49 protein-coding genes, 1 tRNA gene and 1 pseudogene (1 of these 51 running past the window's edge) are annotated in these 55,090 nt (G+C 63.8%); 30 read left to right on the top strand and 21 right to left on the bottom strand.

The window, feature by feature from the left end:
• The 4 genes from GCN78_RS15820 to GCN78_RS15805 form a co-directional block, all read right to left on the bottom strand.
• Positions 1–1,434 (bottom strand): hypothetical protein (locus tag GCN78_RS15820; RefSeq protein WP_193316751.1); only part of this gene is annotated, 1,434 nt, incomplete at its 3' end.
• A gap of 758 nt (positions 1,435–2,192) precedes the next feature.
• On the bottom strand, positions 2,193–3,194 hold the full coding sequence (locus GCN78_RS15815; RefSeq protein ID WP_152252537.1) for a hypothetical protein: 1,002 nt from the start codon (positions 3,192–3,194) through the stop codon (positions 2,193–2,195).
• Positions 3,191–4,063 (bottom strand): ABC transporter ATP-binding protein, encoded by an 873-nt coding sequence (locus GCN78_RS15810; protein WP_152252536.1) that lies wholly within the window; start codon positions 4,061–4,063, stop codon positions 3,191–3,193. The genes GCN78_RS15815 and GCN78_RS15810 overlap by 4 nt, the downstream gene beginning before the upstream one ends.
• A complete protein-coding gene (locus GCN78_RS15805) occupies positions 4,060–4,440 on the bottom strand; it encodes a GntR family transcriptional regulator (RefSeq protein ID WP_152252535.1) in 381 nt (126 codons plus the stop codon). The genes GCN78_RS15810 and GCN78_RS15805 overlap by 4 nt, the downstream gene beginning before the upstream one ends.
• A 229-nt stretch (positions 4,441–4,669) precedes the next feature.
• On the opposite strand from GCN78_RS15805, the gene GCN78_RS15800 reads away from it, so the two are divergent.
• Positions 4,670–6,922 carry an NHL repeat-containing protein gene (locus tag GCN78_RS15800; RefSeq protein WP_152252534.1) on the top strand — a complete coding sequence of 751 codons (2,253 nt, stop codon included), beginning with the start codon at positions 4,670–4,672 and terminating at the stop codon, positions 6,920–6,922.
• On the opposite strand, the gene GCN78_RS15795 is transcribed toward GCN78_RS15800, so the two are convergent.
• The 4 genes from GCN78_RS15795 to GCN78_RS15780 form a co-directional block, all read right to left on the bottom strand.
• On the bottom strand, positions 6,919–7,665 hold the full coding sequence (locus tag GCN78_RS15795; RefSeq protein WP_152252533.1) for a DUF72 domain-containing protein: 747 nt from the start codon (positions 7,663–7,665) through the stop codon (positions 6,919–6,921). The two genes, GCN78_RS15800 and GCN78_RS15795, sit on opposite strands and share 4 nt — an antisense overlap.
• A gap of 69 nt (positions 7,666–7,734) precedes the next feature.
• Positions 7,735–8,490, bottom strand: coding sequence for a UDP-2,3-diacylglucosamine diphosphatase (locus GCN78_RS15790; protein WP_152252559.1), 756 nt, complete (start codon positions 8,488–8,490; stop codon positions 7,735–7,737).
• An 86-nt stretch (positions 8,491–8,576) separates the two neighbouring features.
• On the bottom strand, positions 8,577–9,068 hold the full coding sequence (locus GCN78_RS15785) for a peptidylprolyl isomerase (RefSeq protein ID WP_034784044.1): 492 nt from the start codon (positions 9,066–9,068) through the stop codon (positions 8,577–8,579).
• 72 nt (positions 9,069–9,140) lie between these two features.
• The gene (locus GCN78_RS15780; RefSeq protein ID WP_152252532.1) at positions 9,141–9,770 is read right to left on the bottom strand and encodes a peptidylprolyl isomerase; all 630 of its coding nucleotides are present in this window, start codon (positions 9,768–9,770) and stop codon (positions 9,141–9,143) included.
• A 279-nt stretch (positions 9,771–10,049) separates the two neighbouring features.
• Here GCN78_RS15780 and cysS point away from each other — a divergent pair, with 279 nt between their 5' ends.
• The 7 genes and pseudogenes from cysS (at position 10,050) to GCN78_RS15745 (ending at position 18,396) form a co-directional block, all read left to right on the top strand.
• Positions 10,050–11,447: a cysteine--tRNA ligase gene (gene cysS, locus GCN78_RS15775; protein ID WP_152252531.1), complete on the top strand. Its 1,398-nt coding sequence runs from the start codon at positions 10,050–10,052 to the stop codon at positions 11,445–11,447.
• Entirely contained in the window at positions 11,444–12,157 is a 714-nt protein-coding gene (locus tag GCN78_RS15770; RefSeq protein WP_369811602.1) for a DNA-3-methyladenine glycosylase family protein, read from the top strand. The genes cysS and GCN78_RS15770 overlap by 4 nt, the downstream gene beginning before the upstream one ends.
• Positions 12,158–12,211: 54 nt before the next feature.
• On the top strand, positions 12,212–13,186 hold the full coding sequence (locus GCN78_RS15765) for an acetyl-CoA carboxylase carboxyltransferase subunit alpha (protein ID WP_034784047.1): 975 nt from the start codon (positions 12,212–12,214) through the stop codon (positions 13,184–13,186).
• Positions 13,187–13,346: 160 nt separating this feature from the next.
• Positions 13,347–14,765: a tRNA lysidine(34) synthetase TilS gene (gene tilS, locus GCN78_RS15760; RefSeq protein WP_152252530.1), complete on the top strand. Its 1,419-nt coding sequence runs from the start codon at positions 13,347–13,349 to the stop codon at positions 14,763–14,765.
• Positions 14,766–14,961: 196 nt separating this feature from the next.
• A complete protein-coding gene (locus tag GCN78_RS15755) occupies positions 14,962–16,209 on the top strand; it encodes an aspartate kinase (protein ID WP_152252529.1) in 1,248 nt (415 codons plus the stop codon).
• A 110-nt stretch (positions 16,210–16,319) separates the two neighbouring features.
• Positions 16,320–16,412: transfer RNA gene (locus GCN78_RS15750), tRNA-Ser, on the top strand.
• 379 nt (positions 16,413–16,791) lie between these two features.
• A pseudogene (locus GCN78_RS15745) lies at positions 16,792–18,396 on the top strand (methyl-accepting chemotaxis protein).
• A 57-nt stretch (positions 18,397–18,453) separates the two neighbouring features.
• Here GCN78_RS15745 and GCN78_RS15740 read toward each other — a convergent pair.
• From GCN78_RS15740 to GCN78_RS15730, 3 genes are read right to left on the bottom strand one after another with little or no spacing between them, the layout of a single operon-like run.
• Positions 18,454–19,572, bottom strand: a complete 1,119-nt coding sequence (locus GCN78_RS15740; RefSeq protein ID WP_152252528.1) for a hypothetical protein — start codon at positions 19,570–19,572, stop codon at positions 18,454–18,456.
• Positions 19,569–19,901, bottom strand: coding sequence for a PoNe immunity protein domain-containing protein (locus tag GCN78_RS15735; protein WP_152252527.1), 333 nt, complete (start codon positions 19,899–19,901; stop codon positions 19,569–19,571). The genes GCN78_RS15740 and GCN78_RS15735 overlap by 4 nt, the downstream gene beginning before the upstream one ends.
• Complete coding sequence (locus GCN78_RS15730; protein ID WP_152252526.1) at positions 19,837–20,703, bottom strand: PoNe immunity protein domain-containing protein; 867 nt, start codon at positions 20,701–20,703, stop codon at positions 19,837–19,839. Before GCN78_RS15730 ends, GCN78_RS15735 begins: the two co-directional genes overlap by 65 nt.
• A gap of 279 nt (positions 20,704–20,982) precedes the next feature.
• Here GCN78_RS15730 and GCN78_RS15725 point away from each other — a divergent pair, with 279 nt between their 5' ends.
• The 7 genes from GCN78_RS15725 to GCN78_RS15695 all read left to right on the top strand — a co-directional run bounded on the left by GCN78_RS15725 (position 20,983) and on the right by GCN78_RS15695 (position 26,050).
• Positions 20,983–21,534, top strand: a complete 552-nt coding sequence (locus GCN78_RS15725; RefSeq protein WP_152252525.1) for a hypothetical protein — start codon at positions 20,983–20,985, stop codon at positions 21,532–21,534.
• Positions 21,535–21,801: 267 nt separating this feature from the next.
• Positions 21,802–22,326 (top strand): DUF2325 domain-containing protein, encoded by a 525-nt coding sequence (locus GCN78_RS15720; protein ID WP_226939661.1) that lies wholly within the window; start codon positions 21,802–21,804, stop codon positions 22,324–22,326.
• Positions 22,327–22,401: 75 nt separating this feature from the next.
• Positions 22,402–23,232, top strand: a complete 831-nt coding sequence (locus GCN78_RS15715; RefSeq protein WP_152252524.1) for a TlpA disulfide reductase family protein — start codon at positions 22,402–22,404, stop codon at positions 23,230–23,232.
• A 37-nt stretch (positions 23,233–23,269) separates the two neighbouring features.
• The gene (locus GCN78_RS15710; RefSeq protein ID WP_070311924.1) at positions 23,270–23,545 is read left to right on the top strand and encodes a metal/formaldehyde-sensitive transcriptional repressor; all 276 of its coding nucleotides are present in this window, start codon (positions 23,270–23,272) and stop codon (positions 23,543–23,545) included.
• A 10-nt stretch (positions 23,546–23,555) separates the two neighbouring features.
• The gene (dmeF, locus tag GCN78_RS15705) at positions 23,556–24,521 is read left to right on the top strand and encodes a CDF family Co(II)/Ni(II) efflux transporter DmeF (protein ID WP_152252523.1); all 966 of its coding nucleotides are present in this window, start codon (positions 23,556–23,558) and stop codon (positions 24,519–24,521) included.
• Positions 24,522–24,612: 91 nt separating this feature from the next.
• The gene (locus GCN78_RS15700) at positions 24,613–24,954 is read left to right on the top strand and encodes a zinc ribbon domain-containing protein YjdM (RefSeq protein ID WP_034784061.1); all 342 of its coding nucleotides are present in this window, start codon (positions 24,613–24,615) and stop codon (positions 24,952–24,954) included.
• A 67-nt stretch (positions 24,955–25,021) separates the two neighbouring features.
• Positions 25,022–26,050: an RNA methyltransferase gene (locus GCN78_RS15695; protein WP_152252522.1), complete on the top strand. Its 1,029-nt coding sequence runs from the start codon at positions 25,022–25,024 to the stop codon at positions 26,048–26,050.
• Here GCN78_RS15695 and GCN78_RS15690 read toward each other — a convergent pair.
• Together GCN78_RS15690 and GCN78_RS15685 are read right to left on the bottom strand one after the other, a co-directional pair.
• Complete coding sequence (locus GCN78_RS15690; protein WP_319633135.1) at positions 26,047–26,475, bottom strand: hypothetical protein; 429 nt, start codon at positions 26,473–26,475, stop codon at positions 26,047–26,049. The two genes, GCN78_RS15695 and GCN78_RS15690, sit on opposite strands and share 4 nt — an antisense overlap.
• 49 nt (positions 26,476–26,524) lie before the next feature.
• The gene (locus GCN78_RS15685; protein WP_077402374.1) at positions 26,525–26,752 is read right to left on the bottom strand and encodes a hypothetical protein; all 228 of its coding nucleotides are present in this window, start codon (positions 26,750–26,752) and stop codon (positions 26,525–26,527) included.
• A 125-nt stretch (positions 26,753–26,877) separates the two neighbouring features.
• On the opposite strand from GCN78_RS15685, the gene GCN78_RS15680 reads away from it, so the two are divergent.
• The gene (locus tag GCN78_RS15680) at positions 26,878–27,555 is read left to right on the top strand and encodes a phosphoribosylanthranilate isomerase (RefSeq protein WP_152252521.1); all 678 of its coding nucleotides are present in this window, start codon (positions 26,878–26,880) and stop codon (positions 27,553–27,555) included.
• Here the strand turns inward: GCN78_RS15680 and GCN78_RS15675 are convergent.
• The 7 genes from GCN78_RS15675 to GCN78_RS15645 all read right to left on the bottom strand — a co-directional run bounded on the left by GCN78_RS15675 (position 27,552) and on the right by GCN78_RS15645 (position 36,573).
• Entirely contained in the window at positions 27,552–28,457 is a 906-nt protein-coding gene (locus tag GCN78_RS15675) for a LysR family transcriptional regulator (RefSeq protein ID WP_152252520.1), read from the bottom strand. The two genes, GCN78_RS15680 and GCN78_RS15675, sit on opposite strands and share 4 nt — an antisense overlap.
• Positions 28,458–28,655: 198 nt before the next feature.
• Positions 28,656–29,183, bottom strand: coding sequence for a 4'-phosphopantetheinyl transferase family protein (locus GCN78_RS15670; protein ID WP_152252519.1), 528 nt, complete (start codon positions 29,181–29,183; stop codon positions 28,656–28,658).
• Between the two features lie 9 nt (positions 29,184–29,192).
• Complete coding sequence (locus tag GCN78_RS15665) at positions 29,193–33,248, bottom strand: Pls/PosA family non-ribosomal peptide synthetase (protein WP_152252518.1); 4,056 nt, start codon at positions 33,246–33,248, stop codon at positions 29,193–29,195.
• A gap of 148 nt (positions 33,249–33,396) precedes the next feature.
• Positions 33,397–34,104 (bottom strand): anaerobic ribonucleoside-triphosphate reductase activating protein, encoded by a 708-nt coding sequence (locus GCN78_RS15660; protein WP_152252517.1) that lies wholly within the window; start codon positions 34,102–34,104, stop codon positions 33,397–33,399.
• Positions 34,094–34,294, bottom strand: coding sequence for an anaerobic ribonucleoside-triphosphate reductase (gene nrdD / locus GCN78_RS29895; RefSeq protein ID WP_152252516.1), 201 nt, complete (start codon positions 34,292–34,294; stop codon positions 34,094–34,096). Before nrdD ends, GCN78_RS15660 begins: the two co-directional genes overlap by 11 nt.
• A complete protein-coding gene (locus GCN78_RS15650) occupies positions 34,291–36,039 on the bottom strand; it encodes a ribonucleoside triphosphate reductase (RefSeq protein WP_152252515.1) in 1,749 nt (582 codons plus the stop codon). Before GCN78_RS15650 ends, nrdD begins: the two co-directional genes overlap by 4 nt.
• A gap of 123 nt (positions 36,040–36,162) precedes the next feature.
• On the bottom strand, positions 36,163–36,573 hold the full coding sequence (locus GCN78_RS15645) for a hypothetical protein (protein ID WP_152252514.1): 411 nt from the start codon (positions 36,571–36,573) through the stop codon (positions 36,163–36,165).
• A 162-nt stretch (positions 36,574–36,735) separates the two neighbouring features.
• On the opposite strand from GCN78_RS15645, the gene ubiU reads away from it, so the two are divergent.
• The 3 genes from ubiU (at position 36,736) to ubiT (ending at position 39,344) form a co-directional block, all read left to right on the top strand.
• The gene (gene ubiU, locus GCN78_RS15640; protein WP_412101868.1) at positions 36,736–37,773 is read left to right on the top strand and encodes a ubiquinone anaerobic biosynthesis protein UbiU; all 1,038 of its coding nucleotides are present in this window, start codon (positions 36,736–36,738) and stop codon (positions 37,771–37,773) included.
• 126 nt (positions 37,774–37,899) lie between these two features.
• Positions 37,900–38,796, top strand: coding sequence for a ubiquinone anaerobic biosynthesis protein UbiV (gene ubiV / locus GCN78_RS15635; protein ID WP_152252513.1), 897 nt, complete (start codon positions 37,900–37,902; stop codon positions 38,794–38,796).
• 20 nt (positions 38,797–38,816) lie between these two features.
• Positions 38,817–39,344, top strand: coding sequence for a ubiquinone anaerobic biosynthesis accessory factor UbiT (gene ubiT, locus GCN78_RS15630; RefSeq protein ID WP_152252512.1), 528 nt, complete (start codon positions 38,817–38,819; stop codon positions 39,342–39,344).
• A 14-nt stretch (positions 39,345–39,358) separates the two neighbouring features.
• Here the strand turns inward: ubiT and GCN78_RS15625 are convergent, their stop codons facing one another.
• Positions 39,359–39,622, bottom strand: a complete 264-nt coding sequence (locus tag GCN78_RS15625; protein ID WP_077402408.1) for a heavy-metal-associated domain-containing protein — start codon at positions 39,620–39,622, stop codon at positions 39,359–39,361.
• Positions 39,623–40,195: 573 nt separating this feature from the next.
• On the opposite strand from GCN78_RS15625, the gene aspT (GCN78_RS15620) reads away from it, so the two are divergent.
• From aspT (GCN78_RS15620) to GCN78_RS15570, 11 genes are all read left to right on the top strand, one after another.
• Positions 40,196–41,878, top strand: coding sequence for an aspartate-alanine antiporter (gene aspT, locus GCN78_RS15620; RefSeq protein ID WP_152252511.1), 1,683 nt, complete (start codon positions 40,196–40,198; stop codon positions 41,876–41,878).
• 56 nt (positions 41,879–41,934) lie between these two features.
• Positions 41,935–43,623 (top strand): aspartate-alanine antiporter, encoded by a 1,689-nt coding sequence (gene aspT / locus GCN78_RS15615; protein ID WP_152252510.1) that lies wholly within the window; start codon positions 41,935–41,937, stop codon positions 43,621–43,623.
• A gap of 57 nt (positions 43,624–43,680) precedes the next feature.
• Positions 43,681–45,291, top strand: coding sequence for a bifunctional aspartate transaminase/aspartate 4-decarboxylase (locus GCN78_RS15610; protein WP_152252509.1), 1,611 nt, complete (start codon positions 43,681–43,683; stop codon positions 45,289–45,291).
• Between the two features lie 177 nt (positions 45,292–45,468).
• Positions 45,469–46,881: a TolC family protein gene (locus tag GCN78_RS15605; protein ID WP_226939655.1), complete on the top strand. Its 1,413-nt coding sequence runs from the start codon at positions 45,469–45,471 to the stop codon at positions 46,879–46,881.
• Positions 46,881–47,855, top strand: a complete 975-nt coding sequence (locus GCN78_RS15600) for an HlyD family secretion protein (protein WP_152252508.1) — start codon at positions 46,881–46,883, stop codon at positions 47,853–47,855. The genes GCN78_RS15605 and GCN78_RS15600 overlap by 1 nt, the downstream gene beginning before the upstream one ends.
• Before the next feature lie 6 nt (positions 47,856–47,861).
• Positions 47,862–49,043, top strand: coding sequence for an ABC transporter permease (locus tag GCN78_RS15595; RefSeq protein WP_152252507.1), 1,182 nt, complete (start codon positions 47,862–47,864; stop codon positions 49,041–49,043).
• Entirely contained in the window at positions 49,040–50,191 is a 1,152-nt protein-coding gene (locus tag GCN78_RS15590) for an ABC transporter permease (RefSeq protein WP_152252506.1), read from the top strand. Before GCN78_RS15595 ends, GCN78_RS15590 begins: the two co-directional genes overlap by 4 nt.
• Before the next feature lie 120 nt (positions 50,192–50,311).
• Positions 50,312–51,892 carry an AAA family ATPase gene (locus GCN78_RS15585; protein WP_152252505.1) on the top strand — a complete coding sequence of 527 codons (1,581 nt, stop codon included), beginning with the start codon at positions 50,312–50,314 and terminating at the stop codon, positions 51,890–51,892.
• Positions 51,889–52,362 (top strand): hypothetical protein, encoded by a 474-nt coding sequence (locus tag GCN78_RS15580; protein WP_152252504.1) that lies wholly within the window; start codon positions 51,889–51,891, stop codon positions 52,360–52,362. Before GCN78_RS15585 ends, GCN78_RS15580 begins: the two co-directional genes overlap by 4 nt.
• A 9-nt stretch (positions 52,363–52,371) precedes the next feature.
• Positions 52,372–53,343, top strand: coding sequence for a hypothetical protein (locus GCN78_RS15575; RefSeq protein WP_152252503.1), 972 nt, complete (start codon positions 52,372–52,374; stop codon positions 53,341–53,343).
• Positions 53,340–55,090: the 5' portion of a vWA domain-containing protein gene (locus tag GCN78_RS15570; protein ID WP_152252502.1), read on the top strand. 28 nt of this gene lie beyond the right edge of the window; only the first 1,751 of its 1,779 coding nucleotides appear in the window; it begins with the start codon at positions 53,340–53,342; the stop codon falls past the right edge of the window. Before GCN78_RS15575 ends, GCN78_RS15570 begins: the two co-directional genes overlap by 4 nt.

Below are 55,090 nucleotides of genomic sequence, written 5' to 3'. Positions count from 1 at the left end.
GGTGGCGGCGGCCACGCTGGCGGCTGCGGCGGCGTTGGCCGCATCGGCATCCGAGATGAGGGCCAGGGCGGCCGCATCGGTCAGGCTGGCCTGGATGCCGGCCGCGACGGCGGCATTGGCGGCGGCGGTCGCCGCCAGGTCCAGCGCGGCGGCATCCGTGGCATTGGCCAAGGCCGTGGCGGCGGCGGCAGCGGCGGCATCATTGGCCGAAATGACAGCCAGCGCGGCCGCATCGGTCAGCGCCGCCTGGGTGTTGGCCGCGTTGGCGACCACGTCGGCCGCATCGGCGATCAATTGCAGTGCGGGGGCGTTGGTCTGGTCCGCTTGCGTCTGTGCCGCATCGGCCGCGGCGTGTGCGGCGGCGGCGTTGGCGGCGGCCGTGACGGCCGCCGCATCGTCATTTTGCGCCGACGTGGCGGCGGCCTGGGATAGGGCGGCGGTAGCGGCCGCCGCAGCGGCAGCGTTGTCGTCATTCGTGGCGGCGCTGGCAGCCGCTTGTGCGCCGGGGACGACAGTGGCCGTGCTGGCTGCCAGCGCATCGTCGCTGGTCGCGCTATTGGCAGCGAGCAAGGCGGCCGCCGCCGCAGCGGCCGCTTGTGCCGCCTGCTGATCGGCCAGGAGGGCCGCGTTCGCCGCTGCCAGCGACGCTGCCGCCGTGGCTGCCGCCGCTGCCGCTGCTGCGTCATCGGCCAGGGCATTGGCGGCGGCGGCCGCAGCCGCGGCGGCGGCCAGCACGGCCGCGTCGGTCACGACGGTGGTGGTGGATTGATTCCCCGTGCCGCCCTGGCCTCCGGTCGAGCCACCGGTGCCGCCCGTGCCGCCGGTGCCGCCCGTACCCGTACCGCCGGTACCCGTTCCGCCCGTACCACCTGTTCCCGTGCCACCTGTGCCTGTACCGGCGCCGCCGGCGGCGGCGCCGCCTCCGCCACCGCCTGCCGCTGCGGCAACCAGGCCAAGGCCGCCGAGCGCGCCCAGCGCGCCCAATCCGCCCAGGCCACCCGCGCCGCCGCCAGCCGATGCCCCGGCGACATCCACGACACTGCCGCTGGGGATGCCGGCGGCTCCCGCACCTGTGCCCGCCGCGCCTGCGGCGCCGCCGTTGTTATCGCTTTGCGATGTGCCGGGATCGGCACCGCCGTTGCCAGCCTGGCCCGCGGCCGCACCACCGCCACCGGCTGCCAAGGCTGCCGCAGCCACCGCCGCGGCCGTGCCCAGGGCGGCGGCATTGCCGCTATCGGCGCTTCCCGTGACTTCCACGACATTTTCAGGCGGCATGGTCGCGCTGGCATCGGCCCCTTTTGTCAGTTCATCTTCGTCATACTGCTTGCGGTCGCCATTTTTGGGATTGACGGCTTTTTTTGCGGGCGTCGTGATCTTGGCGGCAGCGCCTTCGGCATTGACGGGAACTTGTGCTGGATTTGCGGTGGTGGCCATTTGAACGTCTCCGGAAAAGGTTATGTATTCGTCGAATCTTTAAGATAATAAAAAATCAATAATCTGTTTCAACTGCTTGCTTGCTCCGGCGAGGCTTGGGCCGTGGTTGAATTCTGCTGTTTCCGATGTTGATGGTGGCAAGTAAAACATAACTGGGAAAAAAACGCTGGCGGAAGAGAACGCTTCTTCTGCAATATTTAAAATGTCATATTTATATTTGTTTGGTGTGCCTCCGTTTTTCTGTGGTTTGTGGTGCCGGCAACTCGCGAGTCAGGTGAGGCACATCGTCAGGATGCGCTGCTTGCACGAGGAATACCCTTGCGCTCGCTCTGGAAATGGTTGTAATTTTGAAACTTTCAATTCCATTTTAATCATACTCCATGACCTCATTGTCCCGACTGTTACGCAGGGGAATAATCACCAATTGTCACACAATGACTATTTTCTGCCGGGTCCGCTGTCCTGTTCCCGCATTTCTCCGTCTTTTATTCGAAAACTCATCTTGCTATCGCATTGCTAGTTGTTGTTTTTTGAGTGAGGATTATCAAATGTGATTCTTCATAAAATGCGATGAAAATAATTAATTAAAATTTTCATATCGCATTAATGCTATCGAATGAATAGCCTGGATATGGCGAGGGGAATTTTTTATAATAACTATCAGTCAGATAGTTATTATTTCAGGAAGCGGAACGGCGCAAAAATGAAAAACGCCCCGGCGGGCGGGGCGTTTTGTCGGGGATGGTGATTGTGCGCTGTCAGCCTTCCTCGCGCCAGCTGCGCAGGCGGATGGCGGCGTAAATCAGCGCCGCGCCTGCCGCCGCGCCCAGCCAGACGGCTGGCAAGGCCAGGCTGGACCAGGAATTGCTGAACACGTCGATGCGTGTCATGTGCGATCCTCCCTCGGCCAGGGCATGCATGCGCGGCAGCAGTTCCGGTTCGAACAGATACCAGCTGCCAGGGAGAGTGCCCAGCAGGGCGCGTCCGATGACATTCATCTGTATCCAGCTGACATCGCTTTCCGTCTGCGTCAGCTTGCCGGCCCAGACGGTCAGGATGAGCAGCAGCAGCGGCACGCCGACGGCCCACAGGAAGACTTTCGACTTGGCCCAGCTCGATACCATCAGCAGCCAGCCCACCGTCGGCAAGGCCCACAGGCAATACACGGGCAGCAAGCCAAACACGCGCAGCGGTCCCAGGTACAGGCCGGGAGAGCCGAGCAGTTCGGCAAACATGTGGATGCCGTTGGCCGCCAGCACGCCGCTGAGGATCAGGATCAGGGCCAGCGAAGTCAGGCAGGCGGCGGCGGCCACGATCAGCGGCGCGACCAGCAGGGCGATGGCCGCTTTCGACAGCACCGTCTGTGCGTCCGAGATGGGCAGCGATTTCCAGAACAGCACGCTGCGGTCGCGGCGGTCGTCATGCAGGGCGCTCAGGCAATAGAAGAACACGAGGAAGCCCAGTGCCAGGAACAGCGGCGCGGCCGCATACGTATAGTTGTTGGCGACGGCGTCGATGATTTCCGTGCGGCGCGGGCCAAAGGTGCGCGTATTGAAGACGGTGCTCCAGGAAATTTCCTCGCCATTGACGATGAGCGCCGTGTGCATTTTGGTCTTAGCGACGGTCGCGGCCGCCATCAGGGCGCCCAGCACCGTCATGACGACGCCGATCACGGCAGGCGTCCACACCAGCATGCCCTTGTGTTCCCACAACTCACGCCGGAGCAGCCATTGCATCTTGTTTGCAGGGGAAATACTCATTGGTACGATCCTTTCATGGTCGCGACAAACAGGTCAGCCAGGCTGGGCGTGCGTACTTCGCCAAGGGCGGCCAGCTGGGTGCGGGCGACGCCGTCGAACAGCATCACCGACTTGCCGAACACGCTGCGTTCGCTGATCGGCTGCAGGGCGCGCGCCGGATTGACGTGCTGCGGGCCCACCATCAGTTCGATGTAGCGCTCGCCCACTTCTTCCATGCTCGAGGCCAGCACGATCTTGCCGTCGCGAATGAACATCAGGTCGCTGAGGATGTGTTCCACTTCCTCGATCTGGTGCGTGGTGATGACGATGGTCTTGTTTTCATCGAAATAGTCTTCCAGCAGGTTCTGGTAAAACTGCTTGCGGTACAGAATGTCCAGACCCAGGGTCGGCTCGTCGAGCACCAGCAGCTTGGCGTCGATGGCCATCACCAGCGCCAGGTGCAACTGCACCACCATGCCTTTCGACATGGCCTTGACCTTCATCTTCGGCGACAGCTTGGTGTGGGCCAGGTAGCGTTCGGCCTTGCTGCGGTCGAAACGTGGATGCACGCCGGCAACGAAATCGATGGCGTCGGCCACGCGCAGCCAGCCCGGCAGGATGGCCACGTCGGCGATGAAGCACACGTCTTCCATCAGCGCGTCGCGCTGCACGCGGGGATCGCGGCCCAGCACCGACAAGTCGCCATCGAAGCCCGTCAGGCCCAGGATGGCTTTCAGCGTGGTGGTCTTGCCGGAACCGTTGGGCCCGATCAAGCCGACGATGCGTCCCGGCGCGATATCGAAGCTGATGCCGTCGATGGCCGTCTGTTTGCCATACTGCTTGCGCAGGCCACGTGCGCTGATGACGCTGTCCTTGTTCAATGCATTCATGCGTTCTCTCCGTGTGCGTCGCCGTCGCGGCTCGCTTGCAGCAGTTGCTCGAGGTCCAGGCCCAGGCGCGTGATGTGTTCCAGCAAGGCCGGCCATTCCTCGCGCAGGAAGCGCTCGCGTTCACTGGCCAGCAATTTGTCGCGGGCGCCTTCCATGACGTACATACCGAGTCCTCTGCGTTTTTCCACCAGGGCATCGTCGACCAGTTCCTGATAGGCGCGCGAGACCGTGATGGGATTCAATTGATAATCGGCCGCCACCTGGCGCACCGACGGCAAGGCGTCGCCGGACTGCAGCACGCCATCGAGCATCATGCCCACCACCCTGGCCTTGAGCTGGCGGTAGATGGGGCTATTGTCATTCCATTCCGCGCTCATGGGATGCGCTCCGATAAGGGGATGGCGGGATGACGCGCAAAAGGTGCTGGGGGCATCGGCTTTCCTTGGTGAGTTATTGATCTGGTGTTGTAGTTAACTATAACACTAAAAAATCACCTGTCAACAAACCATGTATTTATATCCATAAGGCAACTATAATATTGTTGATTTGAGAATCTTACTTGATAACTTATGGCGAAACTCATCGCCAGTCACCATGAAAGCGGAAATGATCAATCGATATGGCGAGTTGCAAATGTTGTTCCGGCGCGCCGCTTGCGGCGGCGCCTTGCTGGCGGCGCTGAGCGCCTGTGGCGGCGGTTCCGGCGATGGGGGCACGCCTGCCGCGCCCACCGTGCCGACGGCCGAGGCGCCGCGCTACCTGGTGGGCGGCACGGTGAGCGGTCTGGTGCCGGGCGCCCAGGTGGTGCTGGCCAACGGTGCCGAAAAATTGACCGTCACGGCGAATGGCGCCTTTCATTTCGCCGGCAAGCTGGCGGCGGGCGCCAGTTATGAAGGCACAATCGAGAGTACCTCCGAAGGCCTCGGCTGCAGCATCGCCAAGGGCGCGGCGACGGTGGGCAATGCGGATGTCGACACGCTCGCCGTGCGCTGCCTGCCTGTCGTGCTGGCCGGCGTGCAGGAAAAAATCCAGAGTATTTCCGGAATGGTGCAGGATACGGCCGGCAATTATTACATTGCCGACGCCGTTCTGCAGGTCATCCATAAAGTCACGCCGGCCGGCAGCGTGAGCGTATATGCGGGCATCCCTGGCAAGCCGGGCGCCGACGATGGTGCCGCTGCCAGCGCCACTTTCCACATGGCGGGCGGCGTTGCCGTCATGGCGATCGATCGCGCGGCAAACCTGTACCTCGCCGACAGTTGCAATGCGCAGCTGCGCAAGATCACCCCGGCTGGCGTGGTCAGCACGGTGGCGGGACAGCGCCGCGCGGCGTGCGACTGGTCCAACACGGCTCCGAGCTTTGCCGATGGGCAAGGGACGCAGGCGCAACTCGGGCGCATCGACAGCGTCGCCATGGACATCAATGGGGATGTCCTGCTGACCGATCCGGACCAGCAGATGATCCGTCGGGTAACGCCGGGAGGATTGGTCACTTCCGAAAAAGTGCGGGATGTGCACGGGTTTTCGATACCGGCCGGCGACGTGGTTGTCGATGCTGGGGGCACGATCTACTTGGGGGAGTTGTTTGGCGGCCGGCTCTTTCGGTGGCAGCAGGGCGTGGCCGTCCTGGTGGCAGGAGGATACGGCCGGACGGGCAATGATGGCAAGGGCACGGCCGCCGGCTTCCTTTCCATCCGTGGCATGGCGCTCGGCCGCGATGGCAATCTGCTGCTGTCCGACCATGATGCCATTCGCCGCGTGACCCCGGGTGGCGACGTGAGCACGGTAATCGGCCGGACAGTGACGGATGCCGCCGGTGCCGCCGCCGGCTTCTCCTACCTGGGCACCTTGCTGCAAGACAGTTCGGGCGCCATTATCGTCAACGATGCCAACATGCATCGCGTGATCAGCGTCAGCCCGGCAAAGGTATTGTCCCCCCTGTCCTTTCTGTCGGGCAGTATCGGGCCCAAGGATGGTGTGGGTGCTGCGGCTCGCCTGGGCTACGTGAGCGCCGCGCGCATGTGCAGCGATCCGGCGGGTAACGTCTATATGCTCGACCGGGCGAACAAGGTGCTGCGCCGTCTCACGCCAGACGGTAGTTATAGCATCTACGCCGGTATTGCCGGACGGGCGGGCAGCGATGACGGACCACGCGCCAGCGCGACCTTGCTTGCGCCTGTCGCGATCGCCTGCGACCAGGAGGGTGGGGTCTATCTTGCCGACCGGGCCCCTGCTGGCGCTGCGTATAATCTGCGCAAGATCAGCAAGGACGGGGTGGTGTCCACCGACGGGGCGTTGCCCAGCATTCCAGGCATTACCACAACGGAATACCTGCTGGGCGTCGACAAGGATGGCTATGTCTTCTGGCAGGGCTGGGCGCTCGATGGTATTTACCGGCGCGCTCCTGGCGGCGCGTTCACCTCGCTGGTCTCATTTGAAGCCTTGGCACGCTCGCTGGGTGATACGGAGTATGAATGGCTGGAGATGCTTCCGGCCAGCATGGTTTTTGACAGCAAGGGCAATCTGTACTTTGATGATGTCGTGCATCAAGTTGTCTTCAAGGTGGACCGTGCAGGCAAGGCCAGCGTTTTTGCCGGCACCCTGAAGAAGGGCAGCGGCGGCGATGGGCCGCCCGGGGTGGGGGGCTTGCCGTTTTCAGGTGCCACCAGCCTGGCCATCGATGCCAGCGACAATCTGTACATGAGCGGCCAGGGCCGGCTGCGCAAGATCGATGCCGCCGGCGTCATTTCCACGCCAGTGTTGCCGTGGGGTTATCCGAACGTCGGCATCCTTGCTTACGGTAACGGCACCTTGTTTGGCTTCACGACGCAGGCAATGCTGCAGACACCGTTACCCTAAGTCGTGGTATTCATGCGCGGCCGAGGCAGTTGCAGCCTCGCCTGCAAATCCAGCGCATTGAACAGGGCGGCGCCTGCCGCCGTGTTGTCGAAGATGCACCAGCTGCCCGCCTGCGCTGGTGTGTGCAATTCAGCGGCCAGCGCCGCAAGGCAGTCGGCCGGGTAGTCGGAATAATAGATGGTCGGGCTGCCGTGCAGGCGCAGATACGCCGCATCCGTCGTCGGCACATGCGGCCCGGGCTGGCCGGCGGGCGGATCGGCGCGCACGCGCGTGATGCGCTGCATCGTTAATAACTCGGTTGCGCCCGCCTCGAACCAGCTGGGGTGGCGCGCTTCGCAGGCGAGCATGCCGTCGAAGCGCTGGCGCAGCGCATGGAAAAATGCGGCGGCCACGTCCGTCTCGAAACGCAGGCTGGGCGGCAGCTGCACCAGCACGCAACCGAGCTTGTTCCCCAATTGCATCACCTCTCCTGCGAAGCGATCCAGTTCGGCCGCGCCATCGCGCAAACGCCGTTCGTGCGTGATACTGCGCGGCAATTTTACGCTGAAGCGGAAATGCTTGGGCACGCTGGCGGCCCAGCGCGCGTAAGTGGCGCTCTGGTGCGAGCGGTAGAAGGAGCTGTTGATTTCCACGCAGTCCAGCACCTGGGCATAGCGCCGCAGGTGGCTGCCATCGAGGGGGAAGCGGCTGGCGGCGGCGCTGGAAATGCTCCAGCCGGCCGTGCCGATGTATACAGTATGCATGGCGCCATTACAGCAAGGCCAGACGGGCGCGGCTATAGGACAAACGCCCGTGCGGCGGTCGGCGAGCGTCTAGTCGATGATGTCGCCGTTCAGATCGTGGCGCGTGATGCTGCCGCGCGCATCGATGGCGATCCAGCCGCCGCGCGGCTGTTCCGGCGCCGTCACGTCGCATTCCCAGTCGGGCAAGACATAGCGCAAGGTGTCGCCGACCTGGTGCAGGGCGGGGCGGTGCGTATGGCCGTGGATCATGACGGTGCTCGCATGTTCGGCAAACACTTGCGCGACAGCAGCGGGGGTGACATCCATGATGTCCATGGATTTTTCGCCATTGTGCTCGCGGCTGCTCTTGCGCAAACCGTCGATGATGGCCTTGCGCTGCGCCAGCGGCATGGACAGGAACTGTTTTTGCCAGGCGGGCTGGCGCACCATGGCGCGAAATTCCATGTATTGGACGTCTTTCGTACATTCGGCGTCGCCATGCAGCAAGACGATGCGCCGGCCGGCAAGCGTGGCCACGTGCGGTTCGCTGAGCAGGGTGGCGCCGGCGGCGGCGGCAAAGCCGGAGCCGACGAGAAAGTCGCGGTTGCCGGCGATCCAGTAGACGTGTACGCCCGCATCGCTGACGGCGCGGATGGCGGCCGTCATGCGCGCATTGAACGGGTCTTCCAGGTCATCGTCGCCGGCCCAGTATTCAAACAGGTCGCCCAACAGATACAACGCTTGCGCGTATTGCGCATGATGTTCCAGGAACGAAAGAAACGCCGCGCTGGTGCGCGGGTGCGAGCTCTGCAGATGCAGGTCGGAAATGAAGAGTGCGGCAGGCATTGTCATCGTTCAACGCTCCCAAAAAGTGATGTGCATGGAGAGGCGCAAACGCTGCAATGCCTGTTATTCATGGTGCGGTGGCCGAATTAAACTGCTTCGACTTTTTCGATGATGACATCGGTCACTGGCACGTCGGCGAACATGCCGGCGCGCGACGTTTTCACGGCGCGGATCGCGTCGACGACTTCCTTGCCTTCGGTAACTTTACCGAACACGGCGTAGCCCCAGCCGTCCTGGCCTGGGTAGTCGAGGAAGCTGTTGTTCTTGATATTGATGAAGAACTGGGCCGATGCCGAGTGCGGATCCGACGTGCGGGCCATGGCCAGCGTGTACGTATCGTTTTTCAGGCCGTTCTTGGCTTCGTTTTCCACGGTGGTGTCGGCTGGCTTTTGTTTCATGCCCGGCTCGAAACCGCCGCCCTGGATCATGAAGCCGTCGATGACGCGGTGGAAAATCGTGTTGTCGTAGTGACCGGCTTTCATGTAGGCCAGGAAGTTGGCAACCGTTTTCGGCGCTTTCTCGGCGTCCAGTTCAGCGGTGATCTTGCCCAGATTGGTGGTGATGATGACGGAGGTCATGATGATCCTTAATAAATTGGATGATAAAGTGATTCAACGACCCGCGTGGTCACGGGCCGCAAAAACGCTATTTTACAGTTTTGCGGGCGCGGACTTGAGTAAAGTCGCCGATTCGATCACCACGGGGGTGACGGGCACGTTCTGGTGCGGTCCCTTGTCCGCCACGGGCACGGCCTTGATCTTGTCGACCACGTCCATGCCACTGACGACCTTGCCGAACACCGTGTAGCCGAAGCCGTCGCGGCCAGGGTAGTCGAGCGCGCCGTTGTCGCCCACGTTGATGAAGAATTGCGAGGTGGCCGAATGCGGGTCGCCCGTGCGGGCCATGGCGATGCTGTAGGTGCCGTTATGCAAGCCATTTTGCGCCTCGTTCTTGATCGGCGCCTTGGTCGGTTTCTGCTTCATGTTCTTGTCGAAGCCGCCGCCCTGTATCATGAAGCCGTCGATGACGCGGTGAAATACGGTACCCTTGTAATAACCGCTGTTGACGTACTGCAAGAAATTAGCCACACTTTTCGGTGCTTTTTCCTGGTCCAGTTCCAGCACGATCTCGCCCATGCTGGTTTTCAGGGCCACGTGCGGCGTGGGGTCGACGGCGGTCGCCGGAGGGGCTGCCACGACGGCGCTGCCCAGGGTCAGGCCGGCAAACAGGGTGCAAAAGCGGGCCAGGAAAGACAGGCGTTTTGATTTGATTTCGTGCATGAAGGCGTCCTTGATCGTTATTTTTCTTTAAACTTGCTTTAATTGTAAAGAAGTGGAAATTCGCTTGAACATCGTAAAAACCTGATTCATATCGGGCCAGTATGGTTTTTATCAATGTTATACTTGACCGCTAACGCCCTGATTCTAACAAACAAGAACAACAATATAGCGGGTCGACCAGTCTTCGGCGCACACGGCAGTTCAGTGGCGCGGCACCACCGGTGTCCGCGCCTGTCTGTCGTTTTGCCAGGCTGGCGGCCGCTCCACTTGCAAAGCACGATGAGCAATCTAAAGATTTACAACACCCTGGCTCGCGAAAAGCAGGTCTTCGTCCCGATGGAAGCGGGCAAGGTACGCATGTACGTGTGCGGCATGACCATCTATGACTATTGCCATATCGGCCATGCGCGCATGATGATGGCCTTCGACGTCATCTACCGCTGGCTGAAAGCGTCCGGTTTCGACGTGACCTATGTGCGCAACATTACGGACATCGACGACAAGATCATCCGCCGCGCCGTGGAAAACGGCGAGACGATTTCCCAGCTGACGACGCGTTTCACCCGCTACATGGATGAAGACACGGCCGCGCTGGGCATCCTGACGCCCGACCACACGCCGCGCGCCACCGAATACGTGCCGCAGATGTTGCGCCTGATCGAACAGCTGGAAGCCAAAGATCTGGCTTACCAGGGTCTTGACGGCGATGTGAACTATGCTGTGCGCAACTTCCCCCACTACGGCAAGCTGTCGGGCAAGTCGCTCGACGACCTGCGCGCGGGCGAGCGCGTGGACGTGAACACGGGCAAGCGCGATCCGCTCGACTTCGTGCTGTGGAAGTCGTCTAAAGAGTCCGAGCCGGAAGAAGTCAAATGGGATTCGAAGTGGGGCAAGGGGCGCCCGGGCTGGCATATCGAATGCTCGGCCATGTCATGCGCCTTGCTCGGTGAACAGTTCGACATCCACGGCGGCGGCGCGGACTTGCAATTCCCGCACCACGAAAACGAGATCGCCCAATCCGAAGGCGCGTTCGGCCATACCAGCGTGAATTACTGGATCCATAACGGCTTCGTGCGCCTGGACAATGAAAAAATGTCCAAGTCGCTCGGCAACTTCTTCACCATCCGCGAAGTGCTGCAAAAGTTCGATGCCGAAGTGATCCGCTTCTTCATCTTGCGCGCGCACTACCGCAGCCCCCTGAATTACTCGGACGTGCACCTCGATGACGCGCGCCTGTCCGTCACGCGCCTGTACACGGCGCTGGCCGACGTGGCCGTGGAAGAGGGCGCCATCGACTGGAGCGAGGCCCATGCCATGCGCGTGCGCGAAGCGATGGACGACGATTTCAACACGCCGCTGGCCGTGGCCGCCCTGTTCGACCTGGCGACGGAAGTCAACAAGAGCAAGTCGCCGGCGCTGGCGCGTCAATTGAAGGGCCTGGCGGGCGTGTTCGGCTTGCTCGAGCGCACGCCGCAGCAATTCCTGCAAGCGACCGTCGGCGCAGCCGCAGGCGGCCAGGACGAGGCGGCCGGCATCGAAGCGGCCATCGCGGCGCGCAGCGCGGCGAAAAAGGCACGCGACTTCGCGCAGTCCGACAAGATCCGCGCTGAACTGTTGGCGGCGGGCATTATTCTTGAAGACAAGCCTGACGGCTCGACCAACTGGCGCCGCGCATGATGCCAACGTCCAGGGAAAACGGGGAAGCCCCGGTGGCGGCGCAGGTGATCCAGGTGCCGCATTACTGGGAAGAGGCGAAGATCGAGCTGATGAAGCGCGACCGCATCATGAAAAAGCTCATCCCGCAATTTGGCGACCTGCACCTGGTCGGCCATAGCGACCCGTTTACCACCCTGGCCCGTTCGCTGGTGGGGCAGCAGATCACGCCCAAGGCGGCTGATGCCGCCTGGAAAAAGCTGCTGCTCGCTTGTCCGAAATGCACGCCTTCGCAAGTATTGAAGGCAGGCGCTGAGCAGTTGTCCGCCTGTGGCTTGTCCAAGCGCAAGACCGAATACATCCTCGACCTGGCCGACCATTTCAAGGCCAAGCGCGTGCACGCGAGCCAGTGGGACCAGATGGATGACGAAGCCGTCATCGCCGAACTGGTGCAGATCCGCGGCATCGGCCGCTGGACAGCCGAGATGTTTTTGATATTTAATCTGCTCCGGCCGAATGTCTTGCCGCTCGACGACCCCGGTTTGATCCAGGGCATCAGCGTCAATTACTTCTCCGGCGAACCCGTTTCCCGCAGCGATGCGCGCGAAGTCTCCGCCAATTGGGAACCGTGGCGCACCGTGGCGACGTGGTATTTGTGGCGCAGTCTCGACCCTGCAGCCGCCCCTGCCGCATCCGATACAGCCCCCGGCGCACCAGCCGGTACGGTAAAATAAACATAGATGACGCCGCGCGCCCTGGCGCCGTGGCCGGTAAAACCTGGAGGTACAATGACTAAAACGACTTTCCTCAATTTTGAACAGCCGATCGCGGAACTCGATTCCAAGATCGAAGAGTTGCGCTTCGTGCAAGACGATTCGGCCGTCGACATCTCGGAAGAGATCGACCGCCTGGCCAAGAAGAGCCAGCAGCTGACCAAGGATATCTACGCCAAGCTGACGCCTTGGCAAGTGGCGCAGATCGCGCGCCATCCGCAGCGCCCCTACACCATGGATTACGTGAATGAAATCTTTACTGATTTCCACGAATTGCATGGCGACCGCAGCTACGCGGACGATCTGTCCGTCGTCGGCGGCCTGGCCCGTTTCAACGGCCAGCCGTGCATGGTCATCGGCCACCAGAAGGGCCGCGACACGAAAGAGCGCGCCATGCGCAATTTCGGCATGCCGAAGCCGGAAGGCTACCGCAAGGCCATGCGCCTGATGAAAGTGGCTGAAAAGTTCAACTTGCCCATCTTCACCTTCGTCGACACGCCAGGCGCCTTCCCCGGCATCGACGCGGAAGAGCGCGGCCAGTCGGAAGCCATCGGCCACAACCTGTACGTGATGGCGGAACTGAAAGTGCCGCTGATCGCCACCATCATCGGTGAAGGCGGTTCCGGCGGCGCGCTGGCGATTGCCGTGGGCGACGCCGTGCTGATGCTGCAATACTCGACCTATGCCGTGATTTCGCCGGAAGGCTGCGCCTCGATCCTGTGGAAGAGCGCCGAGCGCGCCTCCGACGCGGCCGAAGCACTGGGCCTCACCGCCCACCGCCTGAAAGCCATGGGCCTGATCGACAAGATCATCAACGAACCGCTGGGCGGCGCCCACCGCGATCCGAAACAGATGGCGACCTTGCTCAAGCGCGCACTGGCCGACACGCTGCGCCAGTTCCAGGGCATGAAAACCAAGGACCTGCTGGCCGCACGCCATGAAAAACTGCTGAGCTACGGCAAGTTCAAGGAAACCACGCCGAGCGAGTAATTTGTTGAAACCCAACGGCAGAGTCTGGGGTCAGACCCTTAGGGTCTGACCCCGGCAGTTAAGGTCTTGGGTTAAAGCAAGCATCAAACACCAGGGACAGGCAGGTAGCCGAACACATTCGGCTATCCACCTGTCCCTCTTTGCATTCCCGGAGTCCACATTGAAAAAGCAACAAACCGCCACCGTCGCCGCTATCTTCGCCCACGCGCTGGACGCCTGCGCGCCGCCAGCTGGCAGCGCGGTGGGCATCGCCCTCAGCGGCGGCCTCGATTCCTCGGCCCTGCTGCACCTGGCGCATGCCTGGGCGCACGAGCACGGCGTGGCCCTGCACGCCTTCCACGTGCACCATGGCCTGAGCCCGAACGCGGATGCCTGGCTGGCGCACTGCGCGCAGTTGTGCGCCGGCATGGGCATCGCCTTCGAGGCACGCAAGGTCACGCTGGAAAAGAATGCGAAGACGGGCACGGAAGAGGCGGCCCGCAAGCGCCGTTACGCGGCTTTGGGCGAGCTGTGCGCGGTGCACGGCGTGCGCCTGCTGCTGACGGCCCACCACCAGGATGACCAGGCCGAGACGGTGCTGCTGCAATTGCTGCGCGGCTCCGGCACGGCGGGCCTGTCCGGCATGGATGGCGCCAACAGCGCGCCTGAGCTGCTGGGCAATCCGGACCTGGTGATGGTGCGCCCGCTGTTGCCCGTGTCGCGCAAGCAACTGGAAGCGTACGTGGCGAAGCACGCGATCGCGCACATCCACGATGAGTCGAACGACGATCCCCGCTTTGCCCGCAACGCCTTGCGGCACCAGGTGATGCCTGTGCTGGCGCAGGCGTTTCCCGGTTTCCAGGAGCGTTTCGCCCGCAGCGCCCAGCATGCCCAATCGGCGCAGCGCCTGCTGACGGAATTGGCGACGCAGGATTTGGCGAACTGTCTCGATGGCGAGTGCATCGAGCTGGCGAAATTGCGCGCGCTGAGCGCGGACCGCTGCTACAACCTGCTGCGCCACTGGTTCGGCACGCGCGGCTTGCGCATGCCGTCGACGGCGTGGCTGGCGGAAATGCTGGCGCAATTGCTCGAGGCGCGGCCCGATGCGCAGTTGCTGGTCACACATCCCGAATGCCACGTGCGGCGCCACCGCGACCGGCTGTACCTGACGCCGAAGCTCGATGACCTGGCCGGCATGCGCGAGCGTGACGACGCGGGCATTCCCGGCCTGGAAAAAGCCAGCCAGGAGTTCACCTGGCAAGGCGAGGTCAGCCTGGCCTTTCCCGCGTATGGCGGCGTGCTGCACTTCGATGCGGTGCAAGAGGGGGGGCAGGGCATTGATATTGCCTGGCTGCAAGCTCAGACCCTGACCATCGACTTTCGCCAGGGCGGCGAGCGCCTGAAGCTGGCCTTGAATCGTCCCACCAAGAGCTTGAAATACCATTACCAGGCGTTTGACGTGCCCGCCTGGGAACGCGAACGCCTGCCCCTTGTCTGTGCGGCGCAACAATTGCTGTACGCGGCCGGCATCGGCCTCGATTGCCATTGTTTGAGTCTGCTGGACCGTCCCCGCGTCGCCTTGCGCTGGGTCTCCTGCTGAGCGTAAGGGCCGCCGCCACGGCCACTCCCGGGGCGGTCGCCAGGTGGCTGCTCAAGCCGGCTGGACTGCATGGATTGGTTATTTCCATATGCGCAATCGGTATGAGCTAATGCGCTTTTTAGCTTGTTATTTTGCATTGCGGCATGTAGAGTAAAGCCCTCCTTTTTTATTCTTCTTGAGCGGAAACTTCACTCTTATGGCTTTAATCGTCCACAAATATGGCGGTACGTCGATGGGCTCGACTGACCGTATCAAGAATGTCGCCAAGCGCGTTGCCAAGTGGCACGACGCTGGGCATCAAATCGTGGTGGTGCCATCCGCCATGTCGGGCGAAACCAACCGCCTGATTGGACTGGCCAAGGAAATCATGGATCAACCCGATCCCCGTGAACTTGACATGATCGCCTCGACAGGCGAACAAGTGTCCGTCGGCCTATTGTCGATGGCACTGCTGGCGATCGGCAAACAAGCCGTATCCTATGCTGGCTGGCAAGTCGCGATCAAGACCGATTCCGCCTTTACCAAGGCACGCATCCAGTCGATCGATGACGAAAAAGTCAAACGCGACCTCGATGCGGGCAAGATTGTCATCATTACCGGTTTCCAGGGCGTTGACGAACACGACAACATCGCGACCCTGGGCCGCGGCGGTTCGGACACCTCGGCCGTGGCCATCGCCGCCGCCATGAAGGCGGCCGAATGCCTGATCTTCACGGACGTCGACGGCGTCTACACGACCGACCCGCGCGTGGTCTCCGAGGCGCGCCGCCTGAAGACCATCACCTTTGAAGAAATGCTGGAACTGGCTTCGCTGGGTTCCAAAGTGCTGCAGACGCGCTCGGTGGAATTCGCCGGCAACTACCGCGTTCCCACGCGCGTGCTGTCGTCGCTGACCGACCCGATGTTGCCGCTGGAAATAGAAGCCAATTCAGGCACCCTGATTTCGTTTGAGGAAGATACAAACATGGAACAAGCAGTCATCTCCGGCATCGCCTTCAACCGCGATGAAGCCAAAATCACCGTGCTCGGCGTGCCCGACCGCCCAGGCGTGGCGTACCACATCCTGGGGCCGGTGGCGGACGCGAACATCGAAGTCGACATGATCATACAGAATCAGTCGGTCGACGGTAAAACGGACTTCACTTTCACCGTCTCGCGCGGCGAATACACGCGCGCGCTGGCCGTGCTGGAAGCGAACCGCGAAGCGCTGGGCGCGGCCAGCATCACGGGCGATGCGAAAGTGTCGAAACTGTCCGTCGTCGGCGTGGGCATGCGCAGCCATGTTGGCGTCGCGTCGCAAATGTTCCGTACCTTGTCGGAAGAGGGCATCAACATCATGATGATCTCCACTTCCGAGATCAAGATCTCCGTGCTGATCGATGAAAAGTACATGGAACTGGCCGTGCGCGCGCTGCATAAAGCGTTCGAGCTGGAAAAAGCTTAAATATCCAAAAATATTGCCCCACGCCCTTGACCAAAGGGGGGGCAATCGATATTATGACGTTCGTCGCTGCAGCGCAGTTAGCTACAGAGACATAGTTGAGTAATCAGCTAGGAGACGTGGCCGAGTGGCCGAAGGCACATCCCTGCTAAGGATGCATACGGCTTATACCTGTATCGTGGGTTCGAATCCCACCGTCTCCGCCAGAATCAAATAAGAAAGCCTCCCCTGCGGGAGGCTTTTTTATTTGTCTGGACGGAACGGTGGGATTCGAAGGGCTGGGCCCTGCCGGCCCAGCCCTCTCCGAATCGCCCATCTGCCGCGCTACGCGCGGCCCCGTTGGCCGCGCAGCGGCCAACGCCGTCCCCTCATCTCAGGCAGTAGCGGCCAACGCCTGCGCCGGCCTCTGCGGGCGCCTGCACCAACCGTTGCTCGGCAAGAGATTCTTTTTCACGCCCCCATCCCTCCCAATTCCCTTAAAAAGTTGCATAATCCACAAATACCGTGCAGAAATTTCATACTGGCCAGCGCGGTCTATGCCGGCGGCATGGAGGGCATGGTCCGGATAAACGAGGGGGTACGCACATGCAGCTGCTTCGCCAAGTCAAACTGTCGCGCCGGCTGGCCTTGTTGGTCGCCATCTTTTCGCTGGGCCTGATCGTCTATGGCGGCTGGTCGCTGCGCGTGCTGCACGAATTGAAGGTCAACGGCCCCGTGTACCAGCGCATCGTGCAGGGCAAGGATCTGGTGGCCGACGTGCTGCCGCCGCCGGAATATATCCTCGAATCGTATCTGGTCGCCTTTCAGCTGATGGCGTCCGAAGACCGGGGCGCGCAGGACAAGCTGGTCGAACGCCTGAAAACCTTGAAGGCCGAGTACGACACGCGCCATCAGTTCTGGCGTACCCAGGATCTCGATCACGATATCGCCGAAGCCTTGCTGACGCAGGCGCACACCCCTGCCGTGGCATTCTATGAGACGGCGTTCACGCGCTTCATCCCGGCGCTGCAGGGGCAGGACAAGGCGGGTGTCGCGACTGCCATGGCGGCCATGGCCGCCAGCTACGACAGCCATCTGGCTGCCGTCAACCGCGTGGTCGACATGACCAGCAAGCGCTCGGGCGCGTTCGAGACCGACTCGGCCGACAGGGCGCGCTCGGCAACCGTGCTGCTGGCGGGCTTGCTGCTGGCATCGTTGGGCGTCAGCATCGCCGGCGCCGTGCTGATCAGTCGCAGCATTACCGGACCCTTGCAGGAGGCGTTGCTGGCCGCGCAGAGGGTGGCGGCCGGCGACCTGAGCAATCGTGTCGACAAGCGCTTTTCCGACGAGCCTGGTCAATTGCTGCAGGCCCTCGAAGCGATGAATGGCAGCCTGTCGCGCACCGTGGGCCAGGTGCGCAGCAGCACGCAAAGCATCACCGTTGCTTCGCGCGAAATCGCGGCCGGCAATTTCGATCTGTCGTCGCGCACGGAGGCGCAAGCCAGTTCGCTGGAAGAAACGGCTTCCGCGATGAAGGAGCTGACCAGCACGGTAAAGCAGAATGCCGACAATGCCAGGCAGGCCAATCAGCTGGTGGTGTCGGCGTCGGAATTTGCCGTGCAGGGCGGACAGGTGGTCGGGCGCGTGGTCGATACCGTGGGCGCCATCAATGCCAGCTCGCGCAAGATCGTCGATATTGTCGACGTGATTGACAGCATTGCTTTCCAGACCAATATCCTGGCTTTGAACGCAGCGGTAGAGGCGGCCAGGGCGGGCGAACAGGGACGCGGCTTCGCCGTGGTCGCCAGCGAAGTGCGCAGTCTGGCGCAGCGCTCGGCCAGCGCCGCGCGCGAAATCAAGGCCATGATCGGCGATTCGGTCGAGCGCGTCGACGCGGGCAGCAAGCTGGTGGACGAAGCGGGCGCCACGATGGACAAGATCGTGGCATCCGTCAAGCAGGTGGTTGACCTGATGAGCGAGATCGCCGCCGCCAGCCAGGAACAGAGCCTGGGCATCGAACAGGTCAACCAGGCCATCACGCAGATGGATGAGGTCACGCAGCAGAATGCCGCCCTGGTCTAGGAAGCGGCGGCGGCCGCCGGCAGCCTGGAAGAGCAGGCGGCCAGCCTGGTGCGGGAAGTGGGGGTGTTCACGCTCGATGCAGGCGGCGCTGCCAGCGCGCTTGCCGCGCCCGCGCATCCGGGTCGCTGACAGGCTGGCTGGCGGCCAGGGCGCCGTTTGGCATGGCGTTTCCTGGACGTTGCTGCGCTATGGCGCGCGGGCCGCAGCCGTGGCTTGCTTGTCGCATGTCGCCAAGGTAGCTGTGCATGTGGAAAACGCTTCCAGATAGGTGATGGTTTTCTCGTATTCGTCGATCAGGTAGCGCAGTTGATAGGCCACCTCGATAGAGTCGCCCGTGTCTTTGTCCCGCAGCCTGTACATATCTTTCAAAAAGCGCTTTCTTCGCGCCAGTTCCGCAGTCAGGCGCGCCTTGCGCTCGGCGGCCGGTGGCAGCGGATATGGCTTGCCATGGATGGATCTGACGCCCTCGGGCGTCAGATCCAGGTCCTTGCCTGGGCCGCGAAATGCCACGCCCATGCTGCCATCCGCCTGCACCAATATCAGCAGTTCGTCGGCGTCGCTGTTGGCCGGCAAGGTCAGGGCCAGCACTTCAGGCTGGCCCTTGGGCAGCCAGCGATATTCGAGCTTGACCTGCAACGGCGCGGCGGCCTGTGCCGGCAGGTAGAAGCAGCAACTGGCGGCGCTGCTCATGTGCGGCGTCAGGGGATCGGTATCGACAGCGTTGTCGGGATTGCTGACGGAACTGATGCCCACCTGAATCATGCGCGGGCTGTAGTTCAAGGTGCTGACCGATACCTTGCGCTCACCGGTGGCGGGCGTGTACTGGTGCATGTTCAGCTCCCCGCGCTCGTCGTGGCCCGCAAGCAGTGGCCGGTGGAACAGGGTGGTAATGCCGAAGCTCGCGATATTGCTGATATAGCCGGTATCGGACGAGCCGACGCGCGAGTCCTTGTTTCCCGGCGTGTGGTAAAGGTAGCCGATCTCTCCCAGCGCCAGCGCGCTGACCATGCGGTCTTGCTGAAACAGTGGCGGCGATGCATAGCTGTCGCCGCTACCCATGACTTTGGCGTAGATGGGGCCTTTCCATGGCCCGTCGCCTGCAAAACGCGCGAGCACCAGGTACTCGTCCAGCAGCGGTTTTACTTTCAGGACATCCTTGGTCTCGCCGGTGACAGGGTCGATGATGGAATAAATGCCCGGAAAGGGACGGGTGACGACACGCGACAGCGTGGGCAGGACAAAGTAGAGTCCGGCAACCACGGCGATGCCTGTGGCGATGGCGATGCTGGCGCGGCTAGCTTTCATGCGCAGCGACCTTTCCCTTGCCTTCGGCACAACGCCACCAGGTCGGCCGGATAGAAGGGCGCGCCGCGATCGCTGCTGTCGGCCATATCGAGCACGCAGGTGATGGCGGCCGCTTCCCAGGACCAGTCACCCCAGAACGACGTGTCGCGCCGGTGGCCGTCGCAGTAGGGCTCGCGGCGGCTGGCCTCATACCATCGCTGCAGATAGGCTTGCATCAGCGCAGGGCGGGCATCTTTTTCTGCCGCGAATATCCTTGGCCCTTGCTCAAGATGGCTGCGGCCATGCCACTTTGCTGGTGTAGCGGTTTGCTTCGCGTAATTTTCGGGCATAGTCAACGAGATCCCTGGGATACACCAGATGCTCGGTCTGGCTATCGTCCAGATCGAGCATGAAAACCGTCGCCCCCGCTTCGAATGCCCAGTAGCCGTAATAAGCGCCATAGCCTTCCTCGCTGATATTGAGATGCGCGTTGTACCAGCGCGGATGATGTTTCATGGCCGGATACCATTGTTTCAGGTATTTCTGAAGCAGGCTCAAGGTCGCTTCCTCATCCTCCTCATAGAACACTTGCAGCAGGGTGTCATAGGGCCTGGTGATGATGCAGGCGTCGAGTGCTTGGCCATCCTCCATGTATCCGTCGATCAATTGCTCGAACAGGCCATCGCGGCCACGGTGGCTGCGCAGCACGTGGATGATGCGCAGTACCGAGCGCTGATCGCGCAGCAGGATGGCGATGCTCAGCAGTTGCAAGGTGTCCTGGTAGTCGGACAGGACGTAAAACTCTGGTGCTCCCTCATATTCGTAGGGGCCAAACTCTGGAAACTCAAGCGCCGCATCCTGCTGATAGAGCTGATCGACCGCATTCCATTCTTCAAATTTGTCCACGATGTCCGCGATGCGCGGCGCCAGGGTATCGATGGACATACCCGCCGTGTAGTCGAGCATCCAGAGCCAGAGTCGTTCCAGATACAAAAAATGATGAACGGAGGCATTTTCCTGCGTTGAGTAGGCGACTTTTTTGTTTTCCAGTCCTACTGCAATCAGCGCAAATTGATTGTTGCGCGTTTTGACATACAGCTCTTCACCAAGAAGTTGCTGGCGGCGGCGCTCGGCAAATGGAAGATTGTTCATCTTGTCTGGCTGTCGTCGTTATCGAGGCGTAACGACGACGCGCTTGCATGGAAAAATGCGGACATTGCCTGGAACTCCGTATGCTGAGGTAACCGTACTGGCAGTTGATGTAATAACTTGTTTGCAAGATTACACACTAGAAATAGTGATCGAACAAGCGCGATTCAATTGAATCGTGTGCCAGAAAGAAATATTCAAAATAGCTAATATGAGCGACGCGATGGCGTGCCGCAGGTGTTTTTCGGCCGACATCGTCTTTTTACGTGAACCGGAGCAAGCATGAGCAAGATGAAATACGCGGCCGCACCGCCGTACCTTGATGTGCTCGTCTATCAGTACGCCAATTGCGTCAAACCTTCCTACCACCAGGCCGGCCTGCTGGTGCAGGACGGGGTGGGGCGCTACCAGATCGACGTCAAGGGCGAGTCCTACACGGTCGAATGGCAGGAGCGCATGGGCTTTTCGCTGCAGGCGGGCATAGACGGTCCCGTGGCGGCCGTCGTCAAGCTGGACCGGCCGCCAACGGGGCAGTTCGAGGAACAGGCGCACTGGCGCGAACGCTGGCTGCGCGATGTGGCCGAGCGCAGCGGCGTGGAGCTCGAAGAACGGGCGCTGGCCGGCGGCGCGCGCCTGCTGGCCGTGAACAAGGGCGAGATCAAGGGGGACTATGTAGGCCAGTCCCTGTTGATCGATGCAAAACGGCAGTTGTTCATCGATATCGCGTGGCCGAACACCCTGGACATTTACCGCGGTGCCGATGGCTTGCGCCATGTGCGGCAAGTGCAGGACGACGTCTGGCAGCGCCTGTTGTCTTGCCCGCCGACTATGTGACGCTGACGGCCACCGCATACCCCTGCTGCGCGCATATACAAATAATAATGATTCTCATTTATAATGCAGGCAATGGGGGTAGCATGGGCTGGCGCCAGGGCGTCACGGGCGGTGAAGGAGGGCATGATGGGCAGTAGGCATGGCAACGAGGATGCGATCGCGCACGAGCATCGCGTGCTGATGGGCGAATATGGGCGGGCGCAGGCGCGCTGCAGTGCGCAGCTGGCGGCGCAGGCGGCCCGCATCGCGCAACTGGAGTCGGAATTGATGCGCGCGCGGGCGCAGCTCGTGATCCGCGACACGAAGCTGGCGCTGGCGCGCGACGAATTGGCCGACCTGGCGGCCAGCGTGCCGGGCTTGCCGACGCGTGCCAGGCTGGCGCGCAAGGTCGAGTGGCTCGGCGAGCGCGTGCAGGACCTGATGCGCGAGCTGCTGCGCCTGCAATGGCGGCCCGTGCCAGCCCTGCAAGCCGACGTGCGTGCAAAAGCCGTGCTGTATGTGGGCAATTATTCAAGCCTGGCGCCGGATCCGGACGCGGACGGCGCCAACGTGGCGCAGCAAGCCATCGAGCAGGCCGGCGGGCGCTTCCTCCATCATGCGGGCGGCGACGATGCGGCCGCGCTGGAAGCGAGTCTGGTGGCGGCCGACCTGGTGATTTGCCAGACGGGCTGCGTCAGCCACGACGCCTACTGGCGCGTGCACGACCACTGCAAGCGCACGGGCAAACAGTGCGTGCTGGTGGACCAGCCGCAAGCCATGCATTTTGTGCGCAAGGCGGCGCTGGCCATCTGACTTTCGCACCGCTTAACGCCGGCTTAATCCACCTGGGCCACAATGTCCGTCCCTTCGACGTCATTGAAAGCGCCCATGCTGTCCCTGCAAATCGGCCCCCTGGTCCTGCCCACGGGCCTGGTCCTGCTGTTCGTTTCCCTGTTTGTCGCGTATGGCGTGGCGTGGTGGCTGCGCCGGTATCGCCAGCTGCCCGATGCCGGCCCCCTCGTGTCCGACATGCTGATCGCCGGCTTGCTGGCGGCGCGCGTGGCGTTCGTCCTGCGCTGGCATGAACAGTACCTGGCCGCGCCCTGGTCCATCATCAATATCCGCGACGGAGGATTTTTGGCGCCGGCCGGCATCGCCGCCGCGCTGGCCATCGCCGCGTGGCGCTGCCGGCGTCCCGCCATGGCGGCCATGCGCCGTCCTCTCGGCGTCAGCGTGGCGGCTGGCGCGCTGGCCTGGGGCGTGTTGAGCGCAGGGATCTCGCTGGCGTACGACAAGCCGACGGCCTTGCCGGCCGTGGCGCTGCAGGCGCTCGATGGCGCGCCGACGACCCTGGCGGCGCTGGCCGGCGGCAAGCCCATGGTGGTCAACCTGTGGGCCAGCTGGTGCCCGCCATGCCGGCGCGAGATGCCCGTGCTGGCCGCCGCGCAGCAGGCGCGCGCCGATATCGTCTTCGTGTATGCGAATCAGCGCGAGGATGCGGCGGCGGCCGGCGCTTTCCTGACGCTGAGCGGCGCCACCCTGCGCAACGTGGTGCTCGACGGCGAGGCGGCGCTGGGCAAGGCGGCCGGCTCCTCGGCCTTGCCCACCACCCTGTTTTATGACGCGCAGGGGCGCCTGGTCGATACCCACCTGGGCGAATTGTCCGACGCCTCGCTGGCCAGCAAGCTGCAAAAAATCGCGCCACCCGGTTCTCTCTGATAGTATACCCCCCTATAGTATTTATCGGAGTGGAATCATGGGACACACGGCGCACAACAAGACCAGGCTGCTCAATCGGGTCAAGCGCATCAGGGGGCAAGTGGAAGGCCTGGAGCGGGGCCTGGAAGAGGGGCGCGACTGCGGCGAAGTGCTGCAGCTGATCGCCGCCGTGCGCGGCGCCGTCAATGGCCTGATGGCCGAAGTCATCGAAGAGCACTTGCGCGAGCACGTAGCCAGTCCCGACATCTCCGGCGAGGAGAGGGCCAGGGGCGCCGACGACATCGCGGGCATCCTGCGCACCTATCTCAAATAAGGAGATCGTCATGCAAATGAAAAACCGCGATGAAGACCTCTCCGCCTGGCAGCATGAACACGTTTTTGGCGCCGCCAGCGACAAGGCGGAACGCCGCGCGCGCATCGTCATGTGGATCACCCTGGCCACCATGGTGCTGGAAATCGTCGCCGGCTGGTGGTACAACTCCATGGCCCTGCTGGCCGACGGCTGGCATATGAGTTCGCACGCGCTGGCCATCGGCCTGGCCGCGTTTGCGTATGCGGCCGCGCGCCGCTATGCGCGCGATCCCCGCTTCGCCTTCGGCACGTGGAAGATCGAAGTGCTGGCCGGCTACACCAGCGCCATCCTGCTGCTGGGCGTGGCCGTGCTGATGGTGGCCGCTTCCGTCGAACGCCTGTTCTCGCCGCAGCCCATCCACTATCCGCAGGCGATGGCGGTGGCGGCCTTTGGCCTGTTGGTCAACCTCGTGTGCGCGCTGATCCTCGGCGGCCACCACGACCACGACCATGATCATCACCATGGACACGACCATCATGACCACCACGGCCACCACCATGGTGAAGACCTGAACATGAAGGCCGCGTACCTCCACGTGCTGGCCGACGCCGCCACCTCCGTGCTGGCCATCGCTGCGCTGGCCGGCGCGTGGGCTTATGGCTGGCGCTGGCTCGATCCCGTGATGGGCATCGCGGGCGCCGTGCTGGTGGCGCTGTGGGCGAAAAAGCTGATGCAGGAGACGGGCAAGGTCTTGCTGGACCGCGAGATGGACCACCCCGTGGTGGTGGAAATCCGCGAGGCCGTGGAAGTGGAAAGCGCCGGCGACACGCCGCGCATCGTCGACCTGCACGTGTGGCGCGTCGGCAAGCAGCTGTATTCGTGCGCCTTGTCCGTCGTCAGCCGCGATCCCGCGCTCACTGGCGCCGAGCTGCGCGCGCGCATCGGCATCCACGAAGAAATCGTCCACAGCACCATCGAGATCGTGCTCCGCCCTTGATAATGATGGCGAAAAAAGCAAGCTGATGCGGGGCGTAGGCGGTATAATGTCGGCTTTTACAGCACGCGCTGTTCACCAGACAGAGAAGAAAATGAGCACATTACCACCATGCCCGCAATGCAAATCCGAATTCACGTACGAAGACGGCAGCCAGTTGATCTGCCCTGAATGCGCGCATGAATGGTCGGCCACGGCTGGCGAAGCGGCGGAAGAGGGCGCCCGCGTGTACCGCGATGCGGCCGGCAATATCCTGCAGGACGGCGACACGGTCAGCGTCATCAAGGACTTGAAATTGAAGGGCGGCGGCGGTGTCGTCAAGATGGGCACCAAGGTCAAGAACATCCGCCTGGTCGACAGCGACCATGATATCGACTGCAAGATCGACGGCTTCGGTTCCATGAGCCTGAAAACCGAGTTCGTGAAAAAAGTCTAAGCTCCTCCTTGCCATCCGCGGCGCGCCTCGCATTCCTGCCGGCGCGCCGTTTTTTTATTCAGAATTCATGCAAATCGATCATCTCCGCCAGCGCCTGCGCGCCCTGGGCGCCAAACCCCTGCACGAACAGCGCGTGCTGCGCGACTGGATACAGGCGCAGCCGCACGATCAGGGCCGGCGCCGCGCCGAAGACTTCTTGCCGCTGCCCGTGCGCGAGGCCCTGCCGGCGCTGGACGCTGAATTGCAGGGCATGCTGAAATTGCTCAGCACCCATCCGGGCGCCGACGGTTCCGCGCGCCTGCTGGTGGGACTGCATGACGGCCAGACGGTGGAAAGCGTGCTGCTGCCGCGCGACGGCCTGTGCGTGTCTAGCCAGGTCGGTTGCGCCGTCGGCTGCCAGTTCTGCATGACGGGCCGCGACGGCCTGATACGCCAGGTGACCAGCGGCGAGATCGTCGCCCAGGTGGTGCTGGCGCGCACCCTGCGTCCCGTGAAAAAAGTCGTCTTCATGGGCATGGGCGAGCCGGCGCATAACCTGAACAATGTGATGGAAGCGATCGAGCTGCTGGGCACGGAGGGCAATATCGGCCACAAGAACCTCGTGTTTTCCACCGTGGGCGACCCGCGCGCCTTCGAGCGCCTGCCGCAGGGAAGGGTCAAGCCGGCGCTGGCCCTGTCCCTGCACACGACCAAGCCGGCGCTGCGCGAACAGCTGCTGCCGCGCGCGCCCAGGCTCACCCCGCAGGAGCTGGTCGACTTCGGCGAGTCGTATGCGCGCCTGACCGGCTACCCGGTGCAGTATCAGTGGACCCTGATGGAGGGCGTCAACGATGGCGAGGACGAGATGGACGGCATCGTCGCGCTCTTGCAGGGGAAATATGCGGTGCTGAACATGATCCCGTATAACACCATAGCCGACTTGCCGTTCAAGCGCCCCAGCTGGGAAAAGGCGCGCGCCATTGCCGCCGCCCTGCACGCGCGCGGCGTGCTGACCAAATTGCGCGATTCGGCCGGGCAGGACGTGGAGGGCGGCTGCGGGCAGTTAAGGGCGCGTGAAGCCAAGGGCAAGATCATTCCCATCCGCGCCGGCGTCTAGACACCACCGAGCAAATCGTTTTCATTCAAGATCGCAAACGCGATCTCGGGATGCGCGGCCAGGCAGCGGCGCACGGCGGCCGGAATGGCGGCGCGCGTCTTGCGGCACAGGCCGGGCCGCTCCAGCAGGCGGATCTGGAAGCCGCGCACGGTGCGCACTTCGCCGCTGCCCGGCGCGATCTGCAATTCCACACCGAGGTTGTCGCGCAAGCGCTGCTGCAGCTTCCGCAGCTGCGCATAGGTGGCGATGCCGTCGATGTGCGCCAGCAGGCGCTTTTCCTCCGTCAGGTTCAGGCGCAGGATGGAAACGTCCGCCTGCGGATCGTCGAGCAGCCGCTCGCGCTCACAGTCGCACAGCTGTGGCGGACACTCCTTGCGGACTTCAAAATCGACGATGCGCATGCTGGTGTTCCAGTGACGTTCCAATGGCGATCCGGGATGAATCAAGTATCGTCCGCCACCTGGCGCATGTCAATCAGCGCGGGCTGACGATCAGGCGCCAGCGGATCGGCCCCTGCTCGCTGCTGTGCTGGTGGTGGTTTTGCGGCGGCATGACGTGGCCTTCCGTCGACACGATTTCGTGCGCACAGCCGTCGCAGCGGTAGATGCCCGAATACGGCACGGCTTCGCCCGGCGAGGTCAGTTCATCGAAACGCGGGTGCATGGAGCGGGCCACGTAGCTGGGGTTCTTGTAGTCGGCCATGGATTCCTCGGGATGTGGGCAGGCCCCATTCTGGCACACAATCGCGCGCGGCCTTGACCGCGTGTCTTGGCGCGCGCGCCGCCCTGTGTTGTAATGTTGACCATCCCTATTGAGCACGCAAGGCCATGAGAACCCGTATCAAGATCTGCTGCATCGCTTCCATCGACGAAGCGCAACTGGCCATTGCCGCCGGCGCCGACGCGCTGGGCCTGGTGGGGGCCATGCCGTCCGGCCCCGGTCCGATTCCCGACGCGCGCATCGCGCAGATCGCCGCCTGGACGCCGCCGCCCGTGGCCACCTTCCTGCTGACGTCCGAGACGACGGCGCAGCGCATCGCCGAACACGTGCACGCCACGCAGCCGTCCACCGTGCAGATCGTCGGCCATATCGAGCCCGGCGAAGTGGCGCAGCTGGCGCGGCAGCTGCCGCACGTGCGGCGCGTGCAGGTGATCCACGTGGAGGGCCCCGAGGCGCTGGCGCTGATTCCCGCCTACGCGCCCCACGTGCATGCGTTCCTGCTCGACTCGGGCCGCCCCGGCGCGCCGGTGCCGGAACTGGGCGGCACCGGCCGCACGCATGACTGGTCCGTCAGCGCCCGTTTCGTGCGCGCCAGCCCCCGCCCCGTCTTCCTGGCCGGCGGGCTGGATGCCACCAACGTGATGGAGGCGCTGCGCCAGGTGCGCCCCTACGGCATCGAGCTGTGCTCGCGCGTGCGCACGGATGGCAAACTTGACGTCATGAAGCTGGCCTTGCTGATGGCGGCCGTGCGCGACGCCGATGCGGTGCTGTATGCGGAAGGCTAATCGGCCGGGAGTTTGGCCATCTCGCGCACGAACGCTTCCGTGAACGCGGCCACCATGCCGCTGGCCGCGCGCGGCGAGATCAGGCCCACGACGGAATGCGATTCCTCGTCCGGCAGGGCGATAAAACGCACGCCGGGCGGCGCCACCAGGCGCATGCTGTCCGGGACGATGGCGATGCCCATGTTCGCCTCGATCAGGTTCAGCTGCGAAGTCTTGCGCGACAGGGCGCGCGCCGCCTTCGGAAAGAAGCCCTGCGCCAGGCACAGGCCCGCGACCAGGTAACTGAGGCCGCCCCGGTCCTTGTGCGGAATCGAGACGAAGGCTTCGTCGCGCAGGGCGGCGATCGTCGTGCGCTCCAGCGCGGCCAGCGGCGAGGCCGACGACACGGCCACCACCAGCTTTTCCGCGTACAGCTCGCGCACGACGATGTTGGCATGCTTGCGCAGGGTGGGCAGGCGCACGAGGCCCAGGTCGGCGCGGCCTTCTTCGATGTCGGCCGCCTGGTTTTCCGACGATCCCTTCGATACATCGAGCGAAATGCCGGGGAACTGCGCCAGCAGGCGGTTCAGCACGGCGCCGATGGCGGGCGTGAGGGTGACGGAGCTCGAATGCAGCAGGCGGATGATGCCTTGCGCGCCTTGCCCCACGTGGCGGGTCTGGCGCACGGTTTCCTCGATGTCGTCGAGGATGCGCCTGGCCCGTTCATAAAAGACCTGTCCCGCGGGCGTCAGTTCGATATGGCGCGCGTCGCGCGTGAGCAGCAGGGCCTGCACTTCGGTTTCCAGCTCCTTGATCTGCCGGCTCAGGGCCGATTGCGCGATGTACAGCTTTTCCGCCGCGCGCGAGTAGCTGCCCGCATCGACGACTTCGACAAAATAGCGGAACTGTCTGATGGAAATCAATCGTATGCCTTTTCGAGATCGGAGACTGCCTGATTTGATATTGGCCCGGCCCCCGCGTTCGCGTTACAGTGGCCTGGTCCGTTGTCACTGCAAAGGAAAGGCCATGCTGGAATTGATCGGGGTACTGGGACTGCTCGTCAGTATTATCGTAAAACTGATTTTCGTCCAGATCGGCGGGGCGGCCGAAGGCAAGGAAGACTAGTATGCCAGGGTCGCCACATATGGAGCCGCCAAGCGCAAGGCTTGCAGGCGGCAAGCTGGCGCAGCCCCATCCCACTCCGTCAACTGCAAGCCCGCGCACTTGAGCGCCGCCTCGCGCGCCGTCCACGCCTGCGCCAGAGCCAAGGGGCGCTGATCGGCAGGGCAGGCGGCCAGTGCATCGGCCACCTGCGGCCCCAGGTAATCGCGCGCCAGCATGAACCAGTCGGCAATAGCCTGCACGCGCATCACGTCGATGCCGACGGCGCCGTGCAGATGGACGGCGGCCAGCGACAGTCCCTCGTCATGGCTGAACGACAGGCCCGCCGCGCCTCCTGCCAGCAGCAAGCGGGGCGGTTGGCCCGGCGTCGACTCCACCGAGATCGTCTCAATGCTTAACTTCAGCCACTGCGCCACCGCCTCGCGCACGGCCTGGCGCAGGTGCGTGCGCGCTTCCATGCGGGACGGCGGCGGCACCATGCCGATCACCAGCACGCCGTCTGCCGACCACAGCACCGTAGCATTCATCAGCTGCGATCAGCTGCGCAAGGGCGCCGCCGGGCAGCCCGCCCAGTTGCTGCCGGCGGGGATGTGCTCGCCCTTCATCACCAGGGTCAACGGTCCCAGGCGCGCGTTGTCGCCCACCTTGGCGCTGTACAGCACGGAGCTGCGCGGGCCCATGTAGACGCGCTGGCCGATCTCCACGTGGTCGATCTTCATCACGCGGTCTTCGAACAAATGCGTTTGCGGGCAGGTCAGCGCGTTCAATTCGCTGTAGTCGCCGATGTGCACGCAGTCGAATTCCGTGATGTCCGTCGTGTCCATGTAGACGCCGCGGCCGATCTTGCAGCCGAACAGGCGGAAGGCCAGCGGCAGCCACGGCGTGCCGCGCAGGTAGCGCATGAAGTTGGGTACGGCGATGCCTTCGTACAGATTGGTCACGCCTTCCGAAATCCACACGAACGGCGTCCACATGGGCGCCGCGTGCTTGCGGTAGCGTCCCAGCAGCAGCCACTTGAACAGCACGACGACGAGGAAATTGCCGATGCCGTAGGCCAGACCGGCGATGGCCAGGTCGGCCACCACTTCGCCCCAGCGTCCGGCGCCCGCGATCGGCATCACGTCCAGCACCAGCGTGTAGCCGACGGCGATCACCACCGCGTGCGGCGCGACGATGCGGAACGCCTCGATCAGGCTGCGGCCCAGGCGGCGCAGCAGCGATGGCTTGAACGTCAGGTGCTCGGCGAAGCCGCTGACCTGTTCGCGCGCGGGCAGGTGCATGGGCGGGGAGCCCAGCCACGTGTCGCCGCTATGCATCTGTTCATTGCGCGGCGCATGCGTGTGCACGCCGATCAGCACGTGCTCGGGCAGCATGGTGCCGTCCGGGATATAGCTGCCGTTGCCGACAAAGCTGCGGTGCGAGATGACGGTGGGGCGCATGGTCATCCAGCCGCCGTCGATCTGCTCGTCGCCCAGCATGACGGCGTCGGCGATGAAAGTGTCGTCGCCCAGGGTCAGCATGTCGGGCACCACGCCCAGGGCCGTGGAAATCTCGGCGCCTTTGCCGACCTTGGCGCCCAGCAGGCGGTACCAGTACGGCGCGTACACGGTGGCGTAGATGCCGTGCAGGACGTTCAGGCTCGATTCCTGGATATGGCTGACCAGCCACTTGGCGCAATAGATATTGCTGTGCACGGGCGAGCTGCCCGGCTTCAGGCGGGGCAGCGCGCCCCAGCGGATGGCGGCCGACAGCAGCGCCGTGAGCACGATCAGCACGGCGCTGGCGGGGAAGGCCAGCAGGAAGTAGCGGGCCAGCTGGGTCGTCACGTCGCGGCCCTGCAGCCACGGCATCATTTCGCGCTCGTCGAACCAGTCGATCAGCACGAAGCTGGGGAAGACGGGCATGAAGAACAGCACGGCGATCAAGACCATGCCGAAGCAGAAGAACAGGGTTTCGCCCGTCAGGCGCAGGCGTGAGACGGCGGGGCGCGGCGGCTGGCTGGCCGGGTCGTAGGGGCCGATGTCGCGCGCGGGCGAACCCGTCCAGACCCTGCCATCGGGCACCGAGGCGCCATCGGCCAGCGCCGACTGTCCCTCCAGGTGGCCAAACGCGCCCACCCTGGTGTTGCCTTCCAAAATCGCGTAAGAGCTGATGCAGGCATCGTCGCCGATGTGGATCCGGCCCAGCAGCAACCGGCCCCGTTCCACGCGGGCGTTTTCAAAGTTGACGGCATTGCCCACGCTGACGTTGTCGCCGATGGACAGCAGGTCGGGCGCGCGCAGGGTCATCGAGCCGATCACGACTTCCTTGCCCACCTTGGCACCGAGCGCGCGCAGCCACCAGCTGTTCAGCGACGAGCCGCTGAGCAGGTAGGCGGGCGCCGATTCGACCAGGCGGTCGGCCAGCCACCAGCGGTAATACGTGACGCCCCAGAGCGGATAGCTGCCCGGCTTCAAACGCCCGGCGATCAGCCACTTGCCGGCAATCGCGATGGCAAATTCGGCCAGGGTCGCGAGTAAAAACACGCCGATCGAGGCGGCGATCGCGCGCGGCACCGTGTCTCCCGTGTCGCCCGTGAAGAAGTGGTACGTGAAGAAGGGCGCCATCCACTGCGCCATGCGCAGGGTGACGAGGCCCGGCACGGCCGCCGCCTGGGCCGCGCCGCATAGCCAGCGCTTCAGGGTGGATGGCGGCGTCCAATCCGCTTCCGGCGTGGCCAGCGCGGGCGCCTCGTTCAGGACGGCGGCGATCTTGCCGATCTGCCGGTTCTGGTAAATGTCGCGCACCGTCATGTGGGCGTAGGCCGGATCGGCGCGCAGGGCGGACGCCAGGCGCGCGGCCAGGAAGGAGTGGCCGCCAAGGTCGCTGAAGAAGTCCAGCTGGCGCAAGATCGCCTGGCCGGGGAACAGCTTGGCCAGGGCCGCGAACAGGGCCGCTTCGGCCGGCGTTTCCGGCACGTCCGATTCACCCGCCTCGCCCGGGGGCGGCGCGGACAGGGGCATGGCTTTTAAGGCCTTCCTGTCGATTTTTCCTGAAGTGAGGCGCGGCATCAGCGGCAGCAGCTCGAAGCGGCCCGGCACCATGTAGGGCGGCAGGTGCAAGTTCAGCGCGGCGCGCAGGGTTTTCGCCGCCAGCGCATCATCGTCGGCATCGTCGCTGCCGACGATGTAGGCCACCAGCTGGTCGATGCCGTCATCCTTGCGCAGCAACACGGCCACCGTGCCCACGCCGGCCTGCTGTGCCAGCACGGCTTCGATCTCGCCCAGCTCCACGCGGAAGCCGCGAATTTTCACCTGGTCGTCGGCGCGGCCCAGGCACAGCACCTGGCCGTCGGGATCGATGCGGGCCAGGTCGCCCGTGCGGTACAGGCGCGCGTCATCCGCGCTGGTCGCCCACGGATTGGGCAGGAATTTTTCCACCGTCAGGTCGGGCCGGCCCAGGTAACCCTCGGCCAGGCCGGGGCCGATGATGCACAATTCTCCCGTCTCGCCGCGAGGCAGCAGGGTCAAGGGACGGTTTTCTCCCGGCTCGGCCACTTGCAGCACCAGCAAACCATAGTTGGGCAGCGGCGTGCCGATGGTGACGGGTTCGCCGGGCCGCAATCGCGCCAGGCTGCACGAGACGGTTGCCTCCGTGGGACCATAGGTGTTGAACATGGCGCGGCCCGGACGCGACCAGCGCTCGACCAGGGACTCGGGGCACATCTCGCCGCCCAGATTGATCAGGCGCAGGCTCGGCACGTCCTCGGCGAACAGGGCCAGCAAGGTCGGCACGGCGTGCAGCACGGTGACGTGGTTGGCGGCCAGCGCGCGCGGCAAGGCTTCCGGGTCGCCCGAGATATCCTTGGGCCCCAGCCACAGGGTGGCGCCCACCAGGTAGGCGATCCAGATTTCCTCGAACGACATGTCGAAGGCGACGGAAAAGCCCTGATAGACGGTGTCGGCTTGCGTCACTTCCAGCACGGCGTTTTCGCTGCGCAGGAAGTGGCAGATGCTGCGTTGATTGATCAGGATGCCCTTCGGCTTGCCCGTGGAGCCGGACGTGTAGATGACGTAGGCCGGGTGTTCGGGCAGCACGGCTCCGCGTGCCGGCAGCACTTCGCCCGGCGCGGCCGGGGCCAGCAGGCTTTCCACCGTCCACACGGGACGCTGGACGCCGGCGTCCGCCAGGCGCGGCGCGAATTGCGCGCAGCTGACGACGCCCGCGCCATTGGCGTCATCGAGGCACACCTGCAGGCGTTCGACGGGCGTGTCTTCATCGACGGGCAGCCAGGCGGCGCCCGCCTTGGCGATGGCCGCCTGCATCAGCAGCAGGTGCGCGCCGCGCGGCAGCCACAGGCCGACGATGTCGCCTGGCTTGACGCCGGCGGCCACCAGGCGCGACGCGGCCAGGCCCGCCTGCGCATCGAGTTCGGCATACGTGATGCGGCGTTCGCCATCGATCAGCGCGATCTGCTGCGGGCAGCGGCGTGCCGTCGCTTCCAGCAGATCGGCCAGCACTTCCTCGCGCAGCAGATCCGGTCGCGGCGGGCCGTACAGGATGTCGGCGTGGGTGGAAGGGGTGCCTGGGCTGACTGCGGTGAAATCGTTCATGGATGACGCTTATCTGTAATGCGGGGTGAGGAATCTGACGGGCTGCGCATGGTGCGCGGCACAGTCGATACATTACAGTACGCCAGACATTTCAGCGTTGCAGAACGGGGAATTTTGCGGGGCTTTCAACAATTATGTGGTTGCAGGATCAATTGCCATGATTACGGAATGTAAAACGCGGAAACATGGCGCCGATTTGCGCCACCGTGCGCGCCGCCGGATAGCCGTGCAGGGTGCGGCCGGCCAGCGCCGCATCCGCGCAGCCTTCGGCGCGGAACTGCTGCAGCACGTAGTTATCGACGCCTTTGGCGGCCAGGGTGGTAGCCAGTGCCAGCAGCTGCTCGTCCGGCAGCAGGTCCGGGTGGGTGGTGGTGCGGCACTCATAGGCGACGCCGCTGGCGAGGATGGCGTCCAGGCAGGCGCGCGCCGGGTCGCCGCTGCCGGCCACGCGGGTCACAAGACGATAGTCGGCAAACGGCGCCTTGATGTCGAAGCCCACCCAATCGACGAGGGGCAGCACTTCCTGCAGGCGCTGCGGATAGATGCAGGCCGTGTGCAGGCCGACGCCGAAACCCAGCGCCCTGGCGTCCTGCATGGCGCGCGCCAGCGCCGGGTCCATGCAGGCTTCGCCGCCGCTGAAGACGACGGCGTCGAGCAGGCCCACTCTGCGGCGCAGCCAGGTCAATACGTCTTGCCAGGGCATGGCGCCTTCCGGCGTGCGCGCCTGCAGGTGCGGATTGTGGCAATAGCCGCAACGCCAGGGGCAACCCTGCACGAACACCACGGCCGCCAGCTTGCCGGGATAGTCGGTGGCGGAAAAGGGCGTCAGGCCGCCCACTTTCAATTCAAGCGCCATGGCAGGCGGGCTGGCCAACCCGGGCGCTCGCTTCCGTAAAATACTGGCGCTCGTGGAATTCGCCCTGCTTGCCGATGTTGAACGAGGCGACGGGGCGGTGGTATCCCATCACGCGGGTCCAGATTTCGCAGCGCTGGCGTTCGCTGTCGAGCAGGGTGATGGCGGGAGTGAAGTCGGGACGTGCGTTCATGGCGTTTCCTCAAGTGATGGAACAGGGTGGGTTTGCTTGCGGGCGATCAGTTCCGCGTCGCAGGTGGGACAGAATTCATGTTTGCCGGCCAGGTAGCCGTGGCGCGGGCAGATGGAAAAGGTGGGCGTGACCGTGATGTAGGGCAGCGAAAAGCGGCTCAGGGCGCGTTTCACCAGCTCGCGGCAGGCGTTGGCGTCCGACAGCGCTTCCGTCATGTACAGGTGCAGCACCGTGCCGCCCGTGTACTTGCGCTGCAACGTGTCCTGCAGGGCCAAAGCCTCGAACGGGTCGTCCGTGTGGCCGACGGGCAGTTGCGACGAGTTCGTGTAGTAGGGATTGTCGACGGTGCCCGCCTGCAGGATGGCGGGATAGCGCTTGCGGTCTTCGCGGGCGAAGCGGTACGTCGTGCCTTCGGCCGGCGTCGCTTCCAGGTTGTACATATGCCCCGTCTCTTCCTGGAACTGCACCATGCGGGCGCGCACGTGGTCGAGCAGACGGATCGCCAGCGCATGGCCCTCGGGACTCGTGATGTCATGGGCGTCGCCGCTGAAATTGCGGATCATCTCATTGATGCCGTTCACGCCCAGGGTGGAAAAGTGGTTGCGCAGGGTGCCCAGGTAGCGTTTCGTGTACGGGAACAGGCCTTGCTGCATCAGTTCCTCGATGGTGCGGCGCTTGATTTCCAGGCTGGTCTTGCCCAGTTCCAGCAGGCGGTCCAGGTCCGCCATCAAGGCTGGCTCGTCGCCGCGCCATCGGTGGCCCAGGCGTGCGCAGTTGATCGTCACCACGCCCAGGGAACCCGTCTGTTCGGCGGAACCGAACAGGCCATTGCCCCTTTTCAGCAGTTCGCGCAAGTCCAGCTGCAATCGGCAGCACATGGAGCGGATCATGTTCGGCTTGAGTTCCGAATTGATGAAATTCTGGAAGTAGGGCAGGCCGTAGCGGGCCGTCATCTCGAACAGGCGTTCCGCGTTCTCGCTATGCCAGTCGAAATCCTCGGTGATGTTATAGGTCGGGATGGGGAAGGTGAAGACGCGGCCCTTGGCGTCGCCCGCCATCATGATCTCGATGTAGGCGCGGTTGATCATGTCCATCTCGGCCTGCAGCTCGCCATAGCTGAAGTCCATTTCCTGGCCGGCGATGACGGGAATCTGCTCGCGCAAGTCGTCCGGGCAGACCCAGTCGAAGGTGAGGTTGGTGAACGGCGTCTGCGTGCCCCAGCGCGAGGGCACGTTGAGGTTGAAGATCAGTTCCTGCATGTACTGGCGCACGTCTTCGTAGCGCAGGCTGTCCGTGCGGATGTAGGGCGCCATATAGGTATCGAAGGAGCTGAACGCTTGCGCGCCGGCCCACTCGTTTTGCAGGGTGCCGAGGAAATTGACGATTTGTCCGATGGCGCTCGACATGTGTTTCGGCGGGCCCGATTCGATCTTGCCCGGCACGCCATTCAAGCCTTCGTGCAGCAGGGTGCGCAGCGACCAGCCGGCGCAATAGCCGGCCAGCATGTCGAGGTCGTGGATGTGCAGCGCCGCTTCGCGGTGCGCCGCGCCCACATCCGGCGGATACACCTGGTCCAGCCAGTAGTTGGCGATGACCTTGCCTGATACGTTGAGTATCAGGCCGCCGAGCGAGTAACCCTGGTTGGCGTTGGCGTTGACACGCCAGTCGCGCCGGTCCAGATATTCATTGATGGACGCGGCGACATCGACCTGGCCGCGCGTGGATGGAACTGCATTTGTCGTCATGAAACCTCCAATAAACACAACATGCGGTGTTTTCATGGAGATTAATCACTAAATATAGTGGCGTCAAAGGGCGCGTGCCGTGGCGTGACGAATCCTTGATACAGGTGAAAAAAGCGCCTCTGTTTACTTTTTCGCGCGGCCCTGGCGCAGGATCAAGACGGTCGCGCCGAAATACGCGGCGCCGCAGACGGCGATGCTGAGGATGGAGGCGGGCAGTACGTGCGCCCAGATTTCCAGCGGCGAGAAGGTGCTCCAGCTGGCGACGCGCGCGTCGAACGTGACGTAGTTCGCCAGCAGCCAGTAGACGGCCAGCAGTCCCGTGCTGCTGGCGGCCTGGCGCGTCAAAGGCATGGCGCGGCGGGCGAAGACGGCTTGCAGGAACAGCAGCAGCACGCCCGGATACGCGCCCAGCACCTCGGGCGACAGCACGGACAGGGTCGCGTCATCGTAGCCGTCGGCCGGCGCCGCCCACTGCACTTGCAGCACGGTGAGGAACAGGGTGAGCAAAAAGATCAGCAGCGGTTTGCGGGGCATGGCGGACAATCGAAGAGGGAGAAAAGGGGGGCATTTTACAGCCAGGTCAAGCAAGTTGAACGCGCGCCAGCCATGCATGCATTCCTTCACCTGCGTCAAGGACTGGGCCGTATGGGCGGGGCTATAGTCTGCACCCTGAGCCGATACAGGACTGTGAACATCATGATGCTTGAATCAACCACCGCCACCCGCGTGGCCGGACCGCTGGAACTGGTCTGTCCCGCCGGCAGCCTGCCCGCCTTGAAAGCGGCCGTCGACAATGGCGCCGACACCGTGTACCTGGGCTTTCGCGACGCCACGAATGCGCGCAATTTCGCCGGCCTCAATTTCGATGAGAAGGCCATCGCCGAGGGCGTGCGCTACGCCCATCAATATGGACGCAAAGTGCTGCTGGCGCTGAACACCTATCCGCAACCGCACAACTGGGCCGTGTGGCGCAGTGCCATCGACCGCGCCGCGCAGGCCGGCATCGACGCCATGATCGTGGCCGATCCTGGCCTGATGGCGTATGCGAGCGAGCACCACCCGCAGCTGCGTCTGCACCTGTCCGTGCAGGGCTCTGCCACCAACTACGAAGCCATCAATTTTTACCATGAACACTTCGGCATCGCCCGCGCCGTGCTGCCGCGCGTGCTGTCGATGGCGCAGGTGGAGCAACTGATCGCCAAGACGGAAGTCGAGATCGAAGTCTTCGGCTTTGGCAGCCTGTGCGTAATGGTCGAAGGGCGCTGCGCGCTGTCGTCGTATGCGACGGGCGAGGCGCCGAATACGCACGGCGTGTGCTCGCCGGCGAAATCCGTGCGCTGGCTGGAAACGCCGAACGGCCTCGAATCGCGCCTGAACGGCGTGCTGATCGACCGCTATGCGCCCGGCGAAAACGCCAGCTATCCCACCCTGTGCAAGGGGCGTTTCGAAGTCAACGACGAAGAGTATTACGCCATCGAGGAGCCGGCCAGCCTGAATACCCTGGCGCTGCTGCCGCAGCTGATCGCCATGGGCGTGCGGGCCGTGAAGATCGAAGGGCGCCAGCGCAGTCCCGCCTATGTGGCGCAGGTCACGCGCGTGTGGCGCGAAGCGATCGACGCCTGCCGCGAAGGCAACGCGCGCTACGCCGTCAAGCCGGGCTGGATGGCGGCCATGGACAAGCTGGCCGAAGGCCAGCAGCACACACTGGGTGCGTACCACCGCTCCTGGAAATAGCAAAACCTACTGCGCGTCCCGGGGCGCGGCCTGCGATGCTCACCGTGCTTGAGCACGGCTGCGCTTCTCGGCCTCGCCGCAGGCCGCTCGCTACGGTTTTGTAACTTGAAAAATACTGGAAAAGGCATGCTAAAACTATCGTTGGGCCCCTTGCTGTACTACTGGCCGCGCGCCACCGTGTTCGAGTTTTACCAGCAGATCGCCGGCACCGCCGTCGATATCGTGTATCTGGGCGAAACCGTCTGCTCACGCCGGCATGAGGTGCGCCTGGCCGACTGGCTCGATATCGCCGACATGCTGGCCGCCGCCGGCAAGGAAGTGGTGCTGTCGACGCAGGCGCTGATCGAGGCGGGCGCCGAACTGGCGACCCTGCGCCGCATCACGGGCAATGGCTGCTACGCTGTCGAGGCCAACGACATGGGCGCCGTGCACTGCATGGAAAAGGGCGCGTCCTTCGTCGCCGGTCCCCATCTGAACCTGTTCAACGGCCCCAGCCTGCAACTGCTGGCGCACCTGGGTGCGCGGCGCTGGGTGATGCCGCTGGAAATGGGGCAGACGGCGCTGGCCGAGATGCAGCGCCAGAAACCGGAAGGGCTGGAGACGGAAGTCTTCGCCTATGGCCGCATGCCGCTGGCGTTCTCCGCGCGCTGCTTCACGGCGCGCAACCGCAACCTGCCGAAGGACGATTGCGGCTACAGCTGCCTGGAAGAGCCGGACGGCCTGCTGCTGCGCACGCGCGATGAAGTGCCTTTCCTCGTGTTGAATGGCACGCAGACGCAGTCGGCGCTGGTCTACAACCTGGTGCGCGAACTCGACGCCATGCGCGACATGGGCGTGGCGGTCGCGCGCATCAGCCCGCAATCCATGCATACGGAACAAGTCATCGCCATCTTCGACCGCGCCCGCCGCGGCCAGGTCAGCGGCATCGGCGCCCAGGCCCAGCTGGCGGCCTGCCAGCCGGCAGGCGCTTGCGACGGCTACTGGCATGGCCAGCCCGGCATGGAACAGCACGCCGCCCATTGAACGCATCGAAAGGAAGCACCATGCAAGATCAACTGGAAAGATTGCCCGTCCCGGCCAAGCCCGCCATGAGCAAGCCCGCCATGTCGTACCGGCTGCCCGAACCGCTGGCCGACTTGCTGTCCAAGTTGCCGCCGTATCCCGCCTCCTGGCTGTTCGTGCAAGGCTTGAACCGCCTGCTGGCGCCGCAATTGCCCGACGACGTGCGGCGCAGCCTGGAAGGGCGCAGCCTGCGCCTGCGGTTGCTGGACGCGGGCATCGCCTTCGATTTCGAGTGGCAGGGCACGGTATTCGTGGCGGAGCGTTATGTCGAGGTGCCGGACCTGTGCATCGCCGCCAGCGTGCATGATTTGATGCTGCTGGCGCGGCGCCAGGAAGATCCGGACACCCTGTTCTTCAGCCGTCGCCTGAGCCTGGAGGGCGATACGGAACTGGGGCTGCTGTTCAAGAATACGCTTGACGCCATCGAATTGCCGCCGTTCGACCTGCAGGCGCTGGGACCGCGCCGCGTGCTGGCGCATTTGCGCGACCGGAGCGCGCGGGAAGGCTGAGCGGCAGGCGGGCTTCAGTGGCGGCAGTGGCCGCAGGCGCCGCTGCACGAGGCCAGCTGTTCTTCATCCGTCGCTTCGCCCATGAAGCCGGCGTCATTGACGGCGGCCAGCAGGCGTTCCTGCGTGGCCAGCCGTTCGTCAAATTGCACCGTGGCGCCGTGGCGCGCCAGCGAGACGCACACGGTGGCCACGCCGGTGACGGCTTCGAGCGCGCCCGTCAGCCTGTCGGCGCAACCTTCGTGATCCATTCCGATAATATTCAAGCGTGCTGTCTGCATGGGTTCCTCTTGTTTTTCCGATAAAAAAGCAGCGTAGGCGAGGGGCGCGCATGCCGTCCAGAGCCGCACGCAAGATTTATTTTCTATTTGCGGTTTTATTGATCTGGATTAATTTCAACGGCTCATGGGCAGCTTGAAACTGCTGTTGTTTTATACACAGTTTCCCTGTCAGCGTCGACAAGCGTGCCCTGCAGCGCAATTGTGATCGCCGATGCGGACGCCGGACGGAAGGGGCTATGTGCTGGCGCTGCTTCATCCATGCTTGCGGCCGGAGACGCCGCTGGCGCGCAAGGCACTTTGGTATCGTCCAAAACATTACTATTAGTATTGTTGAGCTATGTCAAATAGCCGCCTCAATCGTGCGCACGATGTTTGATGAAACGCAAAGCGAGTTCAACAGAACACCTGTTGACACTTGTAAAATTTTCACCGAACATAATTCCTAATGACAACATTTCCCCAGCACAGGCCGCCAGGCCACGTGCTGTGCGGGACTCCGTACGCCCGTTCAACCGCCAGCGCCTGCCAGCCAATGAACGCGTAACCATCCGTTATCTTTTCGAAGGTTCGTCCATGCTCGATTCGATCACGTCGGTATTGCACCAGGTGCCGGAGTTGGCCCTGTTTCTGGCGCTGGCGCTCGGCTATGCGGTCGGGCAGATACGCTTCGGCCCCATCCAGCTCGGTGGCGTGTGCGGCACCCTGATCGCCGCGCTGCTGATCGGCCAGCTGGGCATCACTCTGGACGCCAGCGTCAAGAATGTCTTCTTCATGCTGTTCATCTTTGCCCTCGGCTATGCGGGGGGGCCCCAGTTCTTTGCCAACCTCAACGCCAAGGGCTTGCGCCTGGGCCTGCTGTGCCTGATCGAAGTGGTGGTGGTGCTGGCGCTGGTGCTGCTGGCCACGCGCTTCCTGGGCCTGGACCAGGGCACGGCGGCCGGCATGATGGCGGGCGCGGCGACGGAATCGGCCGTCGTCGGCACGGCCACGGACGCCATCTCCAAGCTGGCCTTGCCAGCGGCCCGCATCGCCGAATTGCAGGCCAACGTGGTCACCGCGTATTCGATCACGTACATCTTCGGCCTGATCGCCATCGTCATCGCCACCAGCCAGATTTTTCCGCTGTTGTTGCGCGTCAACCTGCGCGAGGAAGCCGATAAATTGTGGGAAAAGATGGGCGGCGCGCAGACCGATGGTGATGGCGTGCAGGCCACGCCGGAAATGGTGGGCCGCGCCTATCGCATCAGCCGCGGCGCGGGACGCCGCCTCGATGCCTTGCAGCATATTTTCGCGGGCCGCGCCAGCATCACGCGCGTGCTCCGGCATGGCAAGGTCTTGCCCCTGGAGCCCGCACTGCGCCTGCGCAACAACGACGAAGTGCTGGTGATCGGCCACCGTCCCGCGCTGGTGGCGGCCGAAGCCATCCTGGGCGAGGAATTTGCCGACACGACGGGCTTGAACATGGCCGTCTCGGCCGTCGAAGTGGTGTTGCAGCAGGCGGCCCTCGTGGGCCAGCCCTTGCGCCAGCTGGCCTTGCCCTCCGGCGTGCACGTGGCGGCCGTCGTGCGTGGCGAACACAGCATGCCGCCGCTGCCCGACCTGACCCTGCAGCGCGACGACGTGCTGCGCCTGTACGGCACGACGGAAGGGCGCGAGCTCAACACGGCGCTGGCCGCCATCGGCAAGCGCGTGCCCACCGGGGACCGCAGCAATATCGTCTACGCCAGCATCGGCATCGTGCTCGGTGTGTACATCGGCGGCTTTTCCGCCAAGCTGGGCGGCATTCCCTTTTCGCTGGGCACGGGCGGCGGCGCCTTGCTGACGGGCCTCGTGTTCGGCTGGTACCAGGCGCGCAAGCCGGGCATGCAGGGCATCCCCTCCAGCGCGCTCGACATGATGAAGGATATCGGCCTGGCCACCTTCATCGCCTGCGTGGGCCTGGCGTCGGGACCGCAGGCGATCGACCTGATCCGCCAGTACGGGCTGTCGCTGCCGCTGATGGGCGTGCTCATCGCCGTCATCCCCGCGTCGATTTCCCTGTGCGTCGGGCACTTTTTCCTCAAGCTGGAAGCGCCCGTGCTCCTGGGCGCCATCGCCGGCCAGCAGTGCAGCACGCCGGCCCTGTCGGCCGTGCAGAACGCGGCCGGCAATTCCACGCCCTTGCTCGGCTACACGATCACGTATGCGATTTCGAACGTGGTGCTGCCTCTGCTGGGGCCGCTCATCGTGGCCCTGGCCGGCTCCGTCCACGCATGAGCAGCTTGCAAGAGCACACGCAGTAAAGAATTCCTTCAACACGAAAGGCGGTCCGCATGGAATGGTTGCATGAGTTATTCAAGAAGTCGCCTGAAATTGCCTTGTTCCTCTCCCTGGCAGTGGGCTACTACATCGGCAAGATCAAGTTCGGCTCGTTTCAGCTGGGCGGGGTCGCCGGTTCACTGCTGGTGGCGGTCCTCGTCAGCCAGGTAGGCGTCGCCATCGATCCCGGCGTCAAGTCGGTGCTGTTCGCCCTGTTCATTTACGCGGTCGGCTATGAAAGCGGCCCGCAATTCTTCAATTCCCTGGGGCGCCAGTCCGTGCGCGAAATCATCCTGGCCGTCGTGCTGGCCGTGACGGCGCTGCTGACGGTGGTCATCCTGGCCAAGGTCTTTGGCCTGGACAAGGGCCTGGCGGCCGGCGTGGCGGCGGGCGGCTTGACGCAGTCGGCCATCATCGGCACGGCGGGCGACGCGATCACCAAGCTGGGCCTGGCGGCCGACGAGGTGGCGCGCCTGCAGGGCAACGTGGCCGTCGGCTATGCCGTGACGTATGTGTTCGGCTCGTTTGGCGCCATCATCGTCTGCGTCAACATCTTGCCCAAGCTGATGGGTCGCACCATCCGCGAAGATGCGATCAAGGCGGAAACGGCACTGCAGGCGGGCGTGCAGGTGCTGGGGCCGGGCCAGACGCCGGCCGCGCCCGACCTGATCGGCCGCATCTACGACGTGGGCCCGGGCGCCGGCCGCTCCGTGGCGGAGATCGAAAGCGCCCATCCGAACACGGCCATCACCATCGAGCGGGTCAAACGCAATGGCCAGATCATCGACGTCAGCCCGGACCTGGTGCTGGCGGCCGACGATATCGTGCTGCTGGTGGGCCGGCGCGAAGCCATGCTCAGCGTCTCTTCCCAGCTGGGCAAGGAATTGCATGCCGTCGAAGGCATGGAGCTGGTCATGCAGCGCCGCGACATGGTGCTGACCAACAAGGCTTACCACAACAAGACGGTGGGCGAAATCCGCAGCGCGACGGCGCCGGGCGTGCGCCACGGCATCTTTGTCGTCCAGCTGAGCCGCATGGGCAAGATCCTGCCCATGCAATCGGAAACCGTCGTGCAGACGGGCGACGTGGTGACCATCTATGGCGCCGAGCAGGACGTCAAGCGCGTGGCGGCCGAAGTCGGCTACATGATCGTGCCGAGCGCCAAGACGGACTTCGTCTACATGGGCGCCGGCCTCGTCGTCGGGCTGCTGGTGGGCTTGCTGGTGGCGCGCATCGGCTCGATTCCGCTGACCCTGGGCAGCGGCGGCGGCGTGCTGCTGTCGGGCCTGGTATTCGGCTGGTTCCGCGCCAAGCGCCAGACGTTTGGCTACATGCCCAGCGGCGCCGTGCAAATCCTGAAAGACCTGGGCCTGGCCGGCTTCGTTGCCGTCGTCGGTCTCACGTCCGGCCTGCAAGCCGTGCAAACCGTGCGCGAACATGGCCTGACCCTGTTTGGCGTGGGCGTGGTGGTGACCATCCTGCCGATGATCCTGACCATGCTGATCGGCCGCTACATCTTGCGTTATGACAACGTCGCCATCTTCGCGGGCGCCTTGTCCGGTTCGCGCAGCGCCAATCCCGCGTTCGGCGAAGTGCTGAACGCGGCGCAAAACTCGATTCCCACCGTACCGTTCGCCATCACCTATGCCTTGGCCAACGTTTTCCTGACCTTGCTGGGGCCGCTGATTGTGGCCTTCGTCTGAGTCTGCATGTATGTGCAAGTACCCTCAAAATGATCAGTCTGATAAGGAGTAGCAAAAATGGATTTCAGTAACCCAAGCAAACTCGCCCTGTTGAGCCCCTTCGAATTGAAAGATGCGCTGATCCAGACGGCCAAGCAAAGCAACCGGCTGATGCTCAATGCGGGCCGCGGCAATCCGAATTTCCTGGCCACCACGCCGCGCCACGGCTTCTTCCAGTTCGGCCAGTTCGCCATGACGGAAGCGGAGCGTTCCTATGTCTACATGGACGACGTGGGCGGTTTCCCCACGCGCGAAGGCATCGAGGCGCGCTTCGAAATCTTCGTACGCAAGCATGAAGGCAACCCCGGCGTGCATTTCATCGAGGCGGCCATGTCGTATGTGCGCGACCAGCTGGGCCTGGACGCGGGCGACTTCATCTACGAGATGTGCGAAGCCATTCTCGGCTGCAACTATCCCGTGCCGGACCGCATGCTGCGCCTGTCCGAGAAAATCGTCGGCCAGTATATCCACCGCGAAATGATCGGCGACCATCCGTTTGTCGGCAATTTCGACATGTACGCCGTCGAAGGCGGCACGGCCGCGATGACGTATCTGTTCGCCAGCCTGAAATCGAACCACATCATTCAGGAAGGCGACACGATCGCGCTGGGCATGCCGATCTTCACGCCCTACATCGAAATTCCCCAGATGAACGACTACAAGCTGAATACCGTGCACATCGATGCGCCGCAATCGAACAACTGGCAATTCACCAAGAAGGAGCTGGACAAGCTGCTCGATCCGAAAGTCAAAGCCTTCTTCCTCGTCAACCCCAGCAATCCGCCGTCCGTCAAGATCGATGACGAGACCCTGGAATACATCGCCAAGATCATCAAGAAGCGCCCGGACCTGATCATCCTGACCGATGACGTGTATGGCACCTTCGCCGACAATTTCGTCTCGCTGTTCGCCATTTGCCCGTTCAACACCATCCTCGTGTATTCGTTCTCGAAATACTTCGGCGCGACGGGCTGGCGCATGGGCGTGGTGGCCACGCATGAAAACAATGTGCTCGACGACAAGATCGCCAAGTTGCCGGAAACCATCAAGAAGCAGCTCGATGCGCGCTATCACTCGATCACCACGGAGCCGCGCCAGCTGAAATTCATCGACCGCCTGGTGGCCGACAGCCGCACGGTGGCGCTGAACCACACGGCCGGCCTGTCCACGCCCGTGCAGGCGCAGATGACCTTGTTCTCGCTGTTCTCGCTGATGGATGAAGAGCAAAAGTACAAGCAGTCGATGAAACGCATCGTGCTGCGCCGCAAGCAGGCGCTGTACCGCGAACTGGGCTTGCCGATGGTGCACGACGCCAATTCCGTGCGCTACTACCACCTGCTGGACATGGAATCGCTGGCCGCACAAATGCATGGCGTGGAGTTTTCGCAGTGGCTGCTGAAAAAACTCAAGCCGAACGAAGCGCTGTTCCGTCTGGCCGAGGAAACGGGCGTCATCCTGCTGCCGGGGCGCGGCTTCGGCACCACGCATCCGTCCGGCCGCGTGTCGCTGGCCAACCTGAACGAATACGATTACGCCAACATCGGCCGCGCCATCCGCAACATGGCGTCCGAGTTCTTTGCCGTGTTTGAAAAGGAAAAAGAGAAGGGGAGTAAAAAGGCCAAGAAGTAATTAGCTGGCCAACTGCTTGACAGCAACGGGCGCCCCGCAAGAGGCGCCCGTTTTTATGTGTCGGCTCCGGTAACCAATAGTGCAGGCTGGAATGGACATCCGTGGATATAATTGCTATTGTGAAAGTATAAACATGGCAACCCCGTGCTTTCCCCTCATTCATTGACTGGACGCTACATGGGCAGATTGCAAGGACACTTATCATTATTGCTGGCGGGCGCGCTGGGCGCGGCTCTGCCCGCCGTGGCGGAACCGCTGACATTCAACGAAGCGCTGCAGCAGGCGGCCAAGGCGTCTGGCACCGTGCAGGGCGCCGCGCTCGACGTGCGCGCCAAAACACTGAAAGCCGAAGCCTTGTCGAATATCGATGGCCCTTCCGTGGACTTGACGGCGTTTCGCGGCCGATTGTCGACGGACTTGAGTATCGATACGAGCGGTTTGTCGGGCGTGGTGGGCGGCATCGAATCCGTGCTGCCGCCGATTCCCGGCTTGCCCACGCCACACATTCCCAATTCCCTGAACCGCGAAGTGGTGACGGATCTGACCTCGTTCGGCTTGCTGGGCATGTGGCCCATCTACACGGGCGGGCGCCTGGACGCCGTCAAGGGACTCGCTTCCAGCCTGACCCTGGCCGCGCAGGCGGAGCACACGGAAGCGGAAGAGCAGCTGGCCACCCTGGTGGCGCAGCGCTATTTCCAGCTGCTGCTGGCCAAGCGCGTGGTGGCCGTGCGGGCCGAAGTGACGGCCGGCGTGACGCAGCACCAGCGCGACGCGGCCAAGCTGGAAAAGGGCGGCCTGATTTCGCGCGCGGAACGCCTGCGCGCCGACGTGGCGCTGGACAGCGCCCGCAGCGACGAGGCGCAGGCGCGCAGCGACGAGGAAATCGCCCAGGTGGCGCTTGATCGTTTGCTTGCCGTCAATACCCAAGTGCTGCCCAGCACGCCGTTGTTCGTCAACAGCTTGCCGGTGGGTACCTTGCAATCGTTCATCAGCACGGGCATGCGCGAAAACGCGAACTGGAAAAAGATCGACAGCAAGCGCGTGCAGGCAGAACAGGCCTTGAAGCTGCATGGCAAGGAATACGCGCCCACCGTGTTTGCCATCGGTAACTACAATTTGAACCGCGGCAGCGAAAAGCTCGTGCGCTCGAACTGGGCCATCGGCCTGGTCGTGTCCGTGCCCCTCGTGCACCGCATCAATACGGGCAAGATGATCGCCGCCGCCAAGCTGGACCAGGAGCGCGTGGAAGTGGTGGCGCGCCAGGCCGAGCGCGACATTCCCACCCTGATCGAAAAGAACTGGCGCGCGCTGGAAAACGCCCGCATCCAGTATTTGTCCACGGCCTCGTCGGTGGAACTGGCGCGCGAAAATATCCGCTTGCAAACGGTGGCCTTCCAGCAAGGGCAGGTGACGTCGCTGGAAGTGGTCGACGCGCGCCTGAACCTGGCCAAGGTGGAAACGCAGCGCGCGCAGACGGCCTATAACTATGTGATGGGGCTGGCGCAATTGCTGGAAGCGACGGGCGAGACGCAGCGCCTGGGCAGCCTGGCGGCCGCGGCCGATATCCAATTACCTGTGGACACCCAATAATGAGCACCTCCAAAAAACCCTTGGCCATCGCCGCCGCCATCATCGTCCTGGGCTTCGTCGGCTGGGGCTTGTACCAGGCCTTCCAGCCGCAGCGCCTGCCTCTGCAGGGGCAGATGGATGCGCAGGAAGTCAATGTCTCGTCGAAAGTGCCGGGCCGGGTGGCCGAGCTGTACGTCAAGCTGGGCCAGACGGTGCCGAAAGGGCAAGTGCTGTTCCAGCTGACGAGCCCGGAAGTGGATGCGAAGATCGCGCAAGCGACGGCCGCCACGCAAGCGGCCGATGCCGTGGCAAAGAAGGCGGAAGCGGGCGCGCGGCCGGAAGAAGTCCGTGCCGCGAAAGCGAACTGGGAACGGGCGCAAACGGGGGCCACCATCGCCAAGACCACGTATACCCGCGTCAACAATATGTACGAGCAAGGTGTGATCGCCCAGCAGAAACGTGACGAGGCGCAGGCGCAGTGGCGCGCCGCCGACCAGCTGGCGCAAGCGGCCCGCGCACAATATGACATGGCGCAAAAGGGCGCCCGTCCCGAAGACAAGACGGCCGCCGCCGCCCAGGCGCGCCAGGTGGGCGCCGTGCTGACGGAAGCGCAGATCGCGCTGGCGGAAACGAAGATCGCCGCACCCGTGGCCGGGCAGGTCAGCAAGATCCAGATCCAGCCGGGCGAACTGGCGCCGCAAGGTTTCCCCGTGATCACGCTGGTGAATCTCGATGACGCCTGGGCCGTGCTGCAGGTGCGCGAAGACGAGATGGCGGCGTTTGCCATGGGCAGCACGCATACGGCCAACGTGCCGGCGCTGAAACAGCAAGTGAGCTTCAAGGTCAGCTCCGTGGCCGTGCTGCCGGACTTCGCCACGTGGCGCGCGGCCCGTCCGGGCGGCACGGATTTGCGCACGTTTGAAATCCGCTTGCGTCCCGCCATCAAGGTCGATGGTTTGCGCCCAGGCATGTCGGTCGTGTTTCCACCGCTCTGATAGCAGATGAGCGTAGCGGATAAAGAGCCGGTTTCAGCGCTGGCGCGCGAGTGGCGGCGCTTGCGCGGCGACTTCTGGGATGTCGGCATGCTCAGCTGGATTCCGGTGGTGCTGTGCGGCATGCTGTGGCTGGTTTTTTCCGCCGGCATCGCGCGCGACTTGCCCATCGTCGTCATCGACAATGACAACTCCACCCTGTCGCGCCAGCTCACGCGCTGGCTCGACGCCTCGCCCGGCATTGCCGTGGCGGCCAAGGTCGCTTCCAGCGACGACGCCCTGCATCGGCTGCGCGAACGCACGGCGTTTGGCTATCTGGTCATTCCTGGAGATTTTGAAAAGCAATTGCTGGGCGGCCGGCAAGCCACCGTGCAATGGCTGTACAACGCGCAGTTTTCCTCGCACGCGGGGGCCTTGCTGCGCGACGTGCGCACGGTCAGCACGACCTTGTCGGCCGGCATCGAGATGACGGCGCGCGTGAAAAAGGGCATGTCGGGCGTGCAGGCGGCGGCCCAGTTCGAACCGATCCGCACGACCTTGAACAGCTTATACAATGAAAACACCAGCTATGAAGCGTTCTTGACGTTGGCCCTGATGCCGGCCATGCTGCAGATATTCATCGTCGTCGCCGTCGTCACCTCCATCGGACGCGAGTTGCGTGACGGCACGGTACCGCAATGGCTGGCCTCGGCCCATGACAGCTGGCTGCGCGCCGTGGGCGCCAAGCTGCTGTTTCCCCTCGTCGCCTATTGCGCGCTGGCGCTGTTGTACTTGCTGTTCTTCAGCATGGCGCGGGGCTGGGCCGTGGCGGGCAGCTTGCCGGCCTTGCTGCTGAGCATGCTGCTGCTGGTGCTGGCCTATTGCGGCCTGGCCACCTTGCTGATCGCCGCCACCTTGTCCCTGCGCCTGGCCCTGTCGGGCGCGGCCTTCATCACGGCGCCGGCCTTTGCCTTTGCGGGCCAGGCCTTTCCCTTGATGTCCATGCCGGCGCCGGCACGCGCCTGGGCGGAAGCCTTGCCGCTCACGCATTATCTGCAGCTGCAAACGAAATACTGGCTGGCCGGCGCGCCGTGGCGCTATGGCGTACAGGAAATGCTGATACTGGCCGGCTTTGCCATCGGCTGCGGCGCCGTGGGCGTTTTCCTGCTGGCGCGCCGCGCGAATGCGCCCGCCGCCTGGGGACGCGCATGATGTGGCCCGCCTTTCTCGCCACCTGGCGCGCCATGCTGACGGACAAGGGCGCGCTGACCTTGCTGTTCATCGGCGGCATCATCTACTCGTTCTTCTATCCTTTGCCGTATTCGACGGAAATCGTCCAGCGCGTGCCCGTGGCCGTCGTCGACCAGGACCGCAGCGCCATGTCGCGCCAGTTGACGCGCTTTGCCATGGCCCATCCTTCGTTGCAGGTCGTGGCCGTCACGCCGGACTTGCCCGTCGCACAAGATTTGCTGTGGCGCGACCAGGTCATGGGCGTATTGATTATTCCCGACGGCTTGCAGACGGACGTGCTGGCCGGCCGCGCCGCGCACGCGCAGGTGGCGGGCAATGGCTTGTATTTGATGCTGAACAAGGTGGCCTTGAACGGGCTGGCCGAAGTGGTGGGCACGGTGTCGGCCGGCATTGAGCTCAAGCGTTTGGGCGCGGGCACGCCATCGACCATCCAGGCCAACCAGCAGCGCTCGCCCATCGCCTTCGACGCCGTGCCCCTGTTTAACGTCAAGGAAGGCTATGGCGCGTATGTCGTGCCGGGCGTGGCGACCTTGATCGTGCAGCAGACCTTGCTGATCGGCATGACCATGCTGTTCGGCACCTGGTACCAGCGCAAGAGCTTCCCGCTGGCGGGCAAGCGCACGGCGGGTGGGTATATGGGCATGCTGCTGGCGTTCGCCTGCGTGGCCTTCCTGAACTGCTGCTATTTCTTCGGCTTCGTCTTCTGGTTCCAGGATTACCCCCGTGGCGGCAACTTTGGCGGCATGCTGGTGCTGCTGGTGCTGTTCTCTCTGGCGGAAGCGGCCTTTGGCATGCTGCTGGGCATGCTGTTTCGCACGCGCGAACGGGGCACGCAGCTGATGATCGCCACCTCGATGCCGGTGCTGTTTCTCGCTGGCCTGACCTGGCCCGTGTCGTCCATGCCCGTCGTGCTGCAATGGCTGCGCTGGCTGCTGCCGTCGACGGCCGGCATCCAGGGCTTCGTCGCGCTCAACCAGATGGGCGCCTCGCTGTATGAAATCCGCCATGAAGTGGCGGGTTTGCTGGCCTTGCTGCTGGCTTGCGTGGCGCTGGGCTGGTGGCGTTGGCGCAAACTGGATGAAACGCTTGTTGATTTGAACAAGGCGTAGTGGGAACGATATGCAATAATTTCGTTTCCGTAACCCCGGCGAAATGCCGGGGTCGGACCCTCAGGGTCCGACCCCAGTCCTTGGCTTAGGGTTTGACTCGCTGCCTTTCTGAGAATCACCATGTCCGCCTTCAATTTGTTCCAGCGTCTTTCACAAGCCCCCACCAAACCCAAGTCCGCGCCCGCCGCGCGGCAGTTCGATGTGGCGGACCTGTACCAGGGCCCCATCGCGCTGGGAGCGGAAGGCGAGGCGCAAGCGCGGCCCTTCGATGAAAAGCTGCGCCAGGCATACTTCTGGATCGTCAACCACGCCATCATCAGCCCCCATTACGACATCGAGTACAACGACGGCCCGTCGCAGACCTATGCCGTGGGCGACAGCCGGCGCACCCTGAATTTGCCGTCGGCGCAAAGCTATTCCAGCTTTATTTTGCTGCCGCTGCTGACCTTCGCCACGCGCCGCAAATGCCTGTTCGTCGGCGGGCCGGGGCGGGGCAAGACGGCCAGCGCCCTGTTGATGGGCGTGCTGGCCGGCTCCACCGTCAAGGAAGTCAAGCGCGCCATGCAGCACGGCCACCCGCAGATGACGGTGGCCGACTTGCTCGGCAATCCGCTGCCGGCGGATCTCGTGAACGCGCAAAGCATGGACGATATCCGCATCGCCTGGCGCGCCTGGCTGGGCATGCGCGTGAAGATCGTCGATGAATACAACCGCATCCCCACGCGCACGCAAAGCGCGCTGCTCACCGTGATGGGCGACAATTACGCGGAAGTGCTGAACCATATTTACGAATGCCCGGAAGCGGCCTGGTATCTGACGGCCAACGACGACCAGGGCGGCGGCACCTACCAGGTGATCGAAGCGCTGCGCGACCGGGTCGACGTGACGGTGCAGGCGCTGGCCTTCAATCCGCGCTTCCTGAACGAGTTGCTGCTGCGCGTGGAAGAAAACGTGCGCCCCGAAGAGCTGGTGCCGCCCGAGATCATCTTCACGGAAGCGGAAGTGGACCAGATCGGCGAGGCGATACGCCAGGTGGCCGTGCCGGAGCCCGTGCGGCGCCGCCTGGAATTTTTCGCCAGCCAGTTCGAGCTGTTCGAGACGGCCGGCGGCCAGTTCGAATACATGACCAAGGATACGGCCCGCCTGGCCGGCGCCGACCGGGGAGCGGCGCAGGCGGCCGACAATGGGCGCGACCGTCTGAAGGACCTCGGTTGCCAGACCTTGAATGGCATCTCGGTGCGTACCCTGATGGCGCTCTTGATCTACGCCAAGGCCATGGCTTACTTCCGCGGCAATGGCGAGGTGGCGCTGGAAGACTTGCGCCAGGTGCTGCCCTTCGTCCTGCATAACAAGCTGCAGCCGGACCCGGACGCGCCATTTTTCGCGCTGCCGGAAAACGCCGCCTACCGCAGCGACAGGCTGGGCTGGCTGCGCCGCCTGTTCGATTTGTCGAACGATGAATTCAACCGCCTGGACCTGGACCGCGACGATCCCGTCGGCGTGCTGTCCGCCGAATTCGACCTGGGCCTCGATGGCGTCAGCGAGCGCGAAACCCTGGCGCGCCTGAACCGCATCGAAAAGCTGATCGGCGAACGCACGAAGGGGAGAAAACTGTATGGCCCCCTGTATGATGATTTACTGAAACTCAAGTACCTGCATCAGCGCTATACGAATTACCGCAGCTGGCTGCGTTCGCAATGAGCGTGCCGCACTGTCATGGCTTCCTGGAAGCGCTGGCCATGCTCAATGGCGAGGCGAGCGACCTGTGCGCGAGCTACGAATTATCACGTCTGCCCGATGCGCCGGACCTTGTCACGGCGCTGGGTCTGCGCGTGGAGGATTATGCCTTGAACGTGATCGCTCCGGCACGCGACTTGCCGGCCGCCTTGTGGCGCATCAATGCGGCGCCGTGCGCGCGCGCGCACCTGGAGCAGGTGTGCCAGCGCTGGTTTTTCTCGTCGCGGCACATGCAGGCGGCGCCACCCGGGCGCTTTCGCGCGCAACTGGTGGCCGCCTTCCTCGAATCGCTCGATGAGGCGCTGGGCGGTTTTTCCCTGTACGCCGTGACGATGACGCCGCCTTCCGGTTTCTGGTACGCGATCCACTGGGACGAGATCGCGTTCGAGCTGGGGGATGAACGCTATCTGCTGCACTTTTCGCACAGCGATTGAGGCGTGGCGATGATCTCTCATGCCTTTGCCTCGATACTCGCCGGCGGCCGCGCCCAGTTCAATGCGCGCGCGGCCGAAGCGCGCCGCCGCTTTCCCTCGCTCGATATGGCCGCCTTCGGCACCTTTTTGCAAGACGGCGTCGATCCGCTGGTGGCGGCCGTGGCCGCCGCCGCGCCCGAGCGGGCGGGCGGCGCGACCCTGGCCGCCTACGACATGGCACTGGAACTGGTGGGCCATGGCCTGGCCGGCCCGGCCGCGAAGAATCCCTTCCTCAATACCGTCTGGCGCGAGCTGGCGCCATCGTTTGCGCCACTGCTGGCGACGGCCCCCGTCGACGTGCTGGGCATGCTGAGCAACGCCGCCATCCACCTTGGCGCCGTGGCGGGCGCGCGTCCCGCGCAGTGGCAGGCCGGGATGGCCGCCGTGGCGCCGCAAGTCGGCAGCGTCGCGCAGCTGCGCGCCGTGGGCCAGGTGCTGGCCTGGCGCGCCGGCGTCGCGCATTTCCGCCAGGGTGCGCTGGCCGCCGCCGACACCTTGCCGCCAGCGTTGGCGCTGGCCGCCTTTGGCGAGCCGGGCGCGCACTGGCCGCAGGTGCATGCGCAGCTCATGGACTATCCGTGGCGCGGCAACGTCGAGGGCAGGGACTTCGGTTCTTTTACTGGCCTGGGTGGCGCCTTCGGCACGCCGCCGCAGGTGCGCGCGACAAAGGAAGGATTTGTCGTGCGCAGCGCCGAGCGCCATTACCTGCTGGTGGCCGACGCCTATGGCGCCGTGCTGCACAGCGCCACGGCGCAGGAGTTCGAGCAGGCGCAAACCGGCATGCCGGCGGCCGTGCGGCTCGAGGGCGCGACCCTGCATATCGGCGCGCGCAGCATCGCGCTCGACCTGCCGGCCGGCGACATCGCGCTTGCCGCGAATGCGCATACGCTGGCCATCACGTCACCGTGGACGCACGCGATCCGTTTGCTGCCGCTCGCATGAATAAAGTCGCCGACACCGCGCTGATCGACGCCTGGCGCGCCGCCTGGCCCGAAGCCCTGGCCGTGTGGAGCAAATTTACGCGCCTGCGCGACCCGAGCCTGTGCGCCAGCCGTGTCGAGGCCAGCGAGCAGGGCTTGTCCGGCAGCTTCGCCATGATCCGTTTGCTGGACCAGAGCGTCGTGGTGGACTTGCCGCTGGTGACGGAGCTGGGTCTGGACGACTATGCGCTGGAAGTACTCGCCCATGAAATCGGCCACCATATCCTCGCACCGGGCAGCGCCAGTGACCAGTTCCGGCTGCTGGCGCGCATGCGCCGCGCCTTGCCCACCCTGGAGCAGCACGCGCCGATGGTGGCCAACCTGTACACGGACCTGTTCATCAACGACCGCCTGCAGCGCCAGGCGAATTTGCGCATGGCCGACATCTACCGCAAACTGCAGCAGGGGCGCACGGCGCAAGCCGACGCCAAAGGCGGCGGCGTATGGACGCTGTACATGCGCATCTATGAAAACCTGTGGCAGCTGGAAAAGGGCGAGCTTGGAGGAGGCAGTGCCGACGAACGCCTGGACACGGATGCCTGGCTGGGCGCGCGCCTGATACGCGTGTACGCGAACGACTGGATGCTGGCGGCGGGCCGTTTCGCCACCTTGCTGCTGCCTTACCTGGTCGAGGATACGGACGCGCTGGGTGACAGTCTTGACCCAAGCCGCTACCTGCAGGATACGCGCGACGCGGCCCGTGGCTGCCAGACGTATGGCGCGCAGCAGATCGAGGATGACGAGGAGGGCGGCGCCATCCACCCCGTGCACGACAAGCGCATCTCGGGCCTCGACGGCGAGGAGCCGCAGGCCCAGGCGCCGGCCGGGAGCGGCGGCGGCCAGCTGCGCGAACCGTTCGAGCTGGGCGACATCTTGAAGGCCTCGGGCGTGGACCTGAGCGACCATGAAATCGCCATCCGCTACTACCGCGAGCGCGCCTTGCCGCATCTGGTGGCGTTCCCCAGCCGCCCTGCGCCCGAATCCCAGGAGCCGCAGATGGAAGGGCTGGAAGCGTGGGAGATCGGCGATCCACTGGAAGAAATCGACTGGCTGCAGTCCGTGATGCAGTCGCCGCGCCCCGTGCCCGGCGTGACCACCGTGCGCCGCGTGTATGGCCGCGAACCGGCGCGTGCCATCGACGCCGTGCCCGTCGACCTCGACATGTACGTGGACAGTTCCGGTTCCATGCCGAACCCGCAGGCGCACACCTCGTTTTTGACACTGGCCGGCGCCGTCATCGCCTTGTCCGCGCTGCGCGCCGGCGCGAAGGTGCAGGTGACCCTGTGGAGCGGCAAGAACGAGGTGATGCAGACGCCGGGTTTCGTGCGCGATGAAGACATGATCCTGGGCGTGCTGACGGAATTCTTTGGCGGCGGCACCTGCTTCCCCATCCACCGCCTGCGCCAGACGTATGCGGCCAAACGCGAACGGCCCGCGCACATCCTGATGATCTCCGACGATGGCATCACCACCATGTTCGACAAGGATGAGCTGGGCAACAGCGGCTGGGATATTTCCGCCAAGGCGCTGGCGCAGGGCGGCGCGGGCGGCACCATGGCTTTGAACCTCGAGCGCGACTGGGATGGCGCGCCGACCCACAAATGGCTGCAGCAGACCTATGACGATTTGAAGCGCGCGCGCCGCGAACAGGGCTGGGATATCCACGCCGTCGAGCGCTACGAGGACTTGCTGGACTTTGCGCGGGCGTT

It is taken from the genome of Janthinobacterium rivuli (assembly GCF_009208735.1).
GTDB lineage: Bacteria > Pseudomonadota > Gammaproteobacteria > Burkholderiales > Burkholderiaceae_D > Janthinobacterium.
Note: the sequence above shows the minus strand (reverse complement) of the source record. Positions and strands in the feature narration are given on the sequence as shown.

What these genes read in the sequence shown, in the direction of transcription:
- GCN78_RS15815 (WP_152252537.1), bottom strand. Translation starts at nt 3,194, where the DNA reads ATGAGTATTTCCCCTGCAAACAAGATGCAATGGCTGCTCCGGCGTGAG.
- GCN78_RS15810 (WP_152252536.1), bottom strand. Translation starts at nt 4,063, where the DNA reads ATGAATGCATTGAACAAGGACAGCGTCATCAGCGCACGTGGCCTGCGC.
- GCN78_RS15805 (WP_152252535.1), bottom strand. Translation starts at nt 4,440, where the DNA reads ATGAGCGCGGAATGGAATGACAATAGCCCCATCTACCGCCAGCTCAAG.
- GCN78_RS15800 (WP_152252534.1), top strand. Translation starts at nt 4,670, where the DNA reads ATGATCAATCGATATGGCGAGTTGCAAATGTTGTTCCGGCGCGCCGCT.
- GCN78_RS15795 (WP_152252533.1), bottom strand. Translation starts at nt 7,665, where the DNA reads ATGCATACTGTATACATCGGCACGGCCGGCTGGAGCATTTCCAGCGCC.
- GCN78_RS15790 (WP_152252559.1), bottom strand. Translation starts at nt 8,490, where the DNA reads ATGCCTGCCGCACTCTTCATTTCCGACCTGCATCTGCAGAGCTCGCAC.
- GCN78_RS15785 (WP_034784044.1), bottom strand. Translation starts at nt 9,068, where the DNA reads ATGACCTCCGTCATCATCACCACCAATCTGGGCAAGATCACCGCTGAA.
- GCN78_RS15780 (WP_152252532.1), bottom strand. Translation starts at nt 9,770, where the DNA reads ATGCACGAAATCAAATCAAAACGCCTGTCTTTCCTGGCCCGCTTTTGC.
- cysS (WP_152252531.1), top strand. Translation starts at nt 10,050, where the DNA reads ATGAGCAATCTAAAGATTTACAACACCCTGGCTCGCGAAAAGCAGGTC.
- GCN78_RS15770 (WP_369811602.1), top strand. Translation starts at nt 11,444, where the DNA reads ATGATGCCAACGTCCAGGGAAAACGGGGAAGCCCCGGTGGCGGCGCAG.
- GCN78_RS15765 (WP_034784047.1), top strand. Translation starts at nt 12,212, where the DNA reads ATGACTAAAACGACTTTCCTCAATTTTGAACAGCCGATCGCGGAACTC.
- GCN78_RS15755 (WP_152252529.1), top strand. Translation starts at nt 14,962, where the DNA reads ATGGCTTTAATCGTCCACAAATATGGCGGTACGTCGATGGGCTCGACT.
- GCN78_RS15740 (WP_152252528.1), bottom strand. Translation starts at nt 19,572, where the DNA reads ATGAAAGCTAGCCGCGCCAGCATCGCCATCGCCACAGGCATCGCCGTG.
- GCN78_RS15735 (WP_152252527.1), bottom strand. Translation starts at nt 19,901, where the DNA reads ATGCCCGAAAATTACGCGAAGCAAACCGCTACACCAGCAAAGTGGCAT.
- GCN78_RS15730 (WP_152252526.1), bottom strand. Translation starts at nt 20,703, where the DNA reads ATGAACAATCTTCCATTTGCCGAGCGCCGCCGCCAGCAACTTCTTGGT.
- GCN78_RS15725 (WP_152252525.1), top strand. Translation starts at nt 20,983, where the DNA reads ATGAGCAAGATGAAATACGCGGCCGCACCGCCGTACCTTGATGTGCTC.
- GCN78_RS15720 (WP_226939661.1), top strand. Translation starts at nt 21,802, where the DNA reads ATGCGCGCGCGGGCGCAGCTCGTGATCCGCGACACGAAGCTGGCGCTG.
- GCN78_RS15715 (WP_152252524.1), top strand. Translation starts at nt 22,402, where the DNA reads ATGCTGTCCCTGCAAATCGGCCCCCTGGTCCTGCCCACGGGCCTGGTC.
- GCN78_RS15710 (WP_070311924.1), top strand. Translation starts at nt 23,270, where the DNA reads ATGGGACACACGGCGCACAACAAGACCAGGCTGCTCAATCGGGTCAAG.
- dmeF (WP_152252523.1), top strand. Translation starts at nt 23,556, where the DNA reads ATGCAAATGAAAAACCGCGATGAAGACCTCTCCGCCTGGCAGCATGAA.
- GCN78_RS15700 (WP_034784061.1), top strand. Translation starts at nt 24,613, where the DNA reads ATGAGCACATTACCACCATGCCCGCAATGCAAATCCGAATTCACGTAC.
- GCN78_RS15695 (WP_152252522.1), top strand. Translation starts at nt 25,022, where the DNA reads ATGCAAATCGATCATCTCCGCCAGCGCCTGCGCGCCCTGGGCGCCAAA.
- GCN78_RS15685 (WP_077402374.1), bottom strand. Translation starts at nt 26,752, where the DNA reads ATGGCCGACTACAAGAACCCCAGCTACGTGGCCCGCTCCATGCACCCG.
- GCN78_RS15680 (WP_152252521.1), top strand. Translation starts at nt 26,878, where the DNA reads ATGAGAACCCGTATCAAGATCTGCTGCATCGCTTCCATCGACGAAGCG.
- GCN78_RS15670 (WP_152252519.1), bottom strand. Translation starts at nt 29,183, where the DNA reads ATGAATGCTACGGTGCTGTGGTCGGCAGACGGCGTGCTGGTGATCGGC.
- GCN78_RS15665 (WP_152252518.1), bottom strand. Translation starts at nt 33,248, where the DNA reads ATGAACGATTTCACCGCAGTCAGCCCAGGCACCCCTTCCACCCACGCC.
- GCN78_RS15660 (WP_152252517.1), bottom strand. Translation starts at nt 34,104, where the DNA reads ATGGCGCTTGAATTGAAAGTGGGCGGCCTGACGCCCTTTTCCGCCACC.
- nrdD (WP_152252516.1), bottom strand. Translation starts at nt 34,294, where the DNA reads ATGAACGCACGTCCCGACTTCACTCCCGCCATCACCCTGCTCGACAGC.
- GCN78_RS15650 (WP_152252515.1), bottom strand. Translation starts at nt 36,039, where the DNA reads ATGACGACAAATGCAGTTCCATCCACGCGCGGCCAGGTCGATGTCGCC.
- GCN78_RS15645 (WP_152252514.1), bottom strand. Translation starts at nt 36,573, where the DNA reads ATGCCCCGCAAACCGCTGCTGATCTTTTTGCTCACCCTGTTCCTCACC.
- ubiU (WP_412101868.1), top strand. Translation starts at nt 36,736, where the DNA reads ATGATGCTTGAATCAACCACCGCCACCCGCGTGGCCGGACCGCTGGAA.
- ubiV (WP_152252513.1), top strand. Translation starts at nt 37,900, where the DNA reads ATGCTAAAACTATCGTTGGGCCCCTTGCTGTACTACTGGCCGCGCGCC.
- ubiT (WP_152252512.1), top strand. Translation starts at nt 38,817, where the DNA reads ATGCAAGATCAACTGGAAAGATTGCCCGTCCCGGCCAAGCCCGCCATG.
- GCN78_RS15625 (WP_077402408.1), bottom strand. Translation starts at nt 39,622, where the DNA reads ATGCAGACAGCACGCTTGAATATTATCGGAATGGATCACGAAGGTTGC.
- aspT (WP_152252511.1), top strand. Translation starts at nt 40,196, where the DNA reads ATGCTCGATTCGATCACGTCGGTATTGCACCAGGTGCCGGAGTTGGCC.
- aspT (WP_152252510.1), top strand. Translation starts at nt 41,935, where the DNA reads ATGGAATGGTTGCATGAGTTATTCAAGAAGTCGCCTGAAATTGCCTTG.
- GCN78_RS15610 (WP_152252509.1), top strand. Translation starts at nt 43,681, where the DNA reads ATGGATTTCAGTAACCCAAGCAAACTCGCCCTGTTGAGCCCCTTCGAA.
- GCN78_RS15605 (WP_226939655.1), top strand. Translation starts at nt 45,469, where the DNA reads ATGGGCAGATTGCAAGGACACTTATCATTATTGCTGGCGGGCGCGCTG.
- GCN78_RS15600 (WP_152252508.1), top strand. Translation starts at nt 46,881, where the DNA reads ATGAGCACCTCCAAAAAACCCTTGGCCATCGCCGCCGCCATCATCGTC.
- GCN78_RS15595 (WP_152252507.1), top strand. Translation starts at nt 47,862, where the DNA reads ATGAGCGTAGCGGATAAAGAGCCGGTTTCAGCGCTGGCGCGCGAGTGG.
- GCN78_RS15590 (WP_152252506.1), top strand. Translation starts at nt 49,040, where the DNA reads ATGATGTGGCCCGCCTTTCTCGCCACCTGGCGCGCCATGCTGACGGAC.
- GCN78_RS15585 (WP_152252505.1), top strand. Translation starts at nt 50,312, where the DNA reads ATGTCCGCCTTCAATTTGTTCCAGCGTCTTTCACAAGCCCCCACCAAA.
- GCN78_RS15580 (WP_152252504.1), top strand. Translation starts at nt 51,889, where the DNA reads ATGAGCGTGCCGCACTGTCATGGCTTCCTGGAAGCGCTGGCCATGCTC.
- GCN78_RS15575 (WP_152252503.1), top strand. Translation starts at nt 52,372, where the DNA reads ATGATCTCTCATGCCTTTGCCTCGATACTCGCCGGCGGCCGCGCCCAG.